The sequence below is a fragment of the Ralstonia pickettii genome, from assembly GCF_016466415.2.
Lineage (GTDB): Bacteria > Pseudomonadota > Gammaproteobacteria > Burkholderiales > Burkholderiaceae > Ralstonia > Ralstonia pickettii.
The window spans coordinates 956872-1013861 of the sequence record NZ_CP066771.1; the positions used below are offsets into that span (position 1 = coordinate 956872).

54 protein-coding genes and 5 tRNA genes (2 of these 59 only partly in view) are annotated in these 56990 nt (G+C 63.6%); 47 read left to right on the forward strand and 12 right to left on the reverse strand.

The features are described from left to right. Positions 1-60: the 3' end of a Rieske (2Fe-2S) protein gene (locus RP6297_RS04545; protein WP_009238541.1), read on the forward strand. The gene continues 342 nt to the left of window position 1, outside the view; 60 of the gene's 402 nt are visible here — the last part of the coding sequence; its start codon lies off the left edge, out of view; its stop codon occupies positions 58-60. A gap of 38 nt (positions 61-98) precedes the next feature. After that, complete coding sequence (locus RP6297_RS04550) at positions 99-1193, forward strand: S49 family peptidase (RefSeq protein ID WP_009238540.1); 1095 nt, start codon at positions 99-101, stop codon at positions 1191-1193. A gap of 16 nt (positions 1194-1209) precedes the next feature. On the opposite strand, the gene RP6297_RS04555 is transcribed toward RP6297_RS04550, so the two are convergent. Beyond that, positions 1210-1941 carry an SAM-dependent methyltransferase gene (locus tag RP6297_RS04555; RefSeq protein WP_009238539.1) on the reverse strand — a complete coding sequence of 244 codons (732 nt, stop codon included), beginning with the start codon at positions 1939-1941 and terminating at the stop codon, positions 1210-1212. Positions 1942-1944: 3 nt separating this feature from the next. Next, positions 1945-2541, reverse strand: a complete 597-nt coding sequence (locus tag RP6297_RS04560) for a Maf-like protein (RefSeq protein WP_009238538.1) — start codon at positions 2539-2541, stop codon at positions 1945-1947. A gap of 194 nt (positions 2542-2735) precedes the next feature. On the opposite strand from RP6297_RS04560, the gene RP6297_RS04565 reads away from it, so the two are divergent. The 22 genes from RP6297_RS04565 (at position 2736) to nagZ (ending at position 22468) form a co-directional block, all read left to right on the forward strand. Further along, the gene (locus RP6297_RS04565; protein WP_009238537.1) at positions 2736-3272 is read left to right on the forward strand and encodes a YceD family protein; all 537 of its coding nucleotides are present in this window, start codon (positions 2736-2738) and stop codon (positions 3270-3272) included. A gap of 115 nt (positions 3273-3387) precedes the next feature. Continuing rightward, positions 3388-3567, forward strand: coding sequence for a 50S ribosomal protein L32 (gene rpmF / locus RP6297_RS04570; protein WP_009238536.1), 180 nt, complete (start codon positions 3388-3390; stop codon positions 3565-3567). Between the two features lie 190 nt (positions 3568-3757). Next, the gene (gene plsX / locus RP6297_RS04575; protein ID WP_009238535.1) at positions 3758-4819 is read left to right on the forward strand and encodes a phosphate acyltransferase PlsX; all 1062 of its coding nucleotides are present in this window, start codon (positions 3758-3760) and stop codon (positions 4817-4819) included. A gap of 36 nt (positions 4820-4855) precedes the next feature. Next, on the forward strand, positions 4856-5836 hold the full coding sequence (locus RP6297_RS04580) for a beta-ketoacyl-ACP synthase III (protein WP_009238534.1): 981 nt from the start codon (positions 4856-4858) through the stop codon (positions 5834-5836). A gap of 32 nt (positions 5837-5868) precedes the next feature. Then, the gene (gene fabD, locus RP6297_RS04585; protein ID WP_009238533.1) at positions 5869-6798 is read left to right on the forward strand and encodes an ACP S-malonyltransferase; all 930 of its coding nucleotides are present in this window, start codon (positions 5869-5871) and stop codon (positions 6796-6798) included. Between the two features lie 14 nt (positions 6799-6812). Then, positions 6813-7562 carry a 3-oxoacyl-ACP reductase FabG gene (fabG, locus tag RP6297_RS04590; protein ID WP_009238532.1) on the forward strand — a complete coding sequence of 250 codons (750 nt, stop codon included), beginning with the start codon at positions 6813-6815 and terminating at the stop codon, positions 7560-7562. A 186-nt stretch (positions 7563-7748) separates the two neighbouring features. Beyond that, positions 7749-7988, forward strand: a complete 240-nt coding sequence (acpP, locus tag RP6297_RS04595; protein ID WP_004635650.1) for an acyl carrier protein — start codon at positions 7749-7751, stop codon at positions 7986-7988. Between the two features lie 113 nt (positions 7989-8101). After that, entirely contained in the window at positions 8102-9334 is a 1233-nt protein-coding gene (gene fabF / locus RP6297_RS04600; protein ID WP_009238531.1) for a beta-ketoacyl-ACP synthase II, read from the forward strand. Positions 9335-9934: 600 nt separating this feature from the next. Beyond that, positions 9935-10534, forward strand: coding sequence for an RNA polymerase sigma factor RpoE (rpoE, locus tag RP6297_RS04605; protein WP_004635646.1), 600 nt, complete (start codon positions 9935-9937; stop codon positions 10532-10534). 107 nt (positions 10535-10641) lie between these two features. Next, entirely contained in the window at positions 10642-11274 is a 633-nt protein-coding gene (locus RP6297_RS04610; RefSeq protein WP_009238530.1) for a sigma-E factor negative regulatory protein, read from the forward strand. Between the two features lie 11 nt (positions 11275-11285). Continuing rightward, complete coding sequence (locus RP6297_RS04615) at positions 11286-12383, forward strand: MucB/RseB C-terminal domain-containing protein (RefSeq protein WP_009238529.1); 1098 nt, start codon at positions 11286-11288, stop codon at positions 12381-12383. Between the two features lie 82 nt (positions 12384-12465). After that, entirely contained in the window at positions 12466-13977 is a 1512-nt protein-coding gene (locus RP6297_RS04620) for a DegQ family serine endoprotease (RefSeq protein WP_009238528.1), read from the forward strand. Next, entirely contained in the window at positions 13974-14249 is a 276-nt protein-coding gene (locus tag RP6297_RS04625; protein ID WP_009238527.1) for a glutaredoxin family protein, read from the forward strand. Before RP6297_RS04620 ends, RP6297_RS04625 begins: the two co-directional genes overlap by 4 nt. Before the next feature lie 216 nt (positions 14250-14465). After that, positions 14466-16265 carry a translation elongation factor 4 gene (gene lepA, locus RP6297_RS04630; protein WP_009238526.1) on the forward strand — a complete coding sequence of 600 codons (1800 nt, stop codon included), beginning with the start codon at positions 14466-14468 and terminating at the stop codon, positions 16263-16265. Between the two features lie 30 nt (positions 16266-16295). Then, positions 16296-17189: a signal peptidase I gene (lepB, locus tag RP6297_RS04635; RefSeq protein WP_009238525.1), complete on the forward strand. Its 894-nt coding sequence runs from the start codon at positions 16296-16298 to the stop codon at positions 17187-17189. 62 nt (positions 17190-17251) lie between these two features. Further along, complete coding sequence (locus RP6297_RS04640; RefSeq protein WP_009238524.1) at positions 17252-17620, forward strand: DUF4845 domain-containing protein; 369 nt, start codon at positions 17252-17254, stop codon at positions 17618-17620. Position 17621: 1 nt separating this feature from the next. Continuing rightward, positions 17622-18392 carry a ribonuclease III gene (gene rnc / locus RP6297_RS04645; protein WP_009238523.1) on the forward strand — a complete coding sequence of 257 codons (771 nt, stop codon included), beginning with the start codon at positions 17622-17624 and terminating at the stop codon, positions 18390-18392. 8 nt (positions 18393-18400) lie between these two features. Next, positions 18401-19339, forward strand: coding sequence for a GTPase Era (gene era, locus RP6297_RS04650; protein ID WP_009238522.1), 939 nt, complete (start codon positions 18401-18403; stop codon positions 19337-19339). A gap of 33 nt (positions 19340-19372) precedes the next feature. After that, a complete protein-coding gene (recO, locus tag RP6297_RS04655) occupies positions 19373-20194 on the forward strand; it encodes a DNA repair protein RecO (protein WP_009238521.1) in 822 nt (273 codons plus the stop codon). Continuing rightward, on the forward strand, positions 20191-20982 hold the full coding sequence (gene pdxJ / locus RP6297_RS04660; RefSeq protein WP_009238520.1) for a pyridoxine 5'-phosphate synthase: 792 nt from the start codon (positions 20191-20193) through the stop codon (positions 20980-20982). Before recO ends, pdxJ begins: the two co-directional genes overlap by 4 nt. Continuing rightward, the gene (acpS, locus tag RP6297_RS04665; protein WP_009238519.1) at positions 20979-21422 is read left to right on the forward strand and encodes a holo-ACP synthase; all 444 of its coding nucleotides are present in this window, start codon (positions 20979-20981) and stop codon (positions 21420-21422) included. Before pdxJ ends, acpS begins: the two co-directional genes overlap by 4 nt. Further along, the gene (gene nagZ / locus RP6297_RS04670) at positions 21419-22468 is read left to right on the forward strand and encodes a beta-N-acetylhexosaminidase (protein WP_009238518.1); all 1050 of its coding nucleotides are present in this window, start codon (positions 21419-21421) and stop codon (positions 22466-22468) included. The genes acpS and nagZ overlap by 4 nt, the downstream gene beginning before the upstream one ends. Positions 22469-22544: 76 nt before the next feature. Here the strand turns inward: nagZ and efp are convergent, their stop codons facing one another. Continuing rightward, positions 22545-23114 carry an elongation factor P gene (gene efp, locus RP6297_RS04675; RefSeq protein WP_027677743.1) on the reverse strand — a complete coding sequence of 190 codons (570 nt, stop codon included), beginning with the start codon at positions 23112-23114 and terminating at the stop codon, positions 22545-22547. A 122-nt stretch (positions 23115-23236) separates the two neighbouring features. Next, complete coding sequence (earP, locus tag RP6297_RS04680) at positions 23237-24430, reverse strand: elongation factor P maturation arginine rhamnosyltransferase EarP (protein ID WP_009238516.1); 1194 nt, start codon at positions 24428-24430, stop codon at positions 23237-23239. A gap of 91 nt (positions 24431-24521) precedes the next feature. On the opposite strand from earP, the gene uvrC reads away from it, so the two are divergent. The 11 genes from uvrC (at position 24522) to RP6297_RS04735 (ending at position 35483) form a co-directional block, all read left to right on the forward strand. Further along, on the forward strand, positions 24522-26495 hold the full coding sequence (gene uvrC, locus RP6297_RS04685) for an excinuclease ABC subunit UvrC (protein WP_009238515.1): 1974 nt from the start codon (positions 24522-24524) through the stop codon (positions 26493-26495). A 67-nt stretch (positions 26496-26562) separates the two neighbouring features. After that, the gene (gene pgsA, locus RP6297_RS04690) at positions 26563-27138 is read left to right on the forward strand and encodes a CDP-diacylglycerol--glycerol-3-phosphate 3-phosphatidyltransferase (protein ID WP_004635606.1); all 576 of its coding nucleotides are present in this window, start codon (positions 26563-26565) and stop codon (positions 27136-27138) included. A 135-nt stretch (positions 27139-27273) separates the two neighbouring features. After that, positions 27274-27349 (forward strand) — tRNA-Gly (locus RP6297_RS04695). A 92-nt stretch (positions 27350-27441) separates the two neighbouring features. After that, positions 27442-27515, forward strand: a tRNA-Cys gene (locus RP6297_RS04700). Positions 27516-27836: 321 nt separating this feature from the next. Next, positions 27837-28967, forward strand: a complete 1131-nt coding sequence (locus RP6297_RS04705) for an MFS transporter (RefSeq protein WP_009238514.1) — start codon at positions 27837-27839, stop codon at positions 28965-28967. 415 nt (positions 28968-29382) lie between these two features. Further along, on the forward strand, positions 29383-30096 hold the full coding sequence (locus RP6297_RS04710) for a response regulator transcription factor (protein ID WP_009238513.1): 714 nt from the start codon (positions 29383-29385) through the stop codon (positions 30094-30096). Further along, complete coding sequence (locus RP6297_RS04715; RefSeq protein ID WP_009238512.1) at positions 30080-31759, forward strand: FecR domain-containing protein; 1680 nt, start codon at positions 30080-30082, stop codon at positions 31757-31759. The genes RP6297_RS04710 and RP6297_RS04715 overlap by 17 nt, the downstream gene beginning before the upstream one ends. Then, positions 31752-34085, forward strand: a complete 2334-nt coding sequence (locus RP6297_RS04720) for a CHASE2 domain-containing protein (protein ID WP_009238511.1) — start codon at positions 31752-31754, stop codon at positions 34083-34085. The genes RP6297_RS04715 and RP6297_RS04720 overlap by 8 nt, the downstream gene beginning before the upstream one ends. 137 nt (positions 34086-34222) lie before the next feature. Beyond that, positions 34223-34462, forward strand: coding sequence for a hypothetical protein (locus RP6297_RS04725; protein ID WP_050775643.1), 240 nt, complete (start codon positions 34223-34225; stop codon positions 34460-34462). 34 nt (positions 34463-34496) lie between these two features. Beyond that, positions 34497-35204, forward strand: a complete 708-nt coding sequence (locus RP6297_RS04730; protein WP_009238509.1) for a response regulator transcription factor — start codon at positions 34497-34499, stop codon at positions 35202-35204. Between the two features lie 27 nt (positions 35205-35231). Continuing rightward, entirely contained in the window at positions 35232-35483 is a 252-nt protein-coding gene (locus tag RP6297_RS04735; protein WP_009238508.1) for a GlsB/YeaQ/YmgE family stress response membrane protein, read from the forward strand. Positions 35484-35788: 305 nt separating this feature from the next. Here the strand turns inward: RP6297_RS04735 and RP6297_RS04740 are convergent, their stop codons facing one another. Continuing rightward, positions 35789-36544, reverse strand: a complete 756-nt coding sequence (locus RP6297_RS04740) for a FadR/GntR family transcriptional regulator (protein WP_009238507.1) — start codon at positions 36542-36544, stop codon at positions 35789-35791. 86 nt (positions 36545-36630) lie between these two features. On the opposite strand from RP6297_RS04740, the gene gudD reads away from it, so the two are divergent. The 5 genes from gudD (at position 36631) to RP6297_RS04765 (ending at position 44047) form a co-directional block, all read left to right on the forward strand. Beyond that, entirely contained in the window at positions 36631-38001 is a 1371-nt protein-coding gene (gene gudD, locus RP6297_RS04745; RefSeq protein WP_009238506.1) for a glucarate dehydratase, read from the forward strand. A gap of 94 nt (positions 38002-38095) precedes the next feature. Then, the gene (locus RP6297_RS04750; RefSeq protein WP_009238505.1) at positions 38096-39388 is read left to right on the forward strand and encodes an MFS transporter; all 1293 of its coding nucleotides are present in this window, start codon (positions 38096-38098) and stop codon (positions 39386-39388) included. A 10-nt stretch (positions 39389-39398) separates the two neighbouring features. Next, on the forward strand, positions 39399-41810 hold the full coding sequence (locus RP6297_RS04755) for a glycoside hydrolase family 31 protein (protein ID WP_009238504.1): 2412 nt from the start codon (positions 39399-39401) through the stop codon (positions 41808-41810). A 93-nt stretch (positions 41811-41903) separates the two neighbouring features. After that, positions 41904-43112: a porin gene (locus RP6297_RS04760; protein WP_009277361.1), complete on the forward strand. Its 1209-nt coding sequence runs from the start codon at positions 41904-41906 to the stop codon at positions 43110-43112. Then, positions 43112-44047, forward strand: coding sequence for an aldose 1-epimerase (locus RP6297_RS04765; RefSeq protein ID WP_009238502.1), 936 nt, complete (start codon positions 43112-43114; stop codon positions 44045-44047). Before RP6297_RS04760 ends, RP6297_RS04765 begins: the two co-directional genes overlap by 1 nt. Before the next feature lie 331 nt (positions 44048-44378). Here RP6297_RS04765 and RP6297_RS04770 read toward each other — a convergent pair. Next, positions 44379-44454 (reverse strand) — tRNA-Lys (locus RP6297_RS04770). A gap of 39 nt (positions 44455-44493) precedes the next feature. Beyond that, on the reverse strand, positions 44494-45420 hold the full coding sequence (locus RP6297_RS04775; protein ID WP_009238501.1) for a LysR family transcriptional regulator: 927 nt from the start codon (positions 45418-45420) through the stop codon (positions 44494-44496). 92 nt (positions 45421-45512) lie between these two features. Between RP6297_RS04775 and RP6297_RS04780 the strand changes: the two genes are divergently transcribed. Together RP6297_RS04780 and RP6297_RS04785 are read left to right on the forward strand one after the other, a co-directional pair. Continuing rightward, positions 45513-46616, forward strand: a complete 1104-nt coding sequence (locus RP6297_RS04780) for a YeiH family protein (protein WP_009238500.1) — start codon at positions 45513-45515, stop codon at positions 46614-46616. Between the two features lie 147 nt (positions 46617-46763). After that, positions 46764-47498, forward strand: a complete 735-nt coding sequence (locus tag RP6297_RS04785; RefSeq protein WP_009238499.1) for a DUF899 domain-containing protein — start codon at positions 46764-46766, stop codon at positions 47496-47498. Positions 47499-47537: 39 nt separating this feature from the next. On the opposite strand, the gene RP6297_RS04790 is transcribed toward RP6297_RS04785, so the two are convergent. The 5 genes from RP6297_RS04790 to RP6297_RS04810 all read right to left on the reverse strand — a co-directional run bounded on the left by RP6297_RS04790 (position 47538) and on the right by RP6297_RS04810 (position 51188). After that, positions 47538-47628, reverse strand: a tRNA-Leu gene (locus RP6297_RS04790). Positions 47629-47707: 79 nt separating this feature from the next. Beyond that, a tRNA-Asn gene (locus RP6297_RS04795) sits at positions 47708-47783 on the reverse strand. A gap of 110 nt (positions 47784-47893) precedes the next feature. Continuing rightward, positions 47894-48223 (reverse strand): ferredoxin FdxA, encoded by a 330-nt coding sequence (fdxA, locus tag RP6297_RS04800; RefSeq protein ID WP_009238498.1) that lies wholly within the window; start codon positions 48221-48223, stop codon positions 47894-47896. Between the two features lie 178 nt (positions 48224-48401). Further along, positions 48402-50096 (reverse strand): single-stranded-DNA-specific exonuclease RecJ, encoded by a 1695-nt coding sequence (gene recJ, locus RP6297_RS04805; protein ID WP_009238497.1) that lies wholly within the window; start codon positions 50094-50096, stop codon positions 48402-48404. A 12-nt stretch (positions 50097-50108) separates the two neighbouring features. Then, positions 50109-51188 (reverse strand): hypothetical protein, encoded by a 1080-nt coding sequence (locus tag RP6297_RS04810; RefSeq protein WP_009277362.1) that lies wholly within the window; start codon positions 51186-51188, stop codon positions 50109-50111. 71 nt (positions 51189-51259) lie between these two features. Between RP6297_RS04810 and RP6297_RS04815 the strand changes: the two genes are divergently transcribed. The 5 genes from RP6297_RS04815 to RP6297_RS04835 form a co-directional block, all read left to right on the forward strand. After that, entirely contained in the window at positions 51260-52510 is a 1251-nt protein-coding gene (locus tag RP6297_RS04815) for a lipoprotein-releasing ABC transporter permease subunit (RefSeq protein ID WP_009277363.1), read from the forward strand. Beyond that, on the forward strand, positions 52503-53231 hold the full coding sequence (lolD, locus tag RP6297_RS04820; RefSeq protein ID WP_009238494.1) for a lipoprotein-releasing ABC transporter ATP-binding protein LolD: 729 nt from the start codon (positions 52503-52505) through the stop codon (positions 53229-53231). The genes RP6297_RS04815 and lolD overlap by 8 nt, the downstream gene beginning before the upstream one ends. An 84-nt stretch (positions 53232-53315) precedes the next feature. Further along, a complete protein-coding gene (locus RP6297_RS04825; protein ID WP_009238493.1) occupies positions 53316-54128 on the forward strand; it encodes a TatD family hydrolase in 813 nt (270 codons plus the stop codon). Positions 54129-54137: 9 nt separating this feature from the next. Continuing rightward, positions 54138-56657, forward strand: coding sequence for a DNA internalization-related competence protein ComEC/Rec2 (locus RP6297_RS04830; protein WP_009238492.1), 2520 nt, complete (start codon positions 54138-54140; stop codon positions 56655-56657). A 105-nt stretch (positions 56658-56762) separates the two neighbouring features. Further along, on the forward strand, positions 56763-56990 hold the beginning of the coding sequence (locus RP6297_RS04835; protein WP_009238491.1) for a circularly permuted type 2 ATP-grasp protein. 1257 nt of this gene lie beyond the right edge of the window; only the first 228 of its 1485 coding nucleotides appear in the window; the start codon lies at positions 56763-56765; its stop codon lies off the right edge, out of view.

Sequence of the window (56990 nt, forward strand, 5' to 3'; positions counted from 1 at the left end):
CAGCCGGATACGCTATTCCGAGCGCCCGTGTCCGCGCCCGAACCAACACCTTCTGCCTAGTAGCGCAGTTTTCCTTCTCGATCGTTTTCTCCTTATCTATGACTGACTCGATTCCGCCGAAAGGGCCCGACGACGCCCCCAACGAGGGTGCAGGCAAACCAGAAGCGCTGGAAGTCGCACAGCATGCGGATCATCCGCTTGAAGCCGAATTGCGTAACCCGCCCCCATCGGCATCGGCAGCCTCTGCGCCGGCCGGCGGCTGGGAGCGTGAGGTACTCGAAAAAGTCCTGATGGCAACGGTCCGTGAGCAGCGCGCCGCGCGCCGCTGGCGCATCTTTTTCCGCTTCGTGGCGCTGGGCCTGATCGGAGTGCTTATTTATGCGTTCGCCAGCTTGGAGGGCGAAACCGTCAGCACGGGCCGCCACACAGCGATTGTCACGCTCGAGGGTGAAATTGCGGCCAACACAAACGCCAGCGCCGAAAACATCAACGCATCCTTGCAGGCCGCGTTTGCAGATGACAACACCGTCGGTGTGATCCTGAAGATCAATTCGCCGGGCGGCTCGCCGGTGCAGGCGGGCATGATCAACGATGAAATCCGCCGTCTTCGCGCCAAGTACAAGAAGATTCCGCTATACGTCGTTGTAGAAGAAATGTGTGCGTCAGGCGGTTACTACGTGGCTGCCGCTGCTGACAAGATTTACGTCGACAAGGCCAGCATCGTCGGTTCGATCGGCGTGCTGATGGACGGCTTCGGCTTTACTGGTCTGATGGACAAAGTGGGCGTGGAGCGCCGCCTGCTCACCGCCGGTTCGAACAAGGGAATGCTCGATCCGTTTTCGCCCGTGTCTCCGCAACAGAAGCAATACGCGCAAGAGATGCTGGACCAGGTGCACCAGCAGTTCATCGACGTGGTTAAGCAGGGGCGCGGCAACCGACTGAAGGATGATCCCACGCTATTCACCGGCCTGTTCTGGACGGGCGCCAAGGCCGTCGATCTGGGTTTGGCCGACGCGATCGGTAGCTCGGATTTCGTCGCTCGCAGCGTCATCAAGGCGCCGGACGTGGTGGACTACACCGTCAAGGAAAACTTCGCCTCGCGCGTGGCGCGCAAGCTCGGCACGGCGATGGGAGCGGGCGCAGTCAAGGCGCTGGCCACTACGGGCCAGCTCAAGCTGCTGATGAAGGAGTAGAAGGGGAAGAGGTGCGCTATCGCGCCAGCAGCGAGAAGATTGCCGGCCGCTTATGCAGGTTCATGCGGTCGGCGCGCCAGTCGCTCACGGGTAGCGTGACAACCTGCTCGCTGGGCAGCGTCAGATCCACTGCAATCGACAGCAACGTACTCGGCGCACAACCGGCCTGAATGGCCTCGAGCAACGCGCCATTGCGGTAGGGCGTTTCAATGAACACCTGTGTTTGGGCGGCTGAGCGTGAAAGCTGTTCCAGCGCGCGAAGCTTGGATTTGCGCTCGGCCGCATCGACCGGCAAATAGCCGTTGAATGCAAAGCTCTGGCCGTTCAGCCCGGACGCCATCACCGCCAGCAGAATCGAACTCGGCCCCACCAGCGGCTTGACGCGCACGCCGCGTCGGTGCGCGAGGCGCACGAGATTCGCGCCCGGATCGGCCACCGCCGGCACGCCGGCTTCCGACATCAGCCCCGCGTCCTGGCCCGCAATCACCGGCGCCAACAGTGCTTCCAGTTCCGATTCAGGCGTTTTGACGTTCAGTTCGCGAATGGTGATTTCTTGCAGCGGACGTGCCAGCGGCGTCGTCTCGGCCAGCTTCTTGAGCAGCGCTCGCGCCGTCTTGGCGTGTTCAGCGACGATATAGTCGAGCCGCGCGGTGATCTGCTGTACGCCGGCCGGAATCACGTCAGGCAGCGGGTCCGCTGCATCGCGTGAGCCAAGCGTGTTCGGAATGAGGTAAAGCGTACCGGGCATAGTTCAGGCGAAGAGCGGGTAGCGAGCGTTGCGCAGCATGGTCGTCAGCGCGATTAGCGGCAGACCCACCAGCGCAGTCGGGTCCGACGACTCGACGCGCTCGAGCAGGGCGATGCCGAGGCCTTCCGATTTGGCGCTCCCGGCAACGTCGTACGGGTGTTCTAAATGCAAGTAGGCGTCCAACTCCTCATCGGAAAGTTCCCGGAAGGTCGCCAGCGTGCGGATGTCCTCGCTCTGGTGGTGCCCGGTCCGGCCGTCGTACAGGCACAACGCTGAATGGAATGTGACGGTGCGTCCGCGCATCCAGTGCAATTGCGCCAGTGCGCGGGTGTGGTCACCCGGTTTGCCGACCTGCTTGCCATCAAGCGTCGCGACCTGATCGGAGCCGATGACCAGCGCGCCCGGATAGTCTGCTGCGACCTTCTCTGCCTTCTGCCGAGCCAGGCGCAGAGCGGTCTGGTCTGGTGACTCGTCCGGGGCGGGCGTCTCATCAATGTTCGGCACCACGATCTCAAACGGCAGGCGCAGGCGTTCGAGCAATTCCCTCCGATATGGTGAGCTGGAGGCCAGAATGAGCGGCGGACGCGATGCAGAAGTCATAAGTGCTTGAAGATGCAGTGGATTTTGAGCAAAACCTTTTGACGCCAGAGGTTTCTGCCCGCTATAATCCCGGGTTTCGCGGATTGGCCGCGCAGTGTCGCAAACCGGGCGCCCAGGCGCAAGGTGTCAGGCGGCGCTGCGGGCGGTTGATCCGGTTTGCGCACCAACAGCAACGCGTTCGACAGGTTCGATTCGTGGATTTTCGTACATTCGATCTTTTCGCGTTCATTCGCGCGGGTGAGCCAGCAAGCGGTACGGTCTCTCTGACCGAGATGCCTCGCCTGCTGGCCGAGCAAGCCGCCGATGCCCCCGCTGACGCCAACACGCCGTTCAGTTGGCACTTGCAGGGTCTGGTGCGCGAGGAGGCTACCGCGGGCCAGTTGCCGCGTCAGCGTCTCTTCGTGGATCTTGAAGTGGAGGGTGCAGTCTGGCTGCAATGCCAGCGATGCCTCAAAGCTTACGAGCAGCCGCTCCCGGTGCGCACGCGCCTGGAAGTCATGCGTTCGGAAGCCGAGGCAGACGCCGCTCCGCTGGACGACGACGAGGCTGACGTGATCGTCGGCTCGCGACATTTTGATCTGATCACGCAGATCGAGGATGAGCTGTTGCTGGCGTTGCCGGTGTCGCCGCGTCATGCCGTCTGTCCGGATGAGGTGTTGCCGGAAGAGGCTGAAGCCGAAAAGAAGCCGTCGCCGTTCGCGGTGCTGGCCAACCTGAAGACCAAACATTAGGCGTGCGCGAGTATTGCGCGCGCTGATGGAAGTACGTTTCACACGCCTACCGGAATGGCTACGCTCCGGCTCCGTGTGATGTGATAAGATTGATTAAATTGCTTAGGAGTCAGTCATGGCTGTTCAACAAAACAAGAAGTCGCCGTCCAAGCGCGGCATGCATCGTTCGCACGATTTCCTGACGGCGGCCCCGATCGCTGTCGAGCCGACCACCGGCGAAGTGCACTTGCGTCACCACGTGAGCCCGAATGGCTACTATCGTGGTCGCAAGGTCGTGAAGACCAAGAACGACTGATGCGATTTGCCAGTTTTCTGGCAAGCGTGTTGGGTTGGTCTGAACGCACAGGTTCATGATGCAAGCAAAAAAGCGGCAAGCCAATTTGCCGCTTTTTTGTTGAGCGAAATTCGGCAATGCGTGTACGGGTTTGTGTACCATACGCGCGCCAACGGCCGGAGCCGCACGTGAAACCGCAACTCAGACTCGCATGACCATCAAGCTTGCCATCGACTGCATGGGTGGCGATCACGGCGTTGGCGTGACAATCCCTGCAGCGATCCATTTTCTCGCCGCACACGAAGACGTCGAAATGCTGCTCGTCGGGCAGCCCGATGCCATCGCGGCGCAGCTCAAGCGACTCCACGCCACCGCGAACCCGCGCGTCCACGTCGTTCCCGCCTCCGAGGTGGTGTCGATGGACGATCCGGTCGAGGTCGCGTTGCGCAAGAAGAAAGATTCTTCAATGCGCGTGGCCATCAATCAGCTCAAGGAAGGCGCCGCTCAGGCGTGCGTTTCCGCCGGCAACACCGGCGCGTTGATGGCCGTGTCCCGTTACGTTCTCAAGACGTTGGACGGCATTGACCGCCCGGCGATCGCCACGGCCATCCCGAACGAGAAGGGCGCAGGCACCACCGTGCTGGATCTTGGTGCCAACGCTGACTGCGAGCCCGAGCACCTGCTGCAATTCGCGCAGATGGCCTCGGCGATGGTGTCGGTGGTCGAGCAGAAGCCGCGTCCAACGGTCGGTCTGCTCAACATCGGCGAAGAAGTCATCAAGGGCAACGAGGTCGTCAAGCAGGCGGGTGAGCTGCTGCGCGCCTCCGATCTCAACTTCTTCGGCAACGTTGAAGGCAACGACATCTTCAAGGGTACGACCGACATCGTTGTCTGCGACGGCTTTGTCGGCAACGTGGCGCTCAAAAGCACCGAAGGACTGGCCAAGATGATCGGTGAGATGCTGCGCCAGGAATTCAGCCGCTCGTGGTTCACCAAGTTGCTTGCTGTCGTGGCGCTGCCGGTGCTGACGCGTTTCAAACGGCGCGTGGATCATCGGCGCTACAATGGCGCCGCGCTGCTCGGTCTGCGTGGTCTGGTCATCAAGAGCCACGGCTCGGCCGACGCCTACGCGTTCGAATGGGCCATCAAGCGTGCCTACGACGCCGCGGCCAACGGCGTGATCGCCCGCATTGCGCAGGCGTTCGAATCGCACCATGACGCAGCGGGCGCTGCGCCGGTCTCCACTTCCACTCCGGCCGCCGACGCGGCTTGAACGCGTCGCCCCGAGTCAGATTTCACCCCACCGCACATGACACGTTTCGCAAGGATCATCGGTACGGGCAGCTACTTGCCGCCCAAGCGGGTTACCAATGACGAACTGGCGGCCCAGTTGGCCGAGAAGGGTATTGAGACGAGCGACGAATGGATCGTCTCGCGCAGCGGCATTCGGGCGCGTCATTTCGCCGAGCCGGATGTTACGTGCAGCGACCTCGCCGTGAGGGCGGCCGAGCGCGCGATCGAAGCCGCCGGCATCGATCGCTCCGAACTCGACCTGATCCTGGTGGCGACGTCCACGCCGGATTTCGTGTTCCCAAGCACGGCGTGCCTGGTGCAGCAGAAGCTCGGCATCACCAACGGGTGCGCCGCGTTCGACGTGCAGGCCGTGTGTTCCGGCTTCGTCTACGCGCTGGCAACGGCCGACAAATTTATCCGCTCGGGTGCCTATCGCAACGTGCTGGTGATTGGCTCCGAAGTCTTCTCGCGCATCATCGATTTCACCGATCGCACCACTTGTGTGCTGTTTGGCGATGGCGCTGGCGCCGTGGTGCTGCAGGCTTCTGACGAGCCGGGCATCCTGTCGACTGCGCTGCATGCTGACGGCAGCCACGCCAACATCCTGTGCGTGCCGGGCAACGTGGCCGCGGGCGCAATCCAGGGCAGCGCCTTCCTCTACATGGATGGTCAGGCTGTCTTCAAGCTGGCCGTCACGGTGCTCGACAAGGTTGCCCGTGAAGCACTGGCAGCAGCGGAACTCGATGCCTCGCAAGTCGACTGGTTGATCCCGCACCAGGCGAACATCCGCATCATGCAGGGCACGACCAAGAAGCTGGGCCTCTCGAACGAGCGCCTGATCGTGACCGTCGATGAACATGGCAACACGTCTGCAGCCTCGATTCCGCTGGCGCTCGACGTTGCTGTGCGCGACGGCCGCATCCAGCGCGGCCAGCATGTGATGCTCGAGGGCGTGGGCGGCGGCTTCACCTGGGGCGCCGCGCTGCTGCGCTTCTGATTGACGAATTTCCAGAACGAACAATACGAGCCATGACATTCGCTTTCGTCTTCCCCGGCCAGGGTTCGCAATCGGTCGGCATGCTCAATGCGTTTGCCGATCATCCGGCCGTGGCGGCCACGCTGGCCGAGGCGTCCGACGCGCTGGGCCAGGACATCGGCAAGCTGATCGCCGAAGGCCCGGCTGAAGAGCTGAACCTGACCACCAACACGCAGCCGGTCATGCTGACGGCTGCCGTTGCAGTCTATCGTGCATGGCAGGCCGCCGGTGGCCCGACGCCCACCGTCGTGGCCGGCCATAGCCTCGGCGAGTATTCGGCGCTGGTCGCCGCGGGTGCCATCGCGTTCAAAGACGCTGTACCGCTGGTGCGTTTCCGTGCCAAGGCGATGCAGGAAGCTGTACCGGTGGGCGAGGGCGGTATGGCTGCGATCCTCGGCCTGTCGGACGATGATGTGCGCGCCGCATGCGCAGAAGCTTCGGTCGCAGGCGTCGTCGAAGCCGTGAACTTCAATGCGCCGGCCCAGGTGGTGATCGCCGGTGCCAAGGCGGCCGTTGAGAAGGCTTGCGAAATCGCCAAGGCCAAGGGTGCCAAGCGCGCGCTGCCGCTGCCGGTGTCGGCGCCGTTCCACTCGTCGCTGCTCAAGCCGGCGTCGGATCGCCTTCGCGAGTATCTCGCCAACGTGACGGTCAATGCCCCGGTGATCCCCGTCATCAACAACGTGGACGTGGCCGTGGTGAGCGACCCGGCTGCCATCAAGGATGCGCTGGTGCGTCAGGCAGCATCGCCGGTGCGCTGGGTCGAGACCGTGCAGAAGATGAAGGGTGACGGCATCACCCGCGTGGTCGAATGCGGCCCGGGCAAGGTGCTGGCCGGCCTGGTCAAGCGTATCGATGGCGAGATCGTCGGTGACGCGATCTTTGATCCGGCGTCGCTGGAAGCTGTGCTGGGCCAACTCAAATAATCAACGGACTTCGTATGACCCAGGCATTGAACAATCAGGTCGCGCTCGTTACCGGCGCCTCACGCGGCATCGGTCGAGCCATCGCGTTGGAACTGGCACGCCAGGGTGCGACGGTGGTCGGTACGGCCACGTCTGAAGCCGGAGCGCAAGCCATCACGGCTTACTTTGCCGAAGCCGGCGTCAAGGGCAGGGGCGTGGTGCTCAACGTGAATGACGCCGCGCGCGGCGAGGCCGTCATCGAGGAAACCATCAAGACGCACGGCGGCCTGAACATTCTCGTCAACAATGCCGGCATCACGCAGGACAACCTGGCGATGCGCATGAAGGACGACGAGTGGGTGTCCGTCATCGATACGAACCTCTCCGCCGTGTTCCGCCTGTCGCGCGCCGTGCTGCGCCCGATGATGAAGGCACGCGGTGGCCGTATCATCAACATCACTTCGGTGGTGGGCTCGGCCGGCAACCCGGGTCAAGCCAACTACGCCGCGGCCAAGGCGGGCGTGGAGGGCATGTCCCGCGCGCTGGCACGTGAGATCGGCAGTCGTAACATCACCGTGAACTGTATCGCGCCGGGCTTTATCGACACTGACATGACGAAGGTCCTGTCCGAAGAGCAACATACCGCGCTGAAGGCGCAGATTCCGCTGGGCCGCCTGGGCGCTCCGGAAGACATCGCCAGCGCAGTTGCCTTCCTGGCGTCACCGGCGGCGGGCTACATTACCGGCTCGACGCTGCACGTCAACGGCGGCATGTACATGGGATAAGGAAGCCGTCCCGGCGGCGGGTGTGCGGGGCTTTGCGCATGCGTAAAATCCTGTGCGATCGCTGATTTAACTGGCTTTTAGCATCATGTTGGGCGCATTTTTTGCATGGATTCCGGAGCGGTTTTTCACCGCGCAAACCTGCTAGAATGCGCGCACTTTTTGTCGAATACTTCCCTGGAGGGTTAAATGGACAACATCGACGCACGCGTTAAGAAGATCGTTGCTGAGCAACTCGGCGTAGCCGAAGCAGACATCAAGAACGAATCGTCGTTCGTGAACGATCTGGGCGCGGATTCGCTCGATACGGTTGAGCTGGTGATGGCTCTGGAAGACGAGTTCGGTATGGAAATCCCGGACGAAGAAGCCGAGAAGATCACCACGGTGCAGCAAGCCATCGATTACGCGACCGCCCACGTCAAGGCGTAAGCGTCAATCGATCTCTTGACATCGCGGGCCACAGAAAGGGCGGTTGTCCGGTTTGACCGGGTGGCGCGTTTTCTGTGGCCTTTGTCGCTGATACAGAGTTGCAGGAAAGCATAGTGAGCCGTCGTCGCGTAGTCGTAACCGGCCTGGGGCTGGTCTCTCCGGTGGGGAACTCGGTCGCCGAGGGGTGGGCCAATCTGGTCGCCGGCAAGTCCGGGATCGCCACCATCACCAAATTCGATCCGTCGAACCTGGCCGTGCATTTCGCCGGCGAGGTGAAGGGTTTCAACGCCGAGGAGTACATCCCGGCGAAGGAAGCCCGCAACATGGATACGTTCATCCATTACGGCATTGCTGCCGGCGTGCAGGCGCTCAAGGACAGCGGGCTGGAAGTGACCGAAGCCAATGCGGAGCGCATTGGTGTGCTAGTCGGTTCCGGTATCGGCGGTCTGCCGATGATCGAAGATACACACCAGACCTACGTCGACCGCGGTCCGCGTCGTATTTCGCCGTTCTTTGTGCCGGGTTCGATCATCAACATGATTTCCGGCCATCTGAGCATCATGTTTGGCCTGAAGGGGCCGAATCTGGCAGCCGTTACGGCGTGTACGACCGGTTTGCACAGCATTGGTCTGGCTGCGCGTCTCATCCAGGCGGGCGATGCCGACGCGATGGTGGCCGGCGGTGCCGAATCGACCGTTTCGCCGCTGGGCATTGGTGGCTTTGCTGCCGCCCGTGCGCTGTCCACGCGCAACGATGATCCGGCTACGGCCTCCCGTCCCTGGGATAAGGACCGCGACGGCTTCGTCCTTGGCGAAGGTGCGGGTGTGATGGTGCTGGAAGAATACGAGTCGGCGAAGGCTCGCGGCGCCACGATTTATGCAGAAGTTGCCGGCTTCGGCATGAGCGGTGACGCTTTCCACATGACGGCACCGAACATGGACGGCCCTCGCCGCTGCATGCTGAACGCACTGCGCGATGCTGGCATGAACGCAGATCAGGTCCATTACCTGAATGCGCACGGCACGTCCACGCCGCTCGGCGACAAGAACGAATCCGAAGCCATCAAGGCGGCTTTTGGCGATCACGCGGCCAAGATCGTCGTGAACTCCACAAAGTCTATGACCGGTCACTTGCTGGGTGGCGCGGGCGGTTTGGAGTCGGTGTTTACGGTGCTCGCGCTGCATAATCAGGTATCGCCGCCGACCATCAACATTTTCAACCAAGACCCCGAGTGCGATCTGGATTACTGCGCGAACACCGCGCGGGACATGAAGATCGACGTGGCCGTGAAGAACAACTTCGGCTTCGGCGGGACGAACGGTACGCTGGTGTTCAAGCGCCCGTAAGGCAGAGCGGCACTTCGCCCGAGGGCGCGTGCCGCTTCCTTGTTGCCTTGGTTATTCAGCTCCTTGTCTTTCCAGCGCCGTATCGGCGGTTATGCGGGATCAGCCGATTCGGCATGGCTGTTCTTGTCTGCGCGGTGGTGTTGTGGGCGATCAAGGCATGGGGCGCCGCATTGCCTTGGTTTACCTGGGGCGCTATCACCGGGTTGACGATGGCTGCCTGCGTTCCCTTGATGGTGAACCGTTCACCGCTCGCAATGGAACTGATGTGGCGCGCTCGTCTCAAAGAGGACGGAGAGCCGGGGCAAGCCGTGTGGCAGGTCCGATTGAAAGCGTCAAAAGCGGTCCAAAATGCGCCTCTGCTATGGTCATGGGCACTTGGTGAGCGCGTCTTGGTCCTTGGGGTCGCGCGCCGCGGGTGGTGTCCACAGATTTTCGTGCTGATGCCGCCGTGGTTTTCCGCCAGGACGCTACGTCGTATGCGAAGTCTATTGCGCCTGGGGCCCCCGCGGCTGGTTTCCCAGGTGTCCGGTGTGTCGTAGGTAAAATACAACGTTTCCGAGTCACATAAATTCAAGGCGATACACTGCAGGTGAAGAATCCGTGAGCGAACGCGAAGCCGACCAGATCCTCGTCGAGCGCGTCCAGCAAGGCGACAAGCGAGCATTTGAACTGCTGGTGGTCAAGTATCACCGGAAGATCATTCGGCTCGTCTCCCGCCTGATCCGTGACCCGGCCGAAGTCGAGGATGTGGCACAGGATGCCTTTATCAAGGCCTACCGTGCGTTGCCCCAGTTCCGGGGGGAATCCGCGTTCTATACGTGGCTGTATCGCATCGCCGTCAACACGGCAAAGAATTACCTGGCGACGCAGGGTCGGCGCCCTGAATCGTCCAGCGACATCGACACCGAAGAGGCTGAAACTTTTGCCGACGGTGAGCTACTAAGGGATATCAATACGCCGGACTCCATGCTGCACACCAAGCAGGTGGCCGAAACGGTCAACCGTGCAATGGAAGCGCTGCCCGAAGAATTGCGTACTGCAATCACACTCCGGGAGATCGAGGGTCTGAGCTATGAGGAAATCGCTGAGGCAATGGAATGCCCGATCGGCACGGTCCGGTCCCGCATTTTCCGGGCGCGCGAGGCGATTGCCGAGAAATTGCGCCCCCTGCTGGGAACAGTCGAGGGCAAACGGTGGTAGCCAGCCGATATGACAAGCCGGCGGCCGCATGCGGCTGCAAACGGTGAAACCTCGGGAAGTCTTCTCTCGGATCGTTGATTGGACGTTGGAGTTTTTGGGGTCGGGAAATGGGTCAGGCTCAATTGCAAACAGCAGAAGCGGAGTTCGCGCAGCGCATCTCTGCTTTGATGGACGGCGAAGTCGCGGCGCACGAGGTGTCGTCTGCGGTCGAGCTCGCCAAGGATGTTGAGGGCGCTGCGCATTGGCGCGAATATCAACTGATCGGCGACGTGCTCCGGTCAGAAGATCTTCTGAACACGCGTTCCTCAGAAGATTTCGTCAGCCGGTTCTCGGCCAAGCTCGACGCCGAGCCGCATCTGCTGGTGCCGGCTGTGGCACAGCGTGCGAAAGCCCAGGAGAGGCACCGCTTCCTGGTCAGCCCCGCTTGGGTCCGCCGGATCATGCCGACGACCGCGGTGGCGGCGGCGGTGGCGGCCGTTAGCTGGGTTGTCGTGCCGCAGCTGCGCGGTCCTGCCGATGGTGCCGACGGCTCTCCCGCGTTGGTCGCCAAAGCGACGCAGGGTGGCGGCGCGCAGGCGCTGACCGTGGCGGCAACCGACAATACGCCAATGATCCGTGATGCCCGTCTGGACGAATACTTGAGCGCTCACCGCCAGTCGGCGACCAACGGTATGGTGGTTCCTTATCTGCGTGCAGTGGCCAACGGGGTGGCGAACACCCAGGACTCCAATCAGGAATAATGCGGGCATCCATGTCGAAGGTGTGGCACCCCGTTGCCGGGGCAGGCGCCCGCAAGCTGCAGGCCGTTCGGCGGTCGGTTTTTCTTCTTCTGTGTGTTTCGGCGCTGGCGACTGCTGCGCAGCCGCAGCCCGATCCCATGCCGCGCAAGGAGGCCGCCTCCTGGCTCGCCAAAATCCATCGCGCGGCGCTCAAGCAGAACTATGTCGGCACGCTGACGTATCAGCGTGGCACCGGCATGCACTCCACCCGCATCCAGCATTACGCCGATCTCTTCAATAATGAGTATGAGCGCGTCGAAGCGCTGGACGGCAAGCAGCGCGAAATGCTGCGCCAGAATGACGTCGTCCGGAACCTGATTTACGACGTCAAACTCGTTGTGACGGAGAAGCAGGAGCACAAGGACAGCTTCCCCGCGCTGCTCGCCACCACCAATGGCGATGTGCTCGATCAATACGACATGCGCCATCTACCGACAGAGCGCGTCGCGGGCATGGATTGCGAAGTCTTCCAGCTCGATCCGAAGGACGGCTACCGCTATGCCTACCGTATCTGGGCGGAGCGTAACAGCGGTTTGCTTATGCGTGCCCAGACCATCGGTGAAGACGGCAAGGTGCTTGAACAGGTTGCCTTCTCGCAAGTCGAACTGGGTGTGCCGTCGGAAAAGCAGAAGATCGTTTCTGCGTTCAAGAACCTGAACGGCTGGAGTCAGTACGAGATCGTGACGCAGCCGACCAATCTGGCCGAGCAAGGCTGGACGATCGGCAACCCCGTCAAGGGCTTCCAGAAGATCCGCGAGGTGCGCCGTCCGCTGGGCGACGTTGCGCCGGCCGGCAAGAACGCTTCCGGTTTCGAGGTCCAGCAGGTCGTGTTCAGTGACGGGCTCGCAGGACTGTCGCTCTTCATTGAGCCGGTGTCGGAAAAACGCACGCGTCGCGAGGGCTTTATCTCGCAAGGGGCCACGCATGTGATGGTGCGACGTGTTGCCGATTTCTGGCTGACCGTGGTAGGCGAAGTCCCGTTTGCTACCATCAAGCAGTTTGGCGCAGCAGTCGACTACAAGCCGGTGTCCGCCAACGCGACCAACAAGCCTGTCGGCGCGCCGCAGTAGCCGCGGCCGGCACCTGCCGTGGACGCGCGGCGCGGCCGCCGCGATCCCATTTTTCTATCTGTTTTTGCCCCGGGGAGCCTTCATGCGTACCGCTCGATCCGTTCACGCTTTGCGTCTACTGTGCGTTGCCGCCGCCTTGGCGGTCGGGAGCGCGCTGACGCCCGCCCACGCCCAGAACGCCACGGGTAGCGTGGCTACGGGCACGTATGGCCTTCCCGATTTTGCCGATCTGGTCGAGAAAGTCAGCCCCGCTGTCGTCAACATCCGCACGACCGAAAAGGTCCGTATGCAGCAGGGTGGTCCGAACGATGACGACATGGCCGAGTTCTTCCGCCGCTTCTTCGGTGTGCCGATGCCTGGCATGCCCGGGCAGGGCCAGAAGCGCCGCAACGCGCCGCCCCAACAGGAAGAGGAACAGAGCCGCGGCGTCGGTTCCGGCTTCATCATCTCGGGTGACGGCTACATCTTGACCAACGCGCATGTGGTGGAAGGCGCGGAAACCATCTACGTCACGCTGATCGACAAACGCGAGTACAAAGCCAAGCTGATCGGCCTGGACAAACGCACCGATGTAGCGCTCGTCAAGGTGGAGGCGACGGGGTTGCCCAGCCTTAAGCTCGGCGATTCCGACAAGGTGCGCGTTGGCGAGTGGGTGCTTGCGATTGGTTCTCCCTTTGGTCTCGACAATACGGTGACGGCGGGCATTGTGTCGGCCAAGGGACGCGATACCGGCGACTACCTGCCGTTCATCCAGTCCGATGTGGCAGTCAACCCAGGCAACTCGGGCGGCCCGCTGATCAACCTGCGTGGTGAGGTGATCGGCATCAACAACCAGATCTACAGCCAGAGCGGCGGCTACATGGGCATCTCGTTCTCGATCCCGATCGACGAGGCGATGCGTGTGGCTGAGCAGTTGAAGGCGACGGGGCGCGTGACGCGGGGCCGCATCGGCGTGGCAATCGACAACGTGCCGAAGGACGCAGCGGAGTCGCTGGGTCTGGGCCGTGCGCGCGGCGCCTATGTCGGCAATGTCGAGTCGGGTGGGCCTGCAGACAAGGCCGGCATCGAGGCTGGTGACATCGTCTTGAAGTACAACGGCCGCGATATCGAGAAGGCGGGAGACTTGCAGCGCCAGGTCGGCGAGACCAAGCCGGGCACGCGCGCAACCGTGCAGGTCTGGCGCAAGGGCGCAACGCGCGATCTGACCGTGACGGTCGCCGAGTTGCAGGCCGATACGAAGGTGGCGCAGCGCTCCAAGGGCGCGCAGCCTGATAACAGCCAGCAGGGCCCGGGCAAGCCGAATGCCCTCGGGCTGGTGGTGTCGGACTTGTCCGACGGCGCGCGTCGCGAGTTCAAGACCAAGAGTGGCGTTGAGGTGCAGGTGTCGGAAGGACCGGCGGCGCGTGTCGGCATTCGCCCAGGCGATCTGATCCTGCGTGTCGGCGATACGGATGTCACCAACGCCAAGCAGTTCAACGAGGTGGTCGCCAGGCTCGACAAGAACCGCATGGTTGCCGTGTTTGTGCGTCGCGGCGACGCCACCCAGGTGGTGACACTGCGCCCGAGCGCAGCCCGCTCGGGAAGTGGTCAGTGATCGAACTCACGCTCTACGGCCGCACGTACTGCCATTTGTGCGAGGACATGAAAAACGCGCTGGAGCCACTCCGGCGCGGTTTTTCTTTTGTACTGCACGAAGTGGACATCGACAGCGACCCTGCGCTGGAGGCCCGGTTTGATGAATTGGTGCCCGTGCTGATGACCGGTGCGCCGGAAACCCCGCCGGAAGACGCGCGCGAGCTGTGCCACTACTTTCTGGATGTACAAGCTGTGCAAGCGTGGCTTACAGCACAAAGCGCGCACAACTGAGGTAACGCCGCTGCCGCAAAAAGAGGCGCGGGAAGCCCACTGAAATCCGGTAAAATCGCCTGTTAGCGCCGATTTTTGCAGTGCACGATTCTTGTGCCGCGACCTCGGCTTGGAACCCAATACCTCCCGCCGGCGCAGCCAACGCGCGCCGGCCTTGCCGGAACCGCTCGCGCTCCCGGCAGACGCGCCCGGGATGGGCGCTTTTCGACGCATTCGATGGACAATATCCGTAATTTCTCGATCATCGCCCACATCGACCACGGCAAATCGACGCTGGCCGACCGCATCATCCAGTTGTGTGGCGGGCTCTCCGACCGCGAGATGGAGGCCCAGGTGCTGGACTCGATGGATATCGAGAAGGAGCGCGGCATCACCATCAAGGCGCAGACCGCCGCGCTGTCTTATAAGGCTCAAGACGGCAAGGTCTACAACCTCAACCTGATCGATACCCCGGGACACGTCGACTTCAGCTACGAGGTCAGCCGTTCGCTGTCCGCGTGCGAGGGCGCGCTCCTGGTGGTCGACGCTTCCCAAGGTGTGGAAGCGCAGACCGTCGCCAACTGCTACACCGCCATCGAGTTGGGCGTGGAAGTGGTGCCGGTGCTCAACAAAATCGACTTGCCTGCAGCCGATCCGGAAAACGCGATCCAGGAAATCGAAGACGTCATCGGCATCGACGCCACCGATGCGACGCGCTGCTCCGCCAAGACCGGCGTGGGCGTGGCGGACGTGCTCGAAGCGCTGATCGCCAAAGTGCCGACGCCGAAGGGCGACCCGGCTGCGCCGCTGCAAGCGCTGATCATCGACTCGTGGTTCGACAACTACGTCGGCGTTGTGATGCTCGTGCGCGTGGTGAACGGCACGCTGCGCGCCAAGGACAAAGTCCTGCTGATGGCAACCGGTGCGCAGCATTTGGTGGAGCAGGTCGGCGTATTTTCGCCGAAGTCGGTGCCGCGTGAATCGCTGTCTGCCGGGCAGGTGGGCTTCGTCATCGCGGGCATCAAGGAACTGAAGGCTGCCAAGGTGGGCGACACGATTACCCACATGGCGCCGCGCAAGGCGGACGCCCCGCTGCCGGGCTTCAAGGAAGTCAAGCCTCAGGTGTTTGCGGGCCTGTATCCAGTGGAAGCGAACCAGTACGAAGCGCTGCGCGAATCGCTGGAAAAACTCAAGCTTAACGACGCGTCGCTGCAGTACGAGCCCGAAGTGTCGCAGGCATTGGGCTTCGGCTTCCGCTGCGGCTTCCTGGGCCTGCTGCACATGGAGATCGTGCAGGAGCGCCTGGAGCGCGAGTTCGACATGGACCTGATCACCACCGCGCCGACGGTGGTCTATCAGGTCCAACTGCGGGATGGCACGATGGTGCAGGTCGAAAACCCGGCCAAGATGCCGGCCGACCCGAGCAAGATCGAGGCGATTCTCGAGCCGATCGTCACGGTCAATCTGTACATGCCCCAGGAGTACGTGGGCGCCGTGATTACATTGTGCGAGCAGAAGCGTGGCTCGCAGATCAACATGAGCTACCACGGCCGCCAAGTCCAGTTGACGTACGAAATCCCGATGGGCGAGATCGTGCTGGACTTCTTCGACCGGCTGAAATCCGTCTCGCGCGGTTATGCGTCCATGGACTACGAGTTCAAGGAATACCGCGTGTCGGACGTGGTCAAGGTCGACATCCTCATCAACGGCGACAAGGTCGATGCCTTGTCCATCATCGTCCACCGTTCGAACAGCACGTACCGTGGCCGTGAAGTGGCCGCCAAGATGCGCGAGATCATTCCGCGCCAGATGTACGACGTAGCGATCCAGGCAGCCATTGGCGCGAACGTGATCGCCCGCGAAAACGTCAAGGCATTGCGTAAAAACGTACTGGCCAAGTGCTACGGCGGTGATATTTCGCGCAAGAAGAAGCTCCTCGAAAAGCAGAAAGAAGGCAAGAAGCGCATGAAGCAGGTGGGTACCGTTGAAATTCCGCAAGAGGCTTTCCTGGCCATCCTGCGCGTCGAAGAAAAATAATCCAGACATCGCTCGGACAATCTCTCATCCATGAACTTTGCCCTGATTCTGTTTGTTCTCGTCGTCCTCACTGGTATTGCTTGGGTGGCTGACAAGCTCGTGTTCCAGCGCCAGCGCCAGGCGGCCGCAGCCGCGGCGCTGGCTGAATTCGACGCGCGCGCGCAGGTGCAGGCGCAATATGGCGGTGGTGGCGACATCGGTGCAGCGCGTTTGCAACTGGCCGAAGACAAGCTGCGCCAGCCTTGGTGGCTGGAGTACACCGCCAGCTTCTTCCCAGTGATTGCCGCGGTGTTCCTCTTGCGCTCGTTCGTGATTGAACCGTTCAAGATTCCGTCGGGATCGATGATTCCGACACTGCAGATCGGCGACTTCATCCTCGTCAACAAGTACACGTATGGCATTCGTTTGCCGATCGTGAACAAGAAGATCGTGGAGCTAAACGAGCCGCAACGCGGCGACGTGATGGTCTTCCGCTACCCGAAAGACGAGTCGATGGACTACATCAAGCGCGTGATCGGCGTGCCCGGCGACGTGGTGAAGTACGACAACAAGCGCTTGACGGTGAACGGCCAGCCGGCCACCTACGCGCCGCAGTCAGACTACCTTGATGGTGAACGCCTGACGTATTCGAAGCAGTACCAGGAGACGCTGGGCAACGTCACGCACAACATCCTGAACGACGCCGACCGCCCGGCTTATGTTTCGGGCCCGGACGATTTTCCGTTCCGCGAAAACTGCACATACAATCAGACCGGCTTTACCTGCAAGGTACCTGCAGGTCACTATTTCATGATGGGCGATAATCGCGACAACAGCGCGGATTCCCGTTACTGGGGCTTCGTGCCGGACAAGAACATCGTCGGGAAGGCATTCTTCATCTGGATGAATCTGGGTGATCTGAAGCGGATCGGTGCGTTCCACTGATCCAATAAGTGACGCAAAGATATCTTACTAAAACTCGGCAATTGCAAAACGGGGGAAATGCAATGCGGATTCGTCAGGCCGGTCTGAAACGCCCGTCGCGCGGGATTACCATGTTTGGCATCCTGATCGGCATCATCGTGCTGATTACGTTTGTGCTGCCGGCCATTCGGTCTGTGCCGAGCCTGATGGAATACCAGGCCATTACACGTGCTGTGAAGCAGGCGCGCGAGCGTGCAAGCACGCGCGAAGAGATTGCCAACGCTTTCGACAAGCAAGCTGCGATCGACGACATCACGTCGATCAAGGGTGAGGATCTGGAAGTGCTGGACGGCGGTGGCTCCATCCAGGCGGTGCGTTTCTCGTACAAGCGCGAGATCCCCTTGTATGGCCCCATCGGTCTGGTGATCACCTATTCGGGGACCCAGCGTTGACATGAGTCTGGATGCACTACAGCAACGTCTTGGCTACCGCTTCAGCAAACCGGAGTTGCTGCAGCAGGCGCTCACCCATCGCAGCCACAGCGCGATGCATAACGAGCGCCTGGAATTTCTTGGTGATTCGATTCTGAATTGCGCCGTCGCCGACATGCTCTACGGCATGTTCGGCAAGCTGGATGAGGGCGATCTGTCGCGCGTGCGGGCCAATCTGGTCAAGCAACAGGCACTGTACGAGATCGCGCAGATGCTGCAGTTGCCCGATGCCCTGCGTTTGGGCGAAGGCGAATTGAAAAGCGGCGGTTTCCGCCGCCCATCTATCCTGGCCGATGCGCTGGAAGCGATTTTCGGGGCGGTGTTTCTCGACGGTGGCTTCGATGCAGCCCGCACGCTGATTCGCAAGCTGTACATCCCCATCCTCGAGCAGGTGGACCCGCGCACGCTCGGCAAGGACGCCAAGACGCTGTTGCAGGAGTACCTCCAAGGTCACAAGATTGCGTTGCCGCTGTACACGGTGGTGGCCACCCACGGCGCGGCGCATAATCAGCAGTTCGAGGTCGAGTGTTCGATTCCCAAGTTGGAGATTCGCGTCTCCGGCAGCGGGGCATCGCGGCGCGCGGCCGAACAATCGGCGGCCAAGCTGGCCTTGGAAGAAGCGCATCGCCTGGTGCCGCAGCTCGTCAAGCGCAGCCGCGCCGAGCGCACCGGCAAGACGCGCAAGCAGGCCACGCCGCCCGATCCGCAGTTGTCTCTCAGGTTGAAGGAATAATCAGTTAAATGAGCGACACCCCATTGCAGCCTCCGCAGCCAGAATCCGGCGTGCCGGAGGGGTTCCGCTGCGGCATGGTCGCCATTGTCGGGCGACCGAACGTTGGCAAATCCACGCTGATGAACGCCCTGGTGGGCCAGAAGGTCAGCATCACTTCGCGCAAGGCGCAGACCACGCGCCACCGCATCACGGGCATTCAGACGACCGATGACGCGCAGTTCGTCTTCGTCGATACGCCGGGCTTCCAGACACGTCACGCCACCGCGCTGAATCGTTCGCTGAACCGCGCCGTGACGTCCACGCTCACGTCGGTGGACGCCGTGTTGTTCGTGGTCGAAGCCGGCCGCTACGGCCCGGACGACGAAAAGGTGCTTTCGCTGCTGCCGCGCGAGACGCCTGTGATCCTGATCGTCAACAAGGTCGACCGGCTCGATGCGTACACGCGCGCCGAGATGGTTGCCGTGTTCCTGCAGGACATGGCGCAGGTGTTTCCGTTTGCGGAAATTGTGCCGATGTCGGCCAAGAACCGCGACGACATCGACCGTCTGCTCGGCATCGTGCGCCCGTACCTGCCGGAAGGCGAGCCGATGTACGACCCCGAAGCGCTGACCGATCGCAGCGAGCGCTTCCTGGCCGCCGAAATCGTTCGCGAAAAGGTCTTCCGTTGGACTGGCGACGAGTTGCCGTATTCCAGCACCGTCATCGTCGACAAATTCGAGTCCGAGGGCCGGCTGCGCCGCGTGTTTGTGACCATCCTGGTCGACCGGGACGCACACAAGGCGATGATCATTGGCGCGAAGGGCGCCAAGCTCAAGCAGATCTCTACCGAAGCCCGCATGGACATGGAAAAACTGTTCGACGGCAAGGTGTATCTGGAGGTCTGGATCAAGGTCAAGAGCGGTTGGGCGGACAACGAAGCCGGCCTGCGTGCTTACGGCTACGAATAACCACTGAGCCGGGCCACTCTTTACACACGCTCGATGGCGGGACGATCCGATCCGATTCCGGACGAAGCCGCGGAATGGCTGGCCGAAGAAGGCGTTGCCGGCGCCGCGCCGCGTAAGAGCTTTCCTGCGGGGCGCTCCGAAACACGCGTTGCTGCGCAGCCGGCTTTCGTGCTGCACAGTTACCCGTATCGGGAAACCAGCCTCATCATCGATGTCTTCACGCCGGATTACGGGCGCATGGCGCTGGTCGCCAAGGGAGCCAAGCGGCCGCATTCGGCGCTGCGTGCGGTGCTGCAGACCTTCCAGCCGCTGTCGCTGTCCTGGAGCGGCCGCGGCGATGTGCGCACGCTGACCCGTGCCGAGTGGGTCGGCGGCATGCTGCCGCTGGGCGGGGAGGGACTGCTCTCCGGGTTCTATCTGAACGAACTGCTCGTCAAGTTTGTCGCACGCGAAGACGGCCACCCGGTGCTGTTCGCGCATTACGTTGAAACGCTCAATAAGCTCGCCCATGGCGAACCTGCGGCCTTTACGCTGCGCGCGTTCGAACGTGTGCTCCTCCGTGAGACCGGCTTTGCTGCACAGCTTGATCGCTGTATCGACGGCGAACCCGTGCAGGCCGATGCCGAATACGTCTATCACCCTGAGCGAGGCATCCGGCGCACGCTGCCGAGCGATCCATCGTCCTGGCCCGTCTTGCGCGGCCAGACGCTGATTGACATGGAGCGGGACGATTACGGTTCACGCCCGACGACCGCGCAGCAAAGCCGCAGCCTGATGCGTTTCCTGCTGCATTATCATTTGCATGGCACGCCGCTTTCGACGCGCCAGATCCTGATCGACTTGCAGAAACTATGATCTTTCATGCCTCGCCGGGAATCATCGACCTGGGCATCAACATCGACCACGTCGCCACGCTGCGCAACGCGCGCGGCACCACCTACCCGGATCCGGTCGCCGCAGCGCTCCTGGCTGAAGAAGCCGGCGCCGATCTCATCACCCTGCACCTGCGCGAAGATCGCCGCCACATCAAGGACGCCGATGTGCGCGCGCTGCGGCCGCAGCTGCGCACGCGCATGAACCTTGAGTGTGCTGTCACCCAGGAGATGCTCGACATCGCCTGCGACATCGGCCCTCAGGACGTTTGCCTGGTGCCCGAGCGTCGTCAGGAAGTGACCACTGAAGGTGGCTTGGACGTGGTGGGCGGTTTCGCTAAGGTGCAAGCCGCCTGCAAACAACTGGCCGACGCAGGCATTCGCGTCTCGCTGTTCATCGATCCGGATGCGGCGCAGATCGAGGCCGCCGCCGCTGCAGGCGCCCCGGTCATCGAACTGCACACGGGCCGCTATGCCGAAGCGACCGACGATGCCGAGCTGCGGGCGGAACTCGTCCGCATCGAGACCGCGGTGGAAGAGGGCATCCGCTGGGGCGTGCGCGTGAACGCAGGCCACGGCCTCCACTACACGAACGTTCAGCCGATCGCGGCCATCGCGGGCATTCATGAACTGAATATCGGCCACGCCGTCGTTGCGCATGCGGTATTTGCTGGCTGGCAGAACGCGGTGCGCGAGATGAAAGCGATCATGGTTGCGGCACGGCTGTCTTCCACCACGCCGGCGGCCGCACATCCGGGCGTGCCGGTATGAACGAACAGGCTGCATCCGCCTCGGTGTCCGGTGCGATTTATGGCATCGGCACCGACATCATCCAGATCGAGCGCGTTGAAGGCGTGATGCAGCGGACCAACGGCCGCTTCGCCGAAAAGGTGCTGGGCCCCGATGAGCTGCGTGTCTACCATGCCCGAAAGGCGCGCTCTGAGCGGCGGGGCCTTGCGTTTCTTGCCACCCGCTTTGCCGCCAAGGAAGCCGTGTCCAAGGCCATCGGCCTGGGCATGCGGTGGCCGATGACATGGCGTGCGGTACAGACACTCAATCTGCCCTCCGGCCAACCGGTGGTGCGCTATAGCGGCGAACTGGCCGACTGGATTGCGCAGCACGGCCTTCATATCCAGATCAGTGTGACGGACGAGCGCGACTATGCAGTCGCATTCGCCGTCGCCGAGTTGCAAACGAAATCCTCCGCATGACTCAAACCAAGAAGCAGAAGCACCCCGGCCCGATCGTTCTGGATGTTGCCGGCCTGGAACTCGGCCCCGACGACGTCCGCCGCATTGCCCACCCATTGACGGGCGGCGTGATCCTGTTTGCGCGCAACTTTGAATCGCGCGCGCAGTTGACGGCGCTCACGCAGGCCATTCGCGCGATTCGGAGCGACGTGCTGATTTGCATCGACCACGAAGGCGGTCGCGTGCAGCGCGCCAAGACCGACGGTTTCACGCATCTGCCCGCCATGGGCGCGCTGGGCAAGCTCTGGGGCACCGATGTGCTAGCCGCCACGCGCGCTGCCACCGCCTGCGGCTACGTACTGGCCGCAGAACTGCGCGCGTGCGATATCGACCTCAGCTTCACGCCCGTGCTCGATCTCGACTACGGCAGCAGCAGCGTGATCGGCGATCGCGCGTTTCATCGCGACCCGCGCGTGGTCACGATGCTAGCCAACCACTTGACGCTGGGCCTGCGCCTGGCCGGCATGTCCAACTGTGGCAAGCATTTCCCCGGTCACGGCTACGTCCAAGCGGATTCGCACGTCGCCGTGCCGGTGGACGAGCGTCCGCTGGAGGCCATCCTCGCTGACGACGCGCAGCCTTACGGCTGGATGGGCATCGGCCTGCAATCCGTGATGCCGGCGCACGTGATTTATTCAGCGGTCGATCCGAACCCGGCCGGCTTCTCTCGCTTCTGGCTGCAGGACATGCTGCGCGCGCATTTCAACTTTGACGGCGTGATCTTCAGCGATGACTTGAGCATGGAAGGCGCGAGCGTTGCCGGCACGGTGGTCGACGGTGCGCGAGCAGCGCTCACGGCGGGCTGCGACATGGTCTTGATCTGCAATGCGCCGGAAAAAGCCGACCAACTGCTCGGCGAGCTTGATGTGCCGATGGGCAAGGCGTCGCAGCGGCGCGTGCGTCGGCTGTTTGGTGGTCGCGCCGTAAAGGACTGGGCAAAGCTGCAGCAACAATCGGCTTACAAGCAGGCGCTGCGCACGTTGCGCGAGGCGAAGCTCATCAAGTAACGTCGGAACACCCAGAAAACTGCTAGAAAAAAGAAAAGGCTCCCGAGGGAGCCTTGCTTCTTGCCGCGACGCCAGCTTACTTGGCGCGGCTACGGTACTCGTCGGTACGCGTATCGATTTCGATCTTCTCGCCGATGTTGCAGAACAGCGGCACCATGATCACGAATTCTTCGTTGTCGTTGATGCGAGCCGCCTTCAGAACCTTGCCCGACGACGTGTCGCCCTTGACGGCCGGCTCGGTGTAGACAATTTCGCGGACAACCGTGGTCGGCAGTTCCACCGAGATGGCGTTCTCGTTGTAGAACGTCACTTCGACCTTCATGCCGTCTTGCAGGTAGTTCAGCGCGCTGCCCATGGCGGCGGGCTCAACGTTGTACTGTTCGTACGTGACCGGATCCATGAACACGTACATCGAGCCGTCGAAGTAGGAATACTCGGCTTCCTTCTTCTCGAGGATGACTTGGTCCATCTTGTCGTCGGCGTTGAACACCGACTCGCCGCCTGCGCCCGTCAGCAGGTTCTTGTACTTCATCTTGACGACGGCGCCCGAGCGGCCCGAACGGCTGTACTCGGTCTTGAGCACGACCATTGCGTCGTTGCCGATCATGAACACGTTGCCAGCGCGGAGTTCTTGCGCGATTTTCAAAGCCATTTCACATTTCCTGAGAGTAAGAGGGTTCGATGCGCGCCAAGCAACGAAGCACCGCGCGATACCCTCCGGGCCGCGCGAACCAGGTCAGAGCCGGGGGTCGCATACAGATCAGCCCGCTATTTTACCTGTTTTTCGCAAAATGCCACCAAATTCGCGGCGAGATCGCCCAGTTGCATCAAGCTTTGCTCCCACGTGACCGCTCGTGCGCGCAGGCGAGGCACCGTAGCCGAAAACTGGTTCCAGTCGAGTGACGCCGGCGCACCATTCCAGGCGTGCCAGAAGGCGACCAGCGCCCTGGCGTCGGCCTCTGCCAGCGCCGGGGTATAGCGGGCCAGAAAGGCGTCCAGCTTCGTGAGATGCACGTCGTCGCTTTGCGGGTAGATGTGCCAGACAAAGGGCTTCAGTGCCCACTGGGCGCGCACGAACGAGTCTTCCCCTCGTACGAAATTGATGTCGCACGCCCAGAGCAGCGGGTCGTAATGCTCCTGCGGCACAAACGGCACAACGGCCACGCTGAGGTTGCCGCGCTTCCACCGGGCGCCTGTGCGGGCGCCACCGGCGTCGCCCAAGAGCCCGGCGATCTGCTGTGCCGCCAAACCTTCCGGGACCAGGCAGACCACCGGCTGGAACGATGCTTCCCATTGGGCGACGAGCGTCGGCAGCGCCGGGTTGGCGTAGGCGAACAGGCTCACACGCAGGGCGTCGGGGTTATCGCGCATCAGATCGTCGACGCCGAGGCGGTGCCACAGAGCCTGATGGGCAGCCGGGCTTGCCTCGAACGTCTTGCGTTGTGCGCCAAGGTGCGCTTCCCGCAGTAAGCCGCCGGTATTGCGGGCAAAACCGGGAAAGAAGAAGTGCTTGAGGAGCGGCAGCCGGACATGTGGGGATTGCATCGCGTGGTGTTCTGCCACCCAATTCTCTGCGCTGAGGTATTCCAGATTGATCCACACGGGCGCCGATCCCTGGGATGCCCGCTCGGCCATGAGCGTCAGCATGGGCTCCGGGACGGCGCACGCGAAGGCGCCGATCACCACGTCGTGCAGCGTCGGGTGAGCGTCCGCTGCGAGTAGGTTGGCGACCTGCGCGTCGTCAGCCCAGTGGCGAATATCCACGCCCGAGACGCGCTGGGCATCGGTCTTTGCGTCGACAGCAGGGCAGATTTTCTCGAACGAGCGGAGATCGTCTACCCACAGGCGGACCGTGTGGCCGTGCTCCTGTGCAAGCTGGCGAGCCAGGCGCCAGCAGACGCCAATATCGCCGTAGTTGTCGACGACGCGGCAGAAGAGATCCCAGGATGTGATGGTGCGCATGCAGGACGGTGGGGCGGGCAGCGAAGAGGATGGGCCGACATTGTAGTCGGCAGCTTGTTCTACACTGACGGCCTCTGATCCAGCGAACGCCATGTCGTCCGACGCCAAGCAACCCCAGTCCCCTGAGACGCCCGAGAGCGTCGAGGCCAACGCGCCCGCGAACGTGCCTGAATTCGACGCGAAAGCGCATATCGCGCGCTTGCCGAACCTGCCGGGCGTGTATCGCTATTTTGATGTGCAGGGCAATGTGCTCTACGTGGGCAAGGCACGCGACCTCAAGAAGCGCGTGTCGAGCTACTTCAACAAGACGCTGCTCTCGCCGCGCATCGCGATGATGGTGGCGAAGATCGCGCGCATCGACACCACGGTCGTGCGCAGCGAAGCCGAAGCGCTGCTGCTCGAGAACAATCTCATCAAGGCCCTGGCGCCGCGCTATAACATTCTGTTTCGCGACGACAAGTCGTATCCATATCTAAAGCTCACGCAGCACGCGTATCCGCGCATGGCGTATTACCGCGGCGCAACCGACCGCAGGCATCAATACTTCGGCCCATTCCCGAGTGCGCATGCCGTGCGCGAGAGCATGCAGATCCTGCAGAAGGTGTTCCGGCTCCGTACGTGCGAAGACACGGTCTTCAACAACCGCACGCGGCCGTGCCTGCTGCATCAGATCCATCGTTGCAGCGGCCCATGCGTCCAGGCCATCAGCGCAGAGGACTACGCACGCGATGTCGCCAACGCGGCCAGTTTCTTGCAGGGCCGGCAAGACGAGGTTATGCAGACGCTGCAGGACAAGATGCAGCGCTACGCCGAATCGCTGGCGTTCGAGCAGGCTGCCATCGTGCGGGACCAGATCGGCGCGTTGTCGACGGTGCTCAAGCAGCAGTCGGTGGAAGAGGTCGGCCACGCCAGTGACATCGATATCCTGGCTGTTGCCATCAAGGGCGGCCACGCCTGCGTGAACCTGGCGATGGTGCGCGGCGGGCGTCATCTCGGTGACAAAGCTTACTTTCCCACGCACGTGGAAGAGGGCGCCGCCATTGTCGGTGTGGATGTCGAAGCCGATAGCGTGTCGGCTGCAGAAACATCGCGTGATGCCGAACGCATGGCCAGGGACATCCTCGAAGCCTTCGTTGCGCAGCACTATCTCGATCAGTTCGTGCCGCCGGTGCTGGTGGTCAGCCATCCGATTCTCGCAACCGAGCTGATCGATGCGCTGGCCGAGCAGGCCGGGCGTCGCATCTCGGTCGTGCGTCAGCCCCAGGGTGGGCGTCGCGCGTGGCTCGAGATGGCGGAGAAGGGCGCCGAACTCTCGCTGATGCGTCGGCTTTCCGAGCAAGGCAGCCAGCAGGCCCGCACGCGCGCACTGGCCGAGACCATCGGTATCGACCTGGAAGACCTTGCCGCGCTGCGCGTCGAGTGCTTCGACATCAGTCACACCGCCGGCGAAGCCACGCAGGCCTCGTGCGTGGTCTTTCACAGCCACGCCATGCAAAACAGCGAATACCGCCGCTACAACATCCAGGACATCACTCCCGGCGACGATTACGCGGCCATGCGGCAAGTCCTCACGCGCCGCTACCAGAAGATCGTCGAGCAGGCAGGCGAAGACGCGCCCAACATGCCGACCATCGTGCTGATCGACGGCGGCAAGGGGCAGGTGGAAGTCGCTCGCCAGGTTTTTGAGGAACTGGGGTTGGATATTGGATTGCTCGTCGGTGTGGCCAAGGGCGAAGGTCGCAAAGTCGGCCTCGAAACGCTGGTTTTCGCCGATGGCCGGCCGTCACTGGAGTTGGGCCAGGGCAGCGCCGCGCTGATGCTTGTCGCGCAGATTCGCGATGAAGCGCACCGCTTTGCTATCACAGGGATGCGCGCCAAGCGGGCCAAGGCGCGCAACACGTCGCGGCTGGAAGAGATCGAAGGCATCGGCGCCAAGCGCCGGCAGCGGTTGCTGGCGCGCTTCGGCGGCTTGCGCGGCGTGATGGCCGCGAGCGTCGATGAGCTCGCCACGGTGGAAGGCATCTCGCAGACCCTGGCCGAAGAAATCTACCGTCAGCTGCATTGATCGGCGACAATGCCCCATCGTGTCGCGTTGGTTTCAGCTTGCGCGGCGGTTGTCCTCTCGATTTGCCATGCCTTTCAACTTCCCGATCCTCCTGACCTGGTTGCGTGTGGCCATGATCCCGCTGGTGGTGGGCGTGTTCTACGTGCCGGACACTTGGATGGCACTGCCCGCCAAGAACCTGACGGCCGCGGTGTTTTTCATCGTTGCAAGCCTCACCGATTGGTTCGACGGTTTCCTCGCCCGCCGCTGGAACCAAACCTCCGCCTTCGGCGCCTTCCTCGATCCGGTCGCCGACAAGCTTATGGTCGCCGCCGCGCTGCTGGTGCTGCTGTCATTGGGCCGTGTTTCCGACGTCATCGCACTCGTCATCATTGGCCGCGAGATCACCATCTCCGCCCTGCGTGAGTGGATGGCGCAGATTGGCGCGTCGAAGAGCGTGGCCGTCAACTTCCTCGGCAAGCTGAAGACGACCTTCCAGATGATCGCGATTCCGCTGCTGCTGTTCGAGGGCCGCCTGTTCGGCATGATCGACGCGCAGGTGTGGGGCACGTGGCTGATTTACGTGGCGGCGGTGCTCACGCTGTGGTCGATGGCGTACTACATGAAGCTCGCCTGGCCGCAGATTCGCGAGCGCGCAAAATGAGCCTTTAAAAACTCTTGCGCAAAAGTGTTGACGAGGGCGATTCTTCTTTGCCATAATCTCGTTCTCGCGTTGCAGTGATGTGACGCAAACGGTCTGGCAGCACAAAAGTTGTACGGCAGTGCTGGTAGCCAAAATGCGGGAATAGCTCAGTTGGTAGAGCGCAACCTTGCCAAGGTTGAGGTCGCGAGTTCGAGCCTCGTTTCCCGCTCCAATCCCGAAGGGAAGCCTTGCTTCCCTTTTTCTTTATCGGCACGGCAAACACGCGGTTCTTCACGAATTGCTACAATGCGGTGCAAAACCCCTGGCGGGGTAGCAAAGTGGTTATGCAGCGGCCTGCAAAGCCGTGTACGCCGGTTCGATTCCGGCCTCCGCCTCCAGATTGCAAGAAGAAAGCCCCGACTGGTTCGGGGCTTTTTATTTGCATCGTCGCGATGAACTCGCTCCAAGCGCGGCCTGTTCCGCCTCGACTCTCCAGTTTGGACAATGTACCAACGCCATGTTGACACGAAGCACTGACGGCATGGCCGACCCATCCCGCCTGCTTGCCGTGGTCACATGAGAAAACTGCGTTGACTAGGCTCATTTGGTTCTATTTTTGAAACCAAACGAGGCGGAGATATGCCTTGATTGCGCTGTGAACGGTTCGTCTACCGAGCGGGTCATTCCCATTTTCAGTGTTGCCGCATGCATGGGTTGGCATGCTGGCATTGTGCGCAGCGGCCAGCGTATCCAACGGCTATTTCGCCCAGCCGCTGCTTGGGGCACTGGCCCGTGACTTTGCGCTCAGCGACGCATGGGTGGGCGGCATCAGCGGTGCCACCCAAGCTGGTTGTGCGCTTGCTCTGCCGCTAGTCGTTCCGCTGGGCGACCGCTGGCCGCGCAAGCAAGTGCTGCTGGTGCAGCTCGTCCTGCTCACGCCGGCGCTGCTCGCGGTAGGTCTGGTGCAGGCGCACTGGTCGTTGCTGCTTGGCATGCTCTCTATCGGTTTGCTTGGCACCGCGATGACACAAGGACTGATCGCCTGCGCCGCCGTGTTGGCACCTTCGCCGGAGCGTGGTCACGTGGTTGGCGCGGTACGGGGCGGGGTAGTTATCGGTCCTCTGTTGGCACATGCCCTGACGGGCTGGATCGCTGAAGTCGCCGGCTGGCGTGCTGTCTATGCGACGTCAGTAGGCTTCTCGGTGGCGATGCTGTGTATGCTCTGGCGCGCGTTGCCGACGCCGCCGACTGTACTTTCGCCCCCGAAATACATAGCGCTTCTGCGCTCGATGTGGCAACTCCTGATGGCCGAACCTGTTTTGCAGGGACGCGGCCTGATCGGTTTGCTGATGTTCGCGGCGTTCAATGTCTTCTGGGGCGCGATGGCGCTTGCTCTGAGTGCGCCGCCCTATGAGCTTTCGCCAGCAGGCATTGGCGCATTCGGTTTGGTTGGCGTGATTGGCGCGCTGGCGGCCGCGCGAGCGGGGCACCAGGCGGATCGCCATTGGGCACAGGCGGCCACCGGCGTCGCGTTGGATTTGCTACTGGTAGCCTGGCTGTCGCTCGGTTTGGGGGCGCGGCATCTGGCAGGGCTGATCGTCGGTGTGGTTCTGTTGGACCTGGGTGGGCAGGCTGTGCACGTGCTCAATCAGAGTCTGGGCTCTCGCTTGCGGCCGGAGGCGCACAGCCGGCTGGTTGGCGCGTACATGCTGTTCTATGCGGCGGGCAGTGGATTGGGGGCGGTGCTTTCGACACAGGTGTATGCGTCGGCAGGATGGTCAAGGGTATGTCTTCTGGGAGCAGCCCTCAGGTTGGCGGTACTGATGTTCTGGGCGGCGACCGCAGCTTGAACGACCGATCAAGGGCGCTGGCGGAAGGCTCGGTAGGGAGGGTCCGGGGCAGCGTATACCCGGGCGCCCTACCCGCCCGTGGGCCGACTCCTATACTTTCTGAGAACTCGCACCTTGTAATGGCGCGATAAAAAATGATAGAACGCCAGAAATCCCGGCTCTCCGATTGGCTTTTCACAATTGTTTGCAATATCGCAGGGGCGGCCTTTTAGGATGAGTTGGGCTTAAGCCGGCGTGCGACACCTGCCGGTAGGGCGTAGGTAAGGTCTTGCGCGGGAAGTGGGTGCCGCGCCGTTGGTGGCTGGCGTATTCAACTACGATGCGCCGGTCCGGGACCCCGATCACAACGACGCACGGAGTGAGCCGGCATTTCGCATAGCAATGCCGGACCCGAAACGGGGAAAGGGCAGTCCAGATGGCGATACGAATTGCCTCGGTAGAAGACAACCAGGCGCAATCTGATTTGATCCGCGAAATCCTGGTTTCGTCGGGGTACGAATGCGAGTGTTTCGGTAACGGGGATGCCTTCGTCAAGGCGCTGCGGGATCGCACATTCGACCTGCTGCTGCTTGACTGGCAGTTGCCCGATATCAGCGGCATCCAGCTTGTGAGCTGGGTGCGGCAGACGGTCGGCCCGGCGCTGCCGGTGCTGTTTCTGACCAACCGTTCGCTCGAAGACGACGTGGTGCGCGGGCTGGCTGCCGGCGCCGACGATTACGTCGTCAAGCCGGTGCGCCGCGCCGAGCTGGTGGCGCGCGTCGGTGCGCTGCTGCGTCGTGCGGCGCCGCGCACCGGTGAATCGCTCGAACGCATTCGCGTCGGTCCGTACGCGGTGGACCCAGTCGGTCGCGTGCTGACACTGAACGGCTCGCAGGTCGAGCTGTCGCCGCGCGAGTTCGATCTTGGGCTGTACCTGTTCCGCAATGTCGGCAAGCTGGTGCCGCGTGAGCTGATCGAGCAGGCAGTGTGGGGGCGCAGCATCGGCCCGGATTCGCGCACGCTGGCCACCCATATCTCCAAGCTGCGGCTCAAACTCGATCTCAATCAGAAGAATGGCGTGCGGCTGGTCTCGGTGTACTCGCACGGCTATCGGCTCGAAACCACGCAGGAAGATGGTGAAGCAAGCTGACGCAATCTGGGGTGGTTTGATTGGGCGCGCCGCGTTTGTCGGCGCGTTCGTTCTTTTTGGCGGCGTGTGGCAGGCGGCGATCGCTCAGCCTTCCGGCGCTGATGGTGGCGATTTCGTCTACCGCGTGCAGCAGGGCGACACGCTGATCAACCTCTCTGAACGTTACATGGACAGCGTCGAAGGCTGGCGCCTGCTGCAGCGGCGCAACCATGTGGCCGATCCGTATCGGTTGAAGCCCGGCTCGCTCCTCCGGATTCCGTTCGATCGCATTCCGGTCGTGCCAGCAACGGCGCAGGTCGTGTTTGCACGTGACGCAACCACCGGCGGCAAGCCCCTGCAGACTGGCACGAAGCTCGCAGAAGATGCGCAGATCGACACCGGCGACAAAGGCGCCGTGACGCTGGCCTTTGACGACGGCACACGCGTGACGGTGCCACCGGGCAGCCACGTTGCGCTGTCGCGTGTGCGGGCGTTTGCGCGCGCCGGGTTGATCGATGTGCGCGTGCACGTGAAGAAGGGCGAAGCGGAATCCAACGTCGCGCCCAAGAAGAGCGGTGTCGGCCGTTACGAGATTTCCACGCCAGCGCTGGTGACGGGCGTGCGAGGTACGCGTTTCCGCGTGCAGGCCAGCGAAGCGGGTTCGACGAGTTCCGTGCTGGAAGGTGAGGTTGCCACAAGCGCCGGTCGTCAGAGGCAAGCGGTCAAGGCTGGCTTTGGCGTGGTGGCATCGGCGGGACACCTCAAGCGTGCCGCGCTGCCGGCCCCGCCCAAGCTCGGCGCCATTCCCGAACTTGTGCAGACGCCGTGCCTGCGCGCGACGTGGCAGCCGGTGAAGGGTGCGGTCGGATATCGCGCTGCCGTGGCGCGGGATGCGGCGCTGACCGAACTCAGTGCCTATCAATCAAGCAAGACCCCGGCGGCAACGCTCTGCGGCGATGAGGACGGCGACTACACGCTCGTCGTGCAGAGCGTCGACGCGCTTGGACTGACCAGTGAATCGGCCACGCGGCCGTTCACTGTGCGGCTCCATCCGGAAGCGCCTTATACGATCCAGCCCGCCAGCGGCCGGACCTACCGCAGCGGGGACGTGGCATTTGCATGGGCTGTCGTGTCCGATGCTGGTAGCTATGACATGGAAGTGGCGGGCACCGAGAGCTTTGCCTCGCCGGCCGTTCAGCAGCATGGCGAGGACGTGCGTCTGACCAGGCCGTTGACGGCTGGCACATGGTGGTGGCGTGTGCGCTCGGTGGCAGCGGACGGCAAAACCGGCCCGTGGAGCGATGCGCTTCGTTTTCGCGTGCTCGACATTCCGCTCGATGCCGTACCGACAGCCGAAGTGGAAGCGAGCGATGACGGCAAGCTGCATGCCCACTGGTCGGCGTTGTCGCCCGAACTGGCGGCATCTGGCGCGCGCACGCGTGTGCAATTGGCGGGCGACACAAGCTTCGCCAAACCCATCGCCGACATCGTGAGCGACGGCAACGAGGCCACCATTCCGAGGCCGCCGTCCGGCGTGTATTACATCCGCACCGGCGTCGACTTGGGCGATGCGGCATCGGTGGTCTACGCCAAGCCGCAGCGCATTGACGTCGGTGCCTTCGTCGGCGATTCCGCGCGCAGCCCGGTGCAGAGCGGCGGCGGCAATCTCCTCCTCAATGACTGAACCCGTACCCGCCCAATCGGCCGTGCGCAGCCTTGGGCGGCGCGCGCTGGTGGAGTGGGGGGTGCTGGTGGCGCTGGCAGCGCTGTTGACATTCGGCGCGGTGCGCTGGAGCGTGGTCGCGCGGCTGGATGCGGCGCTATACGACACCGTCGTTACGCTGCACGGGCATGCGCCGCGCGACGATATCGTCATCGTTGCCATTGATGATCAAAGTCTTGACGCCGTGGGGCGCTGGCCGTGGCCCCGCAGCCGCCTGGCCGACCTCATTGCGCGGGTGGGACGGGCGCAGCCGCGCGCCATCGGCGTCGATATTCTGCTGATCGAACCCGATCTTGCGCAGCCCGAAGGCGATCGAGCATTGACTGCCGCCATCGAGCAGGCTGGACACGTCATCCTGCCGGCCTTGCCGGAGCGCACCGAGCGGGGGCGCGTGTATCACTATCCGTTCCTCGGTATCAACGCGTCCGTCGCGCATATCAATGCCGCCCCCGACGCGGATAGCGTGGTACGCGGCATGTATCTGGCAGAGGGGCCGCGAACGCATGTGCTGGACCATCTTGCCGTGCAACTTGCGCGGCAGGCGCTGCGCCCGCCGTCATCCGTACCGGCGCTGCCCGATGTGGAGACCGACGCCGGCGGCTGGGTGCGGCAGGCGTATATCCGCCTGAATTTTGCTGGGCCGGCCGGTACATACCGGCATGTGCCGGCGCTGGATGTGCTCAACGGCCACGTGCCGCCCGAGGCGCTTGCCGGCAAGCTGGTACTGATCGGGGCCACCGCATCGGGAGTGTCCGACATCTTTGCGACGCCGCCCTCGCGCACGATGAGCGGCGTCGAAGTGCTTGCCAATGCCACGCAGACGGTACTCGACGGCAGCGCCATCCTGCCGGCGCCACCGGGCGTGTTCTGGGCGATGACGCTGCTCCCCCTGCTGATGACCGCGTTTGCCGTGCGCTGGCTCACGCCGCGTATGGCGCTTGCAGTGGCGGTGACGGGTGCTGTCGTGTTGTTGCTGAGCGCAATCGGCGCGCTGGTGGTTGGCAATCGCTGGCTGCCGCCGTTTGCGGCGCTGGTCGGCCCGCTGGTGTTGTATCCGCTGTGGAGCTGGCGCCAGCAGGAAGCCGCGTTGCGCTTTCTGCGCGACGAGCTGCAGCGTCTGGCGCGCGAGCCCGGCCTGTTGGGCGATACCGCGCCGCTGGTCCGCACCGGCCGCACGCTCGGCGCGCACATGGATGCCGTCGCCTCGCTGACGGACAAGCTGCGTGGGCTGCGCCGCTTCCTGGCCGATGCGCTGGAGAGCCTGCCCGATGCGACCGTCATCTGCACGCACGACGGCACGATCCGCCTGGCGAATGGCCGCAGCGCAGACCTGGCCGGCCAGATGCAGGCGCCGGGCCAGATCCGCGCGGCCGCGCTGCGCGACCTGTCGACGCTGCTGGCGCGTGCGTTTCCCGACCCCTCCGCTGGCGAGCACTACTGGGCGCGCTGGCTCGCCGATCCCACCGGGCTCGAACCCGTCGAGCTTCAGACACACGACGGCCGCTCGATGTTGATGCACGCCGCCGCGCTGCGGGACGAAGCGGGGCGCCCCGTCGACATCATCGTCAGCTTTGCCGACATCACCCCCGTGCGCCAGGCCGAGCGCCATCGCGAAGAAGCGCTGCGGTTTATCTCGCACGACATGCGTTCGCCGCAGAGCGCCATCCTCGCCCTGATCGAGCTGCAGCGCGATGCGTCGCGCGCGTTGGACCGCGAGGTGCTTCTGTCTCGCATCGAGCAGCTGTCGTCGCGCACGCTGGAGTTGGCCGATGCCTTCATCGACCTGGCGCGCGCCGAATCGCAAACGCTCAAGCTGGTGGACGTGGATCTCGTGGGCCTCGTGCTCGATGCCGCCGACGAGGTCTGGCCGCTGGCGAATCGTCACCAGGTGGAAGTGCGCGTGGTGGCCGACATCGAAGCAGCGGTGCGCGGCGAGCCGCGCTTGCTGGTGCGCGCGCTGGTGAACTTGCTCAACAACGCCATCAAGTTCAGCGCAGCCGGCTCCATGGTGACGGTATCGGTGGAGCAGGACGAAGCGATGTTCTCGGTGGCCGTGGCGGACCAGGGGGCCGGCATCGCCCTTGCCGATCAGCCGCGGCTGTTTCAGCCGTTTCATCGCTTGCATGAAGGCGCGGCCAATGCGCCCGCCGGCAGCGGCTTGGGTCTCGTATTCGTGAAGACGGTGGTCGACCGGCATGGCGGCCGCATTGCTGTGCAAAGCACACCCGGCCTGGGGTCGACCTTCACGCTGTGGCTGCCGCGCGTCGCGCATCGCCACGACGCCTGAGGCCCGACGGTCTCGTGTGGCCTTTGCCACACTTCCTTTTCAATCATTTGCATTTCGGCACGGCGGCGGCCCTACAGTTCATTGGCCGACCCGCACAGCATGCACCGGTGACACACCGGTCGAGAGACGACGGCACCTTGGAAAAAACCGAGCACAGACACGCCCGAGGCGCCACGTATGTTGAGCCAGATTGCACCGATGTTTTGACCGAATGCGATTACGAATGCATTCGCGCGCAACTGCATCACGCCCTGCGCGGTAACGGGAATCCGCCGCAGTTCAAAGGCTTCTGGCTGGCTGGTCGGCACGTATCCATGTGGCGCGGCGGTGGTCGCGACGACAGCAATGCACAACAACATCGTCGCACCACCGCCTGATTGCGCCGCACGCAGTCAACTACGAAACCGAGCCATGAAAATCGGTCTGATCGATACGCACCTCGCCCGCCAGCAGGCGATCCACTCCGCGTTGCAGCCCACGCGCTTTGAGTGTGTGCCGCTGTTTCTCTCTCGCCAGGTTTTTGAAGCCATCGACTTGCACGGCATCAACCTGCTGATGGTCGGTGCGCATGCGCACGACATGCCAGGCCTGTCGTTGGTGCGCAGCGTGCGCGAGCGCGTGGGCCCTGGTATGGCGATCGTCTACCTCGCCGACGGCCAGGCCGATACCGAAACCGCAGAGGCGCTCAACCACGGTGCAGACCTGTGCTTCCAAGGTGATATCCGTGCGCCTGAGTTGCTGGCGCGGCTCGATGCGTTGATCCGCCGCTTTGCCGTGAGCCGCGCCGTGCGGGCGTCGGAGATTCGCCTGGGGCCGTATACGCTCGATCGGCAGAATCGTTCCATCCGCCTGCGTGATACGTCAGTGTCGGTACATGCGCGTGAGTTTGAATTGGCGCTGTTGCTCTTTGCGAATGCTGGGCGCGTTCTTTCACGCGCCGATATTGAACTGGCGCTCTGGGGCCGTGAGTTGAGCCCGTATTCACGCACGCTCGATACGCACGTGTCACGCCTGCGCAAGAAGTTGCTGCTGGGTACGGAGAACGGCCTGCGCCTGCGCGCGATCTATGGACAGGGCTTCTGTCTGGAGCGCGTGATCGACGCCGAAGCAACGCACTGACAGCCTTGACCCGCCGGAGCCGCTGCCATGCAATTGCTCTGTATCACCATCCTCATCGGCTTTCTGGCCGGGCTTGTGGCCCGATGGGTGACGCCGCGCAGCGGCGCAAGCGGCTTCGTCCTCACCATCATGGTCGGCATTGCCGGTGCGCTGGCCGCGGCCTTTTTCGGACAGTTGCTGCATTGGTATGAGCCAGGCCAATTGGCGGGGTTTGCCGGCGCGGTCGTGGGCGCCGCCATCCTGCTGGCCGGCTATCACGTGCTGGCACGCGAACGCTGAGTCGGTCGTTTCAAAGTCGAGCCCCGCAAGTCGGGGCTTTTTTGTGGGTGAAGCAGTGGAGGAGATTTGACCGCCCACTGCCAAAAGAAACGCCCTGACACTCGGGACAGCAGCATCAGGGCCAAGAAGACCGCGGCTCTCTCTTCCGCGGCCGGAGCGCACCCACGAGGGGTCGGTGCAAGCTCAGGTTACGTGGCTGAGAGCGGGCGAATGCAAATCTTTATCAACAGCGCTGAGACCGGCGATTCTGGACGGTGCTGAACGCCTGATAAGACGTCGTACAACATGCCGCCGTGTTGGCCCGCTCAGCTACCCGTTGCGGTCGTTTGAGTGCCAGCCGCTTCGTGCGCCCGGCGCAGACGCTCGCGGCTGTTTGACAGGTGCATGCGCATGGCGGCGCGAGCGGCTTCAGGATCTTTCCGCGCAATGGCTTCGAAGACGCTGTGGTGCTCGCGGTTGACCGTGGCGCGCAGTTCGGGCGCGTTCAGATAGCCGACCTGCGCCAGCCCCATCCGCGTGCGGGGAATGAGCGTCTTGCCGAGCTGGGCGAGGGCGCCCACGAAGTGTTCGTTGCCGGTGGCGCGGGCAATGCTCAGATGAAACTGGAGGTCGGAGGTGGCGCTGTCGTTGCCCTCCGCCTGGTCCTGCTCGATGGCTTCGAGCGCCAGACGCAGCGCCTCGATCTCGGCCGCGGAGATGCGCTGTGCGGCCAAGCCAGCGCATTCCGTCTCAATGGCGACGCGCAGTTCCAGCATGCTCAAGATCTCGTGCATCGTCGACGCATCGCCCAGCGGGATGCTGTTGTCGATGCGTGGCGGCAGCACAAAGCTGCCGATGCCGTGACGCGTTTCGATCAGCCCCTTGGCTTGCAAGCGCGAAATCGCCTCGCGTACCACCGTGCGGCTCACGCCCAGCGCTTCCATCAACGCGGATTCCGTGGGGAGCTTGTCCCCAATCCGCAGAGATTCACTGGCAATGCGCCCTTTGACGTGGTCCACCACCACGTCCGCCAAGCTTTGGGTGCGGCGCACGAGCGTTGCGGGCGAGCTGACGGTGGGCATGCGGTCTCCGGAAAGGGGCGGGTTTACCAGGGGTGGTTCGACAAGAATGTGTCAATTATAGTCGCGTCCATGTTGTACGACGACTGATGACACGCGTGATGACAATCAATCACTCAGCCACCGAACGCGCAGTCAACACGCCGCGCGTCACCCGCCTCCAGGTCATTCCCGTGGCGGGCCGTGACAGCATGTTGCTGAATCTGAGCGGCGCGCATGGCCCGTTCTTCACCCGCAATATCGTCATCCTGGAGGACTCCGCAGGTCATACCGGCGTAGGTGAGGTGCCCGGCGGCGAGTCCATCCGCAAGACCATTGAGGACGCGACGCCGCTGGTTGTCGGACAACCGATCGGCGCGTACAACAACGTACTGAACAGCGTGCGCCGTCAATTTGCCGATCGTGATGCCGCTGGCCGGGGGTTGCAGACCTTCGATCTGCGCACCACCGTGCATGCGGTGACAGCGCTGGAAAGCGCGCTGCTGGACTTGCTCGGCCAGCATCTGGGCGTGCCCGTGGCGGCCCTGCTGGGGCAGGGGCAACAGCGCGCCAAGGTGCCGGTGCTCGGCTACCTGTTCTTCGTGGGCGATCGCAAGCGCACCGACCTCGACTATGCAGACGGCAGCGATGCCACGGACGACTGGACCCGCGTGCGTCACGAAGAAGCGCTCACGCCGGAGGCCGTCGTGCGCCTCGCCAAGGCCGCCCATGCGCGCTACGGCTTCAAGGATTTCAAGCTCAAGGGTGGCGTGCTGAGCGGCGATGACGAAATGGTCGTCACGACTGCACTGGCCGAGGCCTTTCCCGAGGCGCGCGTCACGCTGGACCCGAACGGGGCGTGGTCACTGGCCGAGGCCATTCGGCTCTGCCGCGACAAGCACGACGTGCTCGCCTACGCCGAAGACCCTTGCGGTGCGGAAGGCGGTTACTCGGGCCGTGAGGTCATGGCCGAATTCCGCCGCGCCACCGGCCTGCCGACGGCCACCAACATGATCGCCACCGACTGGCGCCAGATGGGGCACGCCATCCAGTTGCACTCGGTCGATATTCCGCTGGCCGATCCGCACTTCTGGACGATGCAGGGCTCGGTGCGCGTGGCGCAGATGTGTGACGACTGGGGCCTGACCTGGGGTTCGCACTCCAACAACCACTTCGACATTTCGCTGGCGATGTTCACGCACGTAGCAGCAGCCGCACCGGGCAACATCACCGCCATCGACACGCACTGGATCTGGCAAGACGGCCAGCGCCTGACGCGCGAGCCGTTCCAGATCGTGGGTGGCGAGATCGATGTGCCGGCAGCACCGGGCCTCGGTATCACGCTCGACATGGCGCAACTGGAGAAGGCTCACGCGCTGTACGAGCAGCACGGCCTGGGCGCACGCGACGATGCGATGGCCATGCGCCAACTGATTCCCAACTGGCAGTTCGACAACAAGCGCCCCTGCATGGTGCGTTGACTGTTGACCGCTACGGCGGAAATCGAGGCGGCGCCCGTTGTAGCACGCCGCCTCGTACATCGGTAACCAATAAAAAAATATCGGAGACAACACCGTGAAGACCATCAAGGGCTTGCGCTGGTGGATCATCGTGCTGGTGTGCCTGGGCACGATCGTCAACTATCTGGCGCGTAACTCGCTGGGCGTGCTGGCGCCCACCCTCAAGAGCGAGCTGGGGATGAGCACCCAGCAGTATTCCTACGTGGTGGCGGCCTTCCAGGTCGGCTACACGATCATGCAGCCGGTCTGCGGCTTTATCGTTGATCTGGTCGGTTTGCGTATCGGCTTTGCACTGTTTGGTGTGTTGTGGTCGTTTGCCGGCGTGCTGCATGCGGGCGCCACCGGCTGGCTGTCGTTGGCGGGTTTCCGCGCCTTGATGGGGCTGACCGAAGCCGCGGCCATTCCGTCCGGCATGAAGGCGGTGGCCGAATGGTTTCCGGACAAGGAAAAGTCCGTCGCCGTCGGCTGGTTCAATTCGGGCACCTCGCTGGGTGCGATGTTGGCGCCGCCGCTGGTGGTCTTCCTGCATCTGCGTTACGGCTGGCAGTCTGCATTTGTGGTGACTGGCGCCATCGGCTTCCTGTGGGCCGCGCTGTGGTTTGCGTTCTACCGTTCGCCAAAAGGCCATGCCGCGCTGTCCGATGCCGAGCGCGAAAAGATCATCGGCGGCCAGCTCCGCCCGGTGAGCGCAGAGCGCGGCAAGCGCCCGGTCAAGGACGTCGTGACGTCCCGCCGCTTCTGGGCGATTGCGCTGGCGCGCTTTTTTGCCGAACCTGCCTGGCAGACGTTCAGCTTTTGGATTCCGCTTTACTTCGTCAACGAGCGTCACCTCGATCTGAAAGCCATCGCCATGTTCGCGTGGCTGCCATTCCTGGCGGCTGACCTGGGCGGCCTGGCCGGCGGTTACCTGTCGCCGTTCCTGATCAAGCGCTTCCGTATTCCGCTGGTGTGGTCGCGCGTTTGCGGCGTTGTGCTGGGTGCGTTCATGATGATCGGTCCGGCGTGCGTCGGGCTCGTGGCGTCTCCCTATACGGCGATTGCGCTGTTCTGCGTGGGTGGCTTTGCGCACCAAATGATCTCCGGCCTGGTCAACACGCTGTCTGCGGACGTGTTCGATCCGGAAGAGGTGGGCACTGCCAGTGGCTTTGCAGGCATGTCGGCGTGGATTGGCGGCCTGGGCTTCTCGCTGTTGGTGGGCGCGTTGGCTGACAAGGTCGGTTATGGTCCGCTGTTCGGCCTGCTCGGCGCGTTCGATCTGATTGGCGCGGCGTTGCTGATTGTGCTGATTCGCGGTCAGTCGCATGAAGAACGTGCCGCCCGCGAAATGAAACTCTCTGCTTCAAGTTAGGTTGAAACCGATGTCGATGTTGAATCCCCCCCGATTCGAAGTGCAGGCGCACGAAGGCAACCGGCTGCGCCTAGCCAGCAGCGCTGGCGCTGCGATTGAACTCTTCGTGCTGGAAGAGGACATCATCCGCGTGCTCGTGCTGCCGCAGGGTGACCTGCGCGGCCCGGCCACGTGGTCGATTGCCCCCGGCGGTGACGACACGCCCCTCGAAGGGCGTGACCGCCGCGACCTGAGCGGCTTCGCGCTGCCCGCATTTGCGTTGCACAGCGATGCCGACACGCTGCGCGTGGAAACCAGCAAGATTCGGCTGAGCGTTGCGCTCGCAGGCGGCTTCTGCACATGGCAGATCCACGGGGCCGGCGGATGGCAGACCGTGCTGAATGATCGCCCAACGCAGGCCTACAACTTCGGCTATTGGGACGAGCAGGTCTACCACTACGTGCGCCGCGAACCCGGCGAGATGTACTTCGGCCTGGGTGAGCGCGCCGGCGACATGAACCGTGCGCACCAGCGCTATGAGATGCGCAACATCGATGCGATGGGCTACAGCGCGCGCACGACCGATCCGCTGTACAAGCACATCCCGTTCTACGTGACGTGGCAACCGGAAAACCGCACCGGCTTCGGGTTGTTCTACGACACGCTGTCAGATTGCAGCTTCGACATGGGCCGCGAGCTGGACAACTACCACGGTCACTATAGGTACTTTGTCGCGCCGCATGGCGATCTCGACTACTACTTCATCGCCTCGCCCGACACGCCGCTCGACGCCACGCGCCGCTTTACGTGGATGACCGGCCGCCCCGCGTGGATGCCGAAGTGGGGCCTCGGTTATTCCGGCTCGACCATGACGTATACCGACGCGCCCAACGCGCAGGAACAGATGGCCGAGTTCATCAAGGGATGCCGTGAGCACGACATCCTGTGCGATTCGTTCCATCTGTCGTCGGGCTATACGTCGATCGGGCCGAAGCGCTACGTCTTCAACTGGAACACCGACAAGTTCCCCGATGCGCGCGGCTTCGTCCAGAGTTATCTGGACGCGGGCATTCGCCTGTGCCCGAACATCAAGCCGTGCCTGCTTCGTGATCACCCGAAGTTCGAAGAAGCCCGGGAAGCCGGCCTGCTGATTTGCGACGCAAGCGGTGAGCCGGCCTGGGTGCAATTCTGGGATGAGGTTGGCGCGTATCTCGACTTCACCAACCCGAAAACGCTGGATTGGTGGAAGGCCAACGTCAAGAGCACGCTGCTCGAATACGGCATGGCGTCCACCTGGAACGACAACAACGAGTTCGAAGTCTGGACCCCCGACGCGTTCGCGCACGGGTTTGGCAAGAAGGCGCCCATCCGTGAAGCCAAGGTGCTGCACACGATGCTGATGATGCGCGCCTCGCGCGAAGCGCAACTTGAGTTTGCGCCGCAGCGCCGGCCGTTCCTGGTGTCGCGCTCGGGCGGTGTCGGCATGCAGCGCTACGTGCAGACGTGGTCCGGTGACAACTACACCTCGTGGGAAACGCTGCGCTACAACCTGAAGATGGGCCTGGGCCTCGCGCTGTCGGGCGTCTCGAACATCGGCCACGATATCGGCGGGTTTGCGGGCCCGGCGCCTTCGCCGGAATTGCTGGTGCGCTGGGTGGCGTTTGGCGTGTTCATGCCGCGCTTCTCCATCCACTCGTGGAACGATGACAAGACCGTCAACGAACCATGGATGTATCCGCAGGTCACCTCGCAAATTGCCTCGCTGATCAAGCTGCGCTACCGGCTGATTCCGTATCTGTATGAACTGTTATGGCAATCCACGCAGGCCTATGACCCGGTACTGCGGCCGACGTTTGCCGAGTTCCCGAACGACCGCCGCTGCTACGCCGAGTGCGATGACATGATGCTCGGCGCGTCGCTGCTCGTGGCGCCGACGGTGGACGAAGGGCAGACCCATCGCTCTGTCTACCTGCCGACCGGCGCGCGCTGGGTGTCGTACTGGAGCGGCGAGGCGTTCGAGGGCGGACAGACCATCACGCTGCCTTCGCCGTGGGACCAACCCGTCATGCTGATTCGCGAAGGCGGCGTGATCGCGCTGAACGTGGCGGAGCAGCATTTCGACCGGCGCGCCGATCAACGCGGCTTCCTCGTCGTGCCCATGCAAGGCGTTGGCGAATCCGCTGGCGGCTGCGTTGAAGACGACGGCGAAACCGAAGCGTGGCGCCGCGGCGAGCAGGGCCGCTGGAGCGTGCGCGCAGTGTCGGATGCGCAGGCGATCACGCTGCACGTCTCGCGCGAAGGCAAGATGCCGGCGCCGGCCGACACGGTGGAGATTCACTTGCCCGCCGGCGATGCGCGGCCAGTACAGACGCCGCATGCCCGCGTGCTGGAAACCGTTGTTGCGGGTGGCTGGCGCCGCCTGACGTTGCAATTGCCGGCCTAGTGCCGCATTTCCGCTGCGCATCACGATCGGGTCCGCAGAGGCACGGTAATGCGCAGTGTTCCCTTGGTGTAGGAGATTTCCGAGATCACAACGATGAAAACCACACGAGCCAAACGTGCCGTTTCGATCCGCCCGGTCTACGCATCTGTTGCGCTGCTCTGCGCAGGCGCTTCGATGCAGGCTGCAGCACAAACGTCGGTCACGCTGTATGGCGTGGTCGATAACGCCTTTGCCTATTCGAGCAACCAGGGCGGCCATTCCAACACTTACATCAACTCGGGCGCCTTGCTGGCCAGCAAGTTTGGCCTGTACGGCACGGAAGACCTGGGCGGCGGCAACACGGCGCTGTTCCGGCTGGAGAGCGGTCTCAACGCCGCGACGGGGCAACAATCCCAAGCTGGGGTCATCTTTAACCGCCAGGCCTACGTCGGCCTGAGCAACACCAACTATGGCCAGGTCACGCTGGGCCGTGCGTACACGCCGTACTTCCAGTACGTGGCATCGCTGGGCCCGACCAACGTGCTGACCGGTGCCACTGGCGCGCACCCGGGCGATGTCGATGCATTGGATACCACGCTGCGCTTCAACAACTCCGTCACCTACACCACGCCGGTGCTGGGCGGTCTGCAAGCGGGCGTGCAATACGGCTTTGGCGAGCAGGCCGGCAGCATTTCGAATGGCAGCAGCGTGAGCACCGGGCTGCGTTACGACTTCCAGGCCTTCTCGTGGGGCGTCGGCTATACGCGCCTGAAGAACGTGTCGACTGGCACGACGGCCGGCAACTTCAGCAACGTCGGGACGTTCGCCAACAACTCGCCGGTCAACGCCGGCTATGCCACGGCAGACTCCGCGCAGCTCATCGCCACGGCCGCGCGCTATACGTTCGGCAAGTTGATGGTTGGCCTGAACTACTCGAATGTTCAGTACAAGCCGGGCGCGCTGTCGCTGTTTACGCAATCGGCCACGTTCAATACGGTGGGCGCGATTGCCACGTACGATCTGACGCCCGCATTGCGGCTCGCCTTCGGCTACAGCTACACGGCTGAGAAGGCACGCAACGGGATCAGCTCGCCGGCCAAGTACAACCAGTTCTCGATGGAGCAGCTGTATTCGCTGTCCAAGCGCACCGCGTTCTATGCGATCCAGGCGTATCAGCGCGCCAACGGCCAGACGCTGCGCGCTTCGGGGACGAGCACGTCCATTGTGGATGCGGTGGCGTCGGTGGGCGACTCGCAGAATGGCACGCCGTCGAACGGACGCAGCCAGTTCGTGGGCATGGTCGGCATTCGGCATTCGTTCTGATGCACAGCAAGACTTGGCTTGCGCCTGGCCCGGTGCACACGCTGCGGGCCGGCGCGTTGACGATGGACGTCGCTCCGGCGGCAGGTGGACGCATTGCCTCGCTGGCTTCGGCCGGCGAGGGCGGCCGGCGGGTCGACTGGTTGGCGCCGATGTCGGCCGAGTCCTTGCGCGACGGCTTCGAGGGGCTGGCATGGCCCAAGGCCGGCTGCTATCCGCTACTGCCGTTCTCCAACCGCATCCGCGATGGGCGCTTTGAATGGGGCGGCCGCGAGATCCGTCTCGCGCCGCATCCCGGCCAGGCCCACGCCATGCACGGACTGGCGCATGCGCGTGCTTGGACGGTGGAGCGGATGACAGCGTCGTCGATCGAACTCGGCTTGCGCTATGTGCCCGAGGCAGACAGCTGGCCCTGGCCTTTCACCGCAACGCAAACGCTGGTGCTGACTGAATCCGGGCTGGATGCCGTCATGACGCTGCGCAACGATGGCGACAGCAGTATGCCGGCCGGTGGCGGCTTCCATCCATACTTCGCACGCACGGCCGATACGCGCGTGCAGTTCGATGCTGCGACGATGTGGCCGACCGACGCCGGTGAAGTTGCCGTCCGCCGCGAGCCGATCACGCCGCGGGAAGATTTTCGTCACGCCCGTGCATTACCCGATGCCGCGCTCAGCGTCTACTACAGCGAATGGCAGCAACGTGCGGTGGTGTCCCGCGCGGGCGGCGAGCTCACGCTGAGCGCCGATGACCCGCTCGACCACTTCATCCTGCACGCACCGGACGCGCAGCCGTATTTCTGCCTGGAGCCCATTTCACATGTGGCCGACGCCATCAACCTGGCGGCACAAGGATGGGAAGGCACTGGCCTGCGCGCTTTGGCGCCTGGCGAGACGTTGCACATGCGCATGCAACTGCGCATCGAGGCAATGGCCTGAAATGCAACGCCGGCGCCGGCCTTTGGCGGTGCCGAACAGTTCCGCCTTGTCGGTCGCTGCTCAAGCCGCGGCCAACAAGGCAGCCCAGGCCGATCGGGCCACGTACAGCACGCCGCCTGCCGTATCCTGGCGTCGACGCGCGCGCATCGCTGCACCTCAGTTACACCTGCAAGCAGTTATGAGGCGCTCCGCATTCTTGTGCTTGCTGCTGGCCGGCTGCTCAAACGTTTCGCAGGTCATTGAAACCCGGTTGGGATGAACGTGCCCGTGCCCGCGCGAGATTGCAGAAATGAAAAAGGCCCGACAGTTGCCTGTCGGGCCTTTTAAATACTGGTGGGGCGTGAGTGACTCGAACACTCGACCTACGGATTAAGAGTCCGCTGCTCTACCAACTGAGCTAACGCCCCGCGAAGAAACGAGAATATATCAACCTTTTTTGGATCGCGCTAGTCCCCTGCGCGAATTTTTTTCGAATCGACGCTGTGACTGCGTAGCACGTCGATGAATTGCGTGAGCCCGTGCGTGGGGTGCTTGTCGCGATGGCGCACGATCAGCAGCGGCCGGGCAATGCGCGGCAGGCCGCTGTCGACTTCCACCAGGCGGCCGTCACGCAGCGCGTCGGCCACCACGTGGCGCGACAGGCAGCTAATGCCGTAGCCGGCGGCCACCGTGCGCTGGATGGCTTCGGAATGCCCGAGTTCGAGTGCCACGTGCAGCGGCCCGACCACCGAAGCGATGCGGCTATCGACCAGTTCGCGCGTGCCGGAGCCGGGTTCACGCATCAGCCAGCCCGCTTCGCGCAGCGCCGCATGCGAGACGGGTCCCGTTCCTTGCGTGAGCGGATGCCCCGGCGCGGCAACGATCACCATCTCATCGTCGATCCACGTTTCGATCTCTAATGCTTCGCCGCGGCACGTGCCTTCAATCAAGCCGATGTCGACCTCGAAACGCTGCACGGCATCGACCACGTCCTGCGTGTTGCCGATCAGCACGTCGAGCTGGCTGTCCGGCGCGATCTCGTGCCGGAAGCCCGCCAGCAGGGCTGGCAGCACATAGTTGCCGATCGTGCTGCTGGCCGCGAGCTTCAGGCGCACGTTCGGCTGGGCGGTCGCGTGTTCCAGCGCATCGGCGTGATCGAGCAGCGCCTGTGCTTGCGGCAGAAGTTGCCGGCCTAGCGCATTCAGATGCAGGCGCCGCGCATGCCGGTCAAACAACGGATGCCCGAGCGTGGATTCCAGCTCGGCCAGCGCCGCGCTGACAGCGGATTGCGACAGGCCAAGAGCTTCGCCGGCAGCGGTGGTCGTCTCACTCTGCGCGATGGCGGCGAAGACGGCCCACTGCCGCAATGTGACGCGAGGCGCTTTGTTATCCATAAAAGTGGTTGGAATTACGAAAATTACCTGTTTTACATGTTATCACGGCCCGCATATCGTTATGCGCATATCGAATAAGCAAGGCGGATGTGATGACGACTGCGCAGAAACAGCTGGCACCCTCGAGCATGGCGGCAGGGTTCGATGCGCGGACGCTTGCCAGCGTGACGGTGTTGTTCGGCTGCGCGGGCGTGGCCGTAGCGCTCGGTGCCATGCCGTGGGCGGAGCATCTGGGCCTGAGCGCATTAACGCTCGCCATCCTGCTCGGCATGGCCGTGGCTCATGTCCCTGGTCACCAGCGCTGGCTGACGCCAGGCGCGATCCAGTTTGCGCGACATACGCTGCTGCGGGCCGGCGTGATTCTCTACGGCGCTCGGCTGACGCTGGCGCAGATCCAGGATCTGGGTACGTCAGGCGTGGTGATTCCCCTGGTGGTATTGGCCGCGACGATGCTGGCCGGTACGTGGATCGGCACGCGCTGGTTTCGCCTCACGCGCTCGCAAGCCGTGCTGGTGGCGGCGGGCAGTGCGGTGTGCGGGGCCGCGGCCGTGCTGGCCGTCGCGCCGGCGGTGAAGGCGTCACCGCGTGAGACGGCCGTAGCAATCGCCAGCGTGGTCCTGTTCGGCACGGTCGGCATCTTTCTGTATCCGTGGCTGTACGCGCTTGTCGCACATGCCGGTGCGGCGGTCACGCCGGAACACTTTGGCGTCTACATCGGTGCAACGGTGCACGAGGTCGCGCAGGTGATTGCCGCCGCGCGCCCGCTGGGCGACGACGCCACCAACGCCGCTGTCGTCAGCAAGATGGTGCGCGTGCTGGCGCTGGCTCCGCTGCTTGTGGTGCTGGCATGCATGACGCCTGCTGAAGCGTCGGCTTCCGCTTCGGCGCCTTCCGAGGGTGCGCTTCGCAAGGCCGCCGGCCATGCCTGGAAGGCGATGCCCTGGTTTGCGGTGGGCTTACTCGCCGTGACACTGCTGAATTCCGCTGGTGCGATCCCCGCTGCGTGGCATGCCCCCATTGATGCCATCGACACCGCCATGCTGGCCTGCGCGATGTTTGCCATCGGCACGCAAACGCATGTGCCGATGCTGCTGAAGTCCGGCGTGCGACCGCTGCTGTGTGCCGCTGTGCTGTGGGTAGGTCTGGTGGGCGGCGGCGCGCTCATCAATGTGGGCGTGCGGTTGCTGATGGGCTGATCCGGCACCTGAAATGACATGCGCAGAGGCGGCTGATTCTCTTCCATGGCGGGCAAGTCGCATCCGGTTGGCGACTTGTGCGCCGCGGCTTTTCATTCGAGTGCGGCCGCCTAGTATGAAGTCCTGAGTCTTAGACAAGGGGCAATCATGCAAGCGCATCCCGTCGTTTCAAGAGACGAATGGCTTATCCAACGCCGAGCGTTGCTGGCGCGCGAGAAAGAGGCCATCCATCTGCGCGACGCCATCAACGCCGAGCGCCAAGCGCTGCCGTGGGTCAAGGTCGATGCGGCATACGTGTTCGAGTCGCCGGAGGGCAAGAAGACGCTGCTCGACCTGTTCGACGGCCGCAGCCAACTGATGGTCTATCACTTCATGCTCGGCCCAGACTGGGATGCGGGCTGTCCGGGGTGCTCCTTCCTGTCCGACCATATTGGCGGAATGCTGCCGCATTTGAACCACCACGACGTGACGTTCGTCGCGGTGTCCCGCGCGCCGATGGACAAGATCGCCACCTACAAGAAGCGCATGGGCTGGCGATTCGCGTGGGTGTCGTCGTTCGGCTCGACGTTCAATCACGACTATCGCGTGAGTTTCTCGCAGGACGAACTCGCAAGCGGGTCGGTCGACTACAACTACGCGGCTACGCCACGCGAAGAGGCTCACGACGAACTGCCTGGAATGAGCGCGTTTTACAAGGACGAGGCGCGCAATGTCTTCCACACGTACTCGACGTATGCGCGCGGCTTGGAGGACATGGTTGGCACGCTGCTGCTGCTCGATCGCGCGCCGCTTGGCCGCAATGAAAACGGCCCGATGTCATGGGTGCGCCGTCACGACGAATATGAAGACGCGCCGAACACGCACGGCTGCAGCGCGACGTAACACGCTGGTGCGGAGGAGGGGAGGAAGCGACGAGGGGATTGGTGCCCGGAGCCGGGATCGAACCGGCACGCGCCGATTAGGGCGCAGCGGATTTTAAGTCCGCGGTGTCTACCAATTTCACCATCCGGGCATGACGATCGGTGCAAACAATACACGCACCGATGCCACAAATGAAAACGCCCCGCACGAAGCGAGGCGTTTTGTTATTTTGGCTCCCCGACCTGGGCTCGAACCAGGGACCTACGGATTAACAGTCCGGCGCTCTACCGACTGAGCTATCGGGGAATCGCTGCAACAGCGAAGAAATGAATTCTAGCTAGTTTCCGTTCTACCCGTCAACACCTTTTTTCGCGATGCTCTACAAAAAGTGTGCGGGCAGGTTGGCTTGAGCGAGTTCAGCCGCGGTCGAGATACTGTTCCTTGTCCTTCACGTCCTTCCAGTCGTCGGCGTCGGGCAAGGGTTGCTTGGTCTTGGTGATGGACGGCCAGCCGGCTTGCGCCAGCTCTGCATTGATGGCGATCCATTTCTGCTGATCGGCAGGCACGTCTTCTTCGGCGTAGATAGCGTTGACCGGGCACTCGGCCACGCAGACGGCGCAGTCGATGCACTCATCCGGATCAATGGTCAGGAAGTTCGGGCCTTCGCGGAAGCAGTCGACGGGGCAGACGTCCACGCAGTCGGTGTACTTGCAGCGGACACAGCTTTCGGTAACGACGTGAGTCATTTCGCTTGGAAGTTGATGCTAGGAATTCGTGGGGCGCGCGGTCCTGGATGCTTGGGCGTTTCCATACCGGCAATCTCGCATTGTAACGCACCGGCCGTGCCCGATTGCTGCGTCATCTTCGCGCCGTCAGACAGTTTTGGCATGTATTTATGCGTTGGCGCAAGGTTTGTCCAATCCGCTATTGCGCGTGCTCGATCACCATCTGCACGCGCGTGATGCCATTGAACGTGTTGTTGTCGAGCCGGTAGGCCACGTACGCCGAGGCGCCGAGCGGCTCTGCGTGGTTGAACCAGATCGCGTCGAAATGCTGCTTGCCGCGGCCGAGCTTGAGCTTCAGGTGCTTGTCTTTCAGCACCGCCTGCGATAGCACGTCGAACTCGCCGCAGAAGCTTGGCGCCGGAAAGCCCTGGCCCCAGACCTGGGTTTCGAGCAGCTCGACGAACTGCGGCGTGAAACATTCGGGGTCGGCTTCGCCATCGGTTTCGAGCACGCGCGAGAGCAGCGCCTCGGTCAACCATTCGCGGCCGACGGCCTCGAAGGTGGCGACGAATGTCTCGAAGCCGTCTTCACGCAGCGTGAGCCCCGCTGCCATGGCGTGGCCCCCGAACTTGACGATCAGCCCGGGGCTGCGCTTGTGGACGGCGTCCAGCGCATCGCGCAGGTGGAAGCCTGGAATCGAACGGCCCGACCCCTTGATGACGCCGTCGTCGCCGGGCGCGAAGGTGAACACCGGGCGGTGGAACTTGTCCTTGATGCGCGACGCGACGATGCCAATCACGCCCTGGTGCCACGTCTCGTTGTAGACCGCGATGGTGTGGCGGCCGGCGCCATCGATGGCGTTCATGCTGTCGAGGATGGCGAGCGCTTCCTGCTGCATGCCGGCTTCGATCTCGCGGCGCTCGCGGTTCATGCCGTCAAGTTCAGCGGCGATGGACATGGCGCGGTCGTAGTCGTCGGTGAGCAGGCATTCGATGCCGAGCGACATGTCGGCCAGCCGCCCTGCAGCATTCAGGCGCGGGCCCAGGCCGAAGCCCAGATCGAACGTCGACGCGCGACGTGCCTCGCGGCCGGCCACGCGGAACAACGCGGCAATGCCCGGACACATCCGCCCGGCGCGCATGCGCTTGAGGCCCTGCGCGACCAGCAGGCGGTTGTTGGCGTCGAGCTTGACTACGTCGGCCACGGTGCCGAGTGCCACCAGGTCGAGCAGCGCATCCAGGCGAGGCTGATCCTGCGGCGTGAACACACCGCGCTTGCGTAACTCCGCGCGCAGCGCCAGCAGCACGTAGAACATTACGCCCACGCCCGCCAGGTTCTTGCTCGGGAAGCCGCAGCCCGGCTGGTTCGGATTGACGATCACGCGCGCCTCGGGCAACTGCGCCCCGGGCATGTGGTGGTCCGTCACGACCACGTCGATACCCAGCGCGTTGGCGGCCGCCACGCCCGCCACGTCTGCGATGCCGTTGTCGACGGTGACCAGCACGTCCGGCTTCTCGTGTGCGGCCAGTGCGACGATTTCGGGCGACAGGCCGTAGCCGTACTCGAAGCGGTTCGGGACGATGTAGCTGACCTGCGCGCCCAGCATGCGTAGGCCGCGCACGCCCACGGCACAGGCGGTGGCGCCGTCGCAGTCGTAGTCGGCGATGATCAGCAGCCGCTTCTTGGCGGCGATGGCATCGGCGAGGTAGCGTGCAGCGTCGTCAATGCCCTTGAGTTGCGCCGGGGGCAGGAGGTCGGTCAGCTCGGTCGACAGTTCGTCGGGCCGGGCGACGCCCCGGGCGGCGAGGATGCGTGCAAGGACAGGGTGGATGCCGTGGCCGGCCAGCGTGGTGGCGGCGTCAGCAGAATGCGAACGGACAGCGATGCGGGTCATGCGGGATCAGGCTCAAGCGGCCATCGAAAGCGGGGAGAGCGCATCACGCAAGGTGCGTGGACGACTGAAGCGGCGCAGCCAGCCGAACGGGCCAATGGCGAGTTCACGGCGGGTGACGCGGTAGTGGGCGTAATGCGAGTCGCCGGTCAGCACGAGCGAGACGGCGTCGATGCGGCCGTCCGCCAGCGCATCGGCGGCGGGGGAAAACCAGTCGCGATCGTAGGCGCGCAGGGTTTCGATCCAGTCGTACCAGTCGGCGGAAAGATAGGGCTTGCCGGCGTCGCCCAGCAGCGCGGCGGCGCTTGTGTCGTCGAACGGCACCGCGGCCAAGGTTTCGGCGCAGAGTTCGGTGGCGTGGCCGGCGTGGCATAAGCCGGCGAAGAACGGATCAGCGCCGATCATGCGCTCGGCAATGGGGCGGGCGTCAACCAGCGCGCCCTGGCCGAATAGCCAGACCGAGTTGACCGGCAGCAGGCCGCGCGCCTCGCGTGCCTGATTGACGGGGTGGTCGTACCACGTCATCTGGATCTCGTTCTGGAACTTGCGCCAGGCGCGCTCCTGCTCGCCCTTGTGCATCCAGATGTCGATGTTGTGGCCGGTGGCGCGCTGCGGGGCGGCGGCAATGAGGTCGCCAAAGGGCGAATCGGCGACGTACCAGCGCGCGGCGTGCATGGCATCGAGCGTGATCCCCATCTCGTCAACCAGGGGGGCGATGGCAGCGCGCAGGGCGTCGGCGTCGGCGGCCTCGAGGCGGAGCTGGGCTGGGTCGAGCATCACCAGATGGTCCCGGGCGGCGTGGATGTGGACCGGCTGCAGGCAGGCCCAGGTGCGCGTGTCGGCGGTGCCGCCGTCCGCCAGGCGCATGTAGGGCGCGGACGGCAGCGGAGAAATCGGCAGCCCGGCGTGCTTGGCCAGCCAGCGCTCGTGCGGCAGCGTGGGCAGGTAGGCGTCGTCGTGGCGCTCGCGCTCGGCCTCGCGCGCACGTGCGAGCAACCTTTCCAGGCCCGGCAAGGTCAATTGACGGTAAGCGTCGTCGGCCACCTCGGCAGCGGGCGCGCAAAACGGGACAATCAGGGTGAGTTCAGGAATCATGGCTCCGAGATTGTAAACTTCCGGCTCGTCGGCCAGTGAGCCGGACAAATCACACCCACGGGGAACCCCCTTTGAAACTTCCATACGAATGGCAGATCGGCTGGCGGTATACACGCGCAAGCAAGCGCGCCAGCCGCAACAGCTTCATCTCTTTCATTTCGCTCATCTCCATGCTCGGCATTGCGCTGGGGGTGGCGGCGCTGATCATCGTGCTTTCGGTCATGAACGGCTTCCAGAAGGAAGTGCGGGACCGCATGCTGTCGGTTCTGGCCCATATCGAAGTGATGGCGCCGAACAGCCTGCCGGACTGGCAGCGTACCGCCAATGAGGCGATGCAGAACAAGGAAGTCATCGGCGCGGCGCCTTACGTGGGCGCGCAGGCCATGATCACGCGCGACGAGGCGGTGCGCGGCGTGCTGCTGCGCGGGGTGTCGCCGGCGGACGAGCCGAAGGTGTCGGACATCGCCAAGGATTTCAAATCAGGCACGATCGATGATCTGAAACCCGGCGAATTCGGCATCGCCCTGGGCAGCCAGCTCGCCAATGGCCTGGGCGTGCATCAAGGGGACAAGGTCACGCTGGTGGCGCCGCAGGGCACCATCACCCCGGCGGGCGTGTTGCCGCGGCTGAAGCAGTTCACCGTGACGGGCATCTTCGAATCGGGCCACTACGAGTTCGACAGCTCGCTGGCGCTGGTCAACATGGACGACGCTGAACGCCTGTTCCGCCTCGATGGCCCGACCGGCGTGCGCCTGAAGCTGGTCGACATGGACCGCGCCCCGCAGGTGGCCGAAGCCCTGTCGCGCACGTTGTCCGGCGAGCTGTACATCCGCGATTGGTCGCGCCAGAACCGCAACTGGTTTGCCGCCGTGAAGACCGAGAAGAAGATGATGTTCATCATCCTCACGTTGATCATCGCCGTGGCGGCGTTCAACCTGGTGTCGACGCTGGTGATGACGGTGACGGACAAGCAGGCCGACATCGCCATCCTGCGCACCATGGGCGCACAGCCGGCGTCGATCATGAAGATCTTCATCGTGCAGGGCGTGGCGATCGGGTTTATCGGCACGTTGCTGGGCGTGGGCTTCGGCACGCTCATCGCTTACAACATCGACGTGATCGTGCCGTTCATCGAGCGTCTCTTCCACGTGCAATTCCTGCCGCGTGACATCTATTTCATCAGCGAACTGCCCTCGGACCCCCGCGTGAACGACATTGCGACCATTGGCGTCATTTCCTTCATCCTCGCGTCGGTGGCGACGCTGTATCCAAGCTGGCACGCCTCGCGCGTGAACCCGGCGGAGGCACTGCGCTATGAGTGAGGCCGTCATGACTTCCATGGAAGCGCCGGCCGCGGCGCCGCAGGGTGTGGTGGTGCAAGCGGAAGGGCTGTCCAAGTCGTTTCGCCAGGGCGGTTTGAACGTCGATGTACTCAAGGGTGTGGACATCCGCATTGGCGTGGGCGAGAAGGTCGCCATCGTCGGCGCGTCGGGCTCAGGCAAGAGCACCTTGCTGCATGTGCTGGGCGGGCTGGATGAACCGACGTCGGGCCGCGTTTCGCTGCTCGGCAAGCCGTTCACGGCCATGAAGGAGCGCGAGCGCAATACGCTGCGCAACCAGGCGCTCGGCTTCGTCTATCAGTTCCACCATCTGCTGCCCGAATTCACGGCGCTGGACAACGTCGCGATGCCGCTGCGCATCCGGGGCGTGGAAGAAGCGCAAGCGCGCCACACCGCACAGGCGATGCTCGAACGCGTGGGTCTGGGCCCGCGCACGGCACACCGTCCGGGTGAGCTGTCCGGCGGCGAGCGTCAGCGCGTGGCGATTGCGCGCGCGCTGGTCGGGTCTCCAGCTTGCGTGCTGGCTGACGAGCCGACCGGCAATCTCGACGATCACACCGCCGGTGAAGTGTTTGACCTGATGCTGGAACTCACGCGCACGCTGGGCACGAGCTTTGTCATCGTCACGCACGATATCGAGCTGGCCGGCCGTTGCGACCGCATCTTCCGCCTGCGCGACGGCCATCTGCACCAGGAGCGCTAAGCCCGCCAGCATGATCGGAAAAGGCGGATTCCAGAAGTCCGCGCTTTCCGGTAGGTTGCCGCTTTTCCCTACGCAGAACTGACCATGTGGATCGACACCCATTGCCACCTCGACGCCAGCGACTTTGATGCCGACCGTGATGCGGTCGTCGCGCAGTCGCGCGCGGCGGGCGTCGATCACATCGTCGTGCCGGCAGTCGCGCGCTGGAACTTCGATACGGTGCGCGCGTTGGCCCATCGGCATGCCGGGTGCAGTTATGCGCTGGGCATCCATCCGATCTACGCTGCGCAGGCCAGCGACGATGACCTGCTCGAACTGCGCCGCCAGGTCGCCGCGTCCATGGACGACCCGCGCTTCGTGGCCATCGGCGAGATCGGCCTCGATTTCTTCATCCCCGACTACGACGTTGAGCGGCAGAACGCCGTGTTCCGTGCGCAACTGCGCATCGCTCGCGAATTCGACCTGCCTGTGCTAATGCACGTGCGCAAGTCGCAAGATCAGGTACAGAGCGCCGCGGCCAAGGCGGGTGTACGCGGCATTGCGCATGCGTTCAACGGCAGCCCGGAACAGGCGTATCGCTTTGTCGATTCCGGTTTCAAACTGGGGTTTGGCGGCGTCTTTACCTTTTCGCGCGCCAATCGTGTGCGTCGGCTGGCGCAGGACATGCCGATCGAGTCGATCGTGCTCGAAACCGACGCGCCTGACCTCGCGCCAGCCTGGCTGGCCGATGATCAATTCGGGGTGCAGGGCGGTGTGCGCAATGCACCCACGGAAGTCGCGCGCATTGCCGATGCGATGGCGCAACTGCGCGGCATCTCCATTGAGGCGCTGGCCGAGCAGGCGCGCCGCAACAGCGTCGACGCCATTCCCCGCCTGGAAGCGCTCCTGCAAGCCTGACGCTCGCACATGCGTCTGCGGTTGATCGGCTTTGTTGCCGGCTGCGTGGCATTGCAGATGCAGGCGACGCTGCTGCCGGTGTGGCTGCCGCTTGGCGTGCTGGTGCTCTGTCTATTGCTGGCGGCGGTCTCGCGGCGTCGGCTAACGCTGTTTCACGTGTTGCTGGTCGCCGCCGCCGTTGCGGCAGGCTTTGGCTGGAGCGATTGGCGCGCGCAGCAGCGCATGGCCGTGGCGCTCAGCCCTGCGTGGGAAGGCAAGGACATCGTCGCGACCGGCGTGGTGGCCGAGTTGCCGCAGCTCGGCGATGACGCCACCCGCTTTCTCTTCCACATCGAATCCAGCAATGCAGGTGGTGCCGTGCCACCCCGCGTGCGCCTGTCCTGGTATGGCACACGCACGTGGGGCAACGTGGGCGAGGAAGATGCAAAGCCGGACCGACGCGCCGGCATCCCCGATCTGCAGCCCGGCCAACGCTGGCAATTGACGCTGCGCCTAAAGCGCCCGCACAGCCTGACCAACCCCGGCGGCTTTGACGGCGAATACGCGATGCTGGCCGACAACATCCGGGCCGTCGGCTATGTGCGTACAGGCAAGCGCGCGCAGAACATTGCACTGGATGAGGCGGGCACCGGTTTCGGAATCGGCGTGGAGCGCTGGCGCGCCAGCGTGCGGCACCGCATCCTCGATGCCTTGCCCGATGGGCGCTACGCGGCTGTCATTGTCGCCCTGGTGATGGGCGACCAGAGCGGCATCGCCCCCGACGACTGGGACCTGTTCCGCCGCACCGGCATCAGCCACCTCGTCAGCATTTCGGGGCTGCACATCACGATGATCGCCGGGCTGTTTGCAGCGTTGTGGATGGCGCTGTGGCGTCGCTCGTTCTGGCTGGCGCGCTGGGTGCGTACGCCATTGCCGCTGCGCATGCCGGCCCCGCGCACAGGCGCCATCGCCGCCATGCTGGCGGCGTTCGCCTACTGCCTGCTCGCCGGGATGGGTGTGCCGGCGCAGCGCACGCTGCTGATGCTCTCCACCGTAGCCATCGCCCGGCTGACCGATCGGAATGTGCCGGCCAGCCTCTCGCTGTGCTGGGCGGCGGCCGCGGTGGCGGTGATGGACCCGTGGGCGGTCATGTCGGCGGGGTTCTGGCTGTCGTTCGGCGCGGTGGCGATCATCTTCATCGCGGCGCAGATGGCGCTCGATGGCCATCGCAGTGAAAACGCAGGCTGGGTTGGAGCCACGCGCCGTGCGCTCGCCGGCGGTACGCGGATTCAGTTCGCCGTCACATTCGGGCTGTTGCCTTTGACCTTGCTGTTGTTCCAGCAGACGTCGGTCGTCTCTGTTGCGGCAAATGGGCTGGCAATTCCCGCGGTGAGTTTCGTGACGACACCGCTGGCGCTGATCGGCGCGGCCCTCCCGGACCCGCTGGCGCAGCCAGTGCTGGCGTTGGCCGAAGCGAGCTTCCGGTGGCTGGTCGTCTGGCTTGAATGGCTGGCGAAGCCGCGCTGGTCTGTGTGGGTTGCGCCGGTCGGGCCCATGTGGGCAGTGTTGCTGTCGATGGTTGCAGTGGCGCTATTGCTGGTGCCGGGTGGCTTGCGCGCATGGGCGTGGCGCGCACAGGGCGCCTTGCTCCTCTTGCCGTTGGTACTGGCGCGCGAGCCATTGCCATCGCCTGGCGAATTCCGGCTCGTCGCGTTCGACATCGGCCAGGGCGCTGCGGCCTTGGTTGAAACGGCCAACCATCGCCTGCTGTTCGACACCGGTCCGCGCTACGGCGACCATGCGGATGCCGCCGCCCGCGTCATCGCTCCCTATCTGCGAGCACATGGCGTGGAAGCGCTCGACACGCTTGCCGTCAGCCACGAAGACAACGACCACGCCGGTGGCACCGAAACGGTGATCGGCGCGGTGCCGGTGCGCACCATGTTGGCGTCTTTGCCTCCGGGGCATGCCCTGCGCGGCACGGCCGATGCCAACAACATCGGTTTTGCCGATTGTTTGGCTGGGCAAGCATGGACGTGGGACGGCGTTGTCTTTGAGGTGCTGCACCCGCGGCGTTTGCCGGCTGAAAGCGAGCGCGTGTCCAGCAACGCCCGCAGTTGTGTGCTGCGTATCGCCAATGGCCGCCACGCCGCCTTGCTGACCGGCGATATCGAAGCTGCCCAGGAACGGGCCCTCATCGCCGCAGAAACGCCTGAGCGACTGATGGCAGACATCTTGCTTGTGCCTCATCACGGCAGCAAGACAAGCTCCAGCGGCGCGTTCTTGGACGCGGTTTCTCCGCAAGTGGCGGTTTTCCAGGTCGGCTACCGCAATCGGTACGGACATCCGCATCCGCAGGTTTGGCAGCGCTACGTAGCGCGCGACATCGACGGGTTGCGCACGGACAAGACCGGTGCCGTCGTCATTCAGACCGACGGCGATGTGCTGGACATCCAGACCGCGCGCGCCATGCGGCCGCGCTACTGGTCTTCCGCACGCGAAGTGGACCCCCTGGCAACGGCCGCCGGCGCCTTCGATGCCCCGCCGTGAAACTTGGTGGCATAACCGGTTGGCCCCATTGTGGGGGGCAAAACCGCTGTGCTATAAAAACCACGTGCCGCGTACATCGCGCGGCGCCGTCAGGGGGAGAAAAGCATGGCAGTCCGGTTCTACGATGAAATGCTCAAATGGCATGACGGGGACCGCAGCCCCCATGCCGCCCAACCGGCCCCGGCAGCGCTTGTCCAGCAGGGCGAGGTTCGCAGCCACTACGGACGTTTCGCCGAATGGCTGGGCGCGCAATCCGCCACGACCCTGCAGAACAAGCGCGCCGAGGCAGACCTGATCTTCCGCCGCGTCGGTATCACCTTTGCTGTGTACGGC

What these genes read in the sequence shown, in the direction of transcription:
- RP6297_RS04550 (WP_009238540.1), top strand. Translation starts at nt 99, where the DNA reads ATGACTGACTCGATTCCGCCGAAAGGGCCCGACGACGCCCCCAACGAG.
- RP6297_RS04555 (WP_009238539.1), bottom strand. Translation starts at nt 1,941, where the DNA reads ATGCCCGGTACGCTTTACCTCATTCCGAACACGCTTGGCTCACGCGAT.
- RP6297_RS04560 (WP_009238538.1), bottom strand. Translation starts at nt 2,541, where the DNA reads ATGACTTCTGCATCGCGTCCGCCGCTCATTCTGGCCTCCAGCTCACCA.
- rpmF (WP_009238536.1), top strand. Translation starts at nt 3,388, where the DNA reads ATGGCTGTTCAACAAAACAAGAAGTCGCCGTCCAAGCGCGGCATGCAT.
- plsX (WP_009238535.1), top strand. Translation starts at nt 3,758, where the DNA reads ATGACCATCAAGCTTGCCATCGACTGCATGGGTGGCGATCACGGCGTT.
- RP6297_RS04580 (WP_009238534.1), top strand. Translation starts at nt 4,856, where the DNA reads ATGACACGTTTCGCAAGGATCATCGGTACGGGCAGCTACTTGCCGCCC.
- fabD (WP_009238533.1), top strand. Translation starts at nt 5,869, where the DNA reads ATGACATTCGCTTTCGTCTTCCCCGGCCAGGGTTCGCAATCGGTCGGC.
- fabG (WP_009238532.1), top strand. Translation starts at nt 6,813, where the DNA reads ATGACCCAGGCATTGAACAATCAGGTCGCGCTCGTTACCGGCGCCTCA.
- acpP (WP_004635650.1), top strand. Translation starts at nt 7,749, where the DNA reads ATGGACAACATCGACGCACGCGTTAAGAAGATCGTTGCTGAGCAACTC.
- RP6297_RS04610 (WP_009238530.1), top strand. Translation starts at nt 10,642, where the DNA reads ATGGGTCAGGCTCAATTGCAAACAGCAGAAGCGGAGTTCGCGCAGCGC.
- RP6297_RS04615 (WP_009238529.1), top strand. Translation starts at nt 11,286, where the DNA reads ATGTCGAAGGTGTGGCACCCCGTTGCCGGGGCAGGCGCCCGCAAGCTG.
- RP6297_RS04620 (WP_009238528.1), top strand. Translation starts at nt 12,466, where the DNA reads ATGCGTACCGCTCGATCCGTTCACGCTTTGCGTCTACTGTGCGTTGCC.
- lepA (WP_009238526.1), top strand. Translation starts at nt 14,466, where the DNA reads ATGGACAATATCCGTAATTTCTCGATCATCGCCCACATCGACCACGGC.
- lepB (WP_009238525.1), top strand. Translation starts at nt 16,296, where the DNA reads ATGAACTTTGCCCTGATTCTGTTTGTTCTCGTCGTCCTCACTGGTATT.
- RP6297_RS04640 (WP_009238524.1), top strand. Translation starts at nt 17,252, where the DNA reads ATGCGGATTCGTCAGGCCGGTCTGAAACGCCCGTCGCGCGGGATTACC.
- rnc (WP_009238523.1), top strand. Translation starts at nt 17,622, where the DNA reads ATGAGTCTGGATGCACTACAGCAACGTCTTGGCTACCGCTTCAGCAAA.
- era (WP_009238522.1), top strand. Translation starts at nt 18,401, where the DNA reads ATGAGCGACACCCCATTGCAGCCTCCGCAGCCAGAATCCGGCGTGCCG.
- recO (WP_009238521.1), top strand. Translation starts at nt 19,373, where the DNA reads ATGGCGGGACGATCCGATCCGATTCCGGACGAAGCCGCGGAATGGCTG.
- pdxJ (WP_009238520.1), top strand. Translation starts at nt 20,191, where the DNA reads ATGATCTTTCATGCCTCGCCGGGAATCATCGACCTGGGCATCAACATC.
- acpS (WP_009238519.1), top strand. Translation starts at nt 20,979, where the DNA reads ATGAACGAACAGGCTGCATCCGCCTCGGTGTCCGGTGCGATTTATGGC.
- nagZ (WP_009238518.1), top strand. Translation starts at nt 21,419, where the DNA reads ATGACTCAAACCAAGAAGCAGAAGCACCCCGGCCCGATCGTTCTGGAT.
- earP (WP_009238516.1), bottom strand. Translation starts at nt 24,430, where the DNA reads ATGCGCACCATCACATCCTGGGATCTCTTCTGCCGCGTCGTCGACAAC.
- uvrC (WP_009238515.1), top strand. Translation starts at nt 24,522, where the DNA reads ATGTCGTCCGACGCCAAGCAACCCCAGTCCCCTGAGACGCCCGAGAGC.
- pgsA (WP_004635606.1), top strand. Translation starts at nt 26,563, where the DNA reads ATGCCTTTCAACTTCCCGATCCTCCTGACCTGGTTGCGTGTGGCCATG.
- RP6297_RS04705 (WP_009238514.1), top strand. Translation starts at nt 27,837, where the DNA reads ATGCTGGCATTGTGCGCAGCGGCCAGCGTATCCAACGGCTATTTCGCC.
- RP6297_RS04710 (WP_009238513.1), top strand. Translation starts at nt 29,383, where the DNA reads ATGGCGATACGAATTGCCTCGGTAGAAGACAACCAGGCGCAATCTGAT.
- RP6297_RS04715 (WP_009238512.1), top strand. Translation starts at nt 30,080, where the DNA reads ATGGTGAAGCAAGCTGACGCAATCTGGGGTGGTTTGATTGGGCGCGCC.
- RP6297_RS04720 (WP_009238511.1), top strand. Translation starts at nt 31,752, where the DNA reads ATGACTGAACCCGTACCCGCCCAATCGGCCGTGCGCAGCCTTGGGCGG.
- RP6297_RS04730 (WP_009238509.1), top strand. Translation starts at nt 34,497, where the DNA reads ATGAAAATCGGTCTGATCGATACGCACCTCGCCCGCCAGCAGGCGATC.
- RP6297_RS04735 (WP_009238508.1), top strand. Translation starts at nt 35,232, where the DNA reads ATGCAATTGCTCTGTATCACCATCCTCATCGGCTTTCTGGCCGGGCTT.
- RP6297_RS04740 (WP_009238507.1), bottom strand. Translation starts at nt 36,544, where the DNA reads ATGCCCACCGTCAGCTCGCCCGCAACGCTCGTGCGCCGCACCCAAAGC.
- gudD (WP_009238506.1), top strand. Translation starts at nt 36,631, where the DNA reads ATGACACGCGTGATGACAATCAATCACTCAGCCACCGAACGCGCAGTC.
- RP6297_RS04755 (WP_009238504.1), top strand. Translation starts at nt 39,399, where the DNA reads ATGTCGATGTTGAATCCCCCCCGATTCGAAGTGCAGGCGCACGAAGGC.
- RP6297_RS04760 (WP_009277361.1), top strand. Translation starts at nt 41,904, where the DNA reads ATGAAAACCACACGAGCCAAACGTGCCGTTTCGATCCGCCCGGTCTAC.
- RP6297_RS04765 (WP_009238502.1), top strand. Translation starts at nt 43,112, where the DNA reads ATGCACAGCAAGACTTGGCTTGCGCCTGGCCCGGTGCACACGCTGCGG.
- RP6297_RS04775 (WP_009238501.1), bottom strand. Translation starts at nt 45,420, where the DNA reads ATGGATAACAAAGCGCCTCGCGTCACATTGCGGCAGTGGGCCGTCTTC.
- RP6297_RS04780 (WP_009238500.1), top strand. Translation starts at nt 45,513, where the DNA reads ATGACGACTGCGCAGAAACAGCTGGCACCCTCGAGCATGGCGGCAGGG.
- RP6297_RS04785 (WP_009238499.1), top strand. Translation starts at nt 46,764, where the DNA reads ATGCAAGCGCATCCCGTCGTTTCAAGAGACGAATGGCTTATCCAACGC.
- fdxA (WP_009238498.1), bottom strand. Translation starts at nt 48,223, where the DNA reads ATGACTCACGTCGTTACCGAAAGCTGTGTCCGCTGCAAGTACACCGAC.
- recJ (WP_009238497.1), bottom strand. Translation starts at nt 50,096, where the DNA reads ATGACCCGCATCGCTGTCCGTTCGCATTCTGCTGACGCCGCCACCACG.
- RP6297_RS04810 (WP_009277362.1), bottom strand. Translation starts at nt 51,188, where the DNA reads ATGATTCCTGAACTCACCCTGATTGTCCCGTTTTGCGCGCCCGCTGCC.
- lolD (WP_009238494.1), top strand. Translation starts at nt 52,503, where the DNA reads ATGAGTGAGGCCGTCATGACTTCCATGGAAGCGCCGGCCGCGGCGCCG.
- RP6297_RS04825 (WP_009238493.1), top strand. Translation starts at nt 53,316, where the DNA reads ATGTGGATCGACACCCATTGCCACCTCGACGCCAGCGACTTTGATGCC.
- RP6297_RS04830 (WP_009238492.1), top strand. Translation starts at nt 54,138, where the DNA reads ATGCGTCTGCGGTTGATCGGCTTTGTTGCCGGCTGCGTGGCATTGCAG.